Consider the following 57,671-nt stretch of genomic DNA (forward strand, 5'->3'; position numbering starts at 1 on the left):
AATATATTATTTTTTATATTTATCTTTTTATGATTTTTAAACAATCTTTTTTATAAATTTAGCTTCAAAATTATATTAAACACATAGGATGAGGTTTGAACTTTACACTGAAGAAAGCGACGACAGAACGGTATACATCACCGGAAATTTCAACAACTGGAACCCAAGAGACTACAATTATCAGCTTAAACAGCTGGATCCGCACAATTATTTTATAGAGATTGAGAGCGAAATACTTCCTGATACCGTAGAATACAAGTTTACAAAGGGAGGCTGGGAAAATGTGGAACTCGATAAATACGGCAATATCACTCCCAACCGGAAAGCTGAAAAAGCAAAAGAAAAAACCTCTGATGCCATAGAAAAATGGAGGCTCAACTGGGGACCTTTTAAAAAGGAATTTTTCCCGATTGCAGAGGTTATTTCCGAAGAATTCTATATTCCGCAGCTTGAACGTTACCGGAAGGTCTGGGCAGTATTGCCTTATGATTACTATGTATCCGATAAAAGCTATCCTGTACTTTATCTTCAGGATGCCCAAAATCTTTTCAACGAAGGAAGCGGGTACGGAAACTGGGAAATCGACAAAAAGCTGTCTATTTTAGCAGAATACGGCCGGGGCGATGTCATCATTATCGCCATAGAACATGGCAGTGAGGAGCGTATTAAGGAATATATCTTTGACAATGACAATATTGCGAATGGCTCGGAAGGAAAAAAATACATCCGTTTCATTACGGATACTTTAAAACCTTTTGTGGATGCACACTACCGCACAAAAAAAGACCGTGACAATACAGGAATCGGGGGCAGCTCATTGGGCGCTCTGATCAGTATTTACAGCGGATTCCTTTATCCTGAGGTTTATTCTAAACTGCTGATCTTTTCCCCTTCACTCTGGGTGGAACCCAACAATAATTTTCCGATGATGAACTTCAGAATTCCTTTTAAAACAAAAATATATCTGTATGGAGGAGGTCAGGAAGGTTCCAAAATGGTAAAAAGAATTCATGTTTTTGAAGAATATTTAAAGCGTTGGGAAAAGAAGAACCTTTTTGACTTTGAATTCAGGACCAGCATTAATCCGGAAGGAACCCACAGTGAATTTTACTGGTCTCAGGAGTTTCCCAGAGCCATCGAATGGTTGTTCTATGACAACACAGAAAATCCTGTAGAAGTAAAACCACAACAGCAAAGCATTAAAAATTAAGCTTATGAAACTGATTAATAAAAAAAATAAAAAATACACACAGATTTTTCACCTTTTCACAGAGGAAGAATGGACAAAATCCAACAAAAATTACAATAAAAATATCTCTTCTTTTTTCTCCGGAAAGAAATATGAGGTTTTCATTCATACTGATGAGGAAAACATCGTATATCTGATTGGTTTGGGAACATCCACAGTACAGAATTTTGAGGTTCAGCAGGTAGCCGTTAAATTCTCCCAAACACAAAAAGACAAGCTTCAGGCTGCTCCAACGTTAGTTTTAGCAGGTTTCCTGAATGAGAAACAGTTCGAAGAGTTCGTAAAAGGTTTACTTTTTGGAACATACAGCTATCCTTTTGATAAAAAGCATGCTTTCTGGAATACAAAATTTGAGATCCATTTTGAAAATCTAAGCCAGAAAAAGCTGGATACAATCAGCTCAAAAGCCGAAGCGTTAGCCAACGGACAAACAGCTTGTCAGGAATGGTTGAATAAGCCGGCCAATCTTAAGAAACCTGATATGTTAAGTCTGTTTTTGAAAAATATGGCCAGAAAATATGATTTAAAATATACCGCATTTAACAGAAAAAAATGCGAAGAATTAGGCCTGGGCGCTTATCTGTCGGTTAACCAGGGAAGTGCTTATGATGCCGCTTTTACCATTATAGAATATAAAACTACCGTTAAAAATGCCAAAACATTTGGTTTGGTCGGGAAATGTGTCCTTTTTGATACAGGAGGTATTTCCCTGAAAAATCCGGACAATATGCATTACATGAAATCTGATATGGGCGGTGCTACCGCAGTTATCGGAACCCTGATCTATGCCGCAGAAATGAAGCTTCCGGTGAATATTGTTGCCATACTTCCTATCACGGACAATGCCATTTCTGAAAACGCTTTCCTTCCAAGCGATGTTATTACGGCTTATAACGGAAAAACCATTGAAGTCCTTAATACGGATGCAGAAGGCAGAATGGTTCTTGCCGACGGACTTTCTTACCTTACTAAAAACTATAAAACGGATTTTCTGATTGACCTTGCTACCTTAACGGGAAGCTCTGTCAGAATGTTCGGTGACACCTGCGGAGCCATGTTCTCCAATAATGATGAACTGAAAAATATTCTGATAAAAACCGGAGACAGTACCAACCAAAGGGTGTGGAATCTTCCTTTGTGGGATGTATGGAAAGATGACATACAGTCTGATGTCGCAGACCTGAAAAACATTTCTATGAAACCTATCGGTGACTGTATCATAGCCGCTAAATTTCTTGAGCAGTTTATTGAAAACCATCCTAAATGGGCGCATCTGGATATCGCAGGAGTTGCTTTCGGAAGTACGGGATACTCAAAGGAAAAAGCAGCAACCGGCTTTGGAGTACAGCTGCTGGCCGATTTAATTGAAAATTATCACTAAAAATTAGTTTTTTTCAAAATTTCTCTGTATACTTGAGTGTATATTTTCAAAAATGCAGCTTATTATGATTTTTAACATTAATTAATCAATAAAAAATTGCTTTTATTTTTGATAATTTACTAAAAACTAAAAAACATTATATGGAGGAGAAAACAATAGTATGTATTTCGTGCTATTACAAGGGCTATGACTTCATGGACGAAATGAAGAAGCTCGGTAATAAAATTATCTTGATAACATCAGAAGGCCTTAAAGAAAAAAACTGGCCATGGAATGCTATTGATGAGGTATTTTATATGTCTGAATTAAAACCATCTGTCTGGAATATGGAGCATCTGGTCCAGGGATTTTCACATCTGATGAAAACCAGGAAAGTAGATGCCGTAGTGGCCCTCGACGATTATGATGTGGAGAAGGCTGCATTGATCAGAGAAACATTCCGTATTCCGGGAATGGGACAGACTACACATCGTTATTTCAGGGATAAGCTGGCTATGCGCCAGAAAGCGAAAGATTCGGGAATCAGTGTTCCGGAGTTTACAGCAGTTTTTAATAATGATGAAGTGAACAGCTTTGTAGAGAAGGTTCCGGCTCCCTGGGTATTAAAACCCCGCTCAGAAGCGTCAGCATCAGGAATTAAGAAATTTTTATCCAAAGATGAGCTCTGGAACGAACTGAATGCCCTTGGTGAAGAACGACATCTTTTTTTGCTGGAAAGTTTTAAACCCGGAGATGTCTATCATGTGGACAGTCTGACTTTTAATAAAGAAATTGTATTTACATCTGCTTCCAAGTATCTGGCTCCACCTATGCAGGTTTCTCATGAAGGTGGTGTATTCAGATCCAAAACCCTGGGAAGATATTCCGATGAATTTAAAGCCCTTGAAGAAGTCAATGCCAAAGTTCTTTCCAGTTTCGGATTAATGAACGGAGCTACCCATACTGAATTTATCCGTGGAAAAGCCGATGGAAAATGGTATTTCCTTGAAACATCCTCCAGAGTTGGGGGCGCACACATTCCTGATCTTGTTGAAGCCTCCAGTAATATTAATATCTGGCGGGAATGGGCCAAGATTGAAGATGCTCTTCTGCGTGGAAAAAGCTATCAGGCCTCAAAGCCTACAGGTTATTATTCTGGGCTAATCGTTGCCCTTATTAAAGATAAACAACCTGATTATACAGCTTTCGAAAGTGAAGAAGCCATAAAGTTTCTTCCAATCGATCATCATGTAGGAATTGTTTACAAATCCAGCGATCCGGATGTTATACAGCAAAGACTAGACAGTGCCGCCGAAAAGATCCAGGCGGAAATGCTGAATATTCTGCCGCCCAAAAGTAAACTGACAAGCTAAACACAATATAAAATAAAAGAAACTGATCAATGCCGCATATAGAACATACAGATTACTATTCAAACATATTAGGAACAAGTCTTAAAGTGGAGGTTACAGGACATTACGGATATCCCATCGTTATGTTTCCTACCTCCCAGGGACAATACACCCAAAATCACGACTTTCATCTCAACGGAAGTATTAACTGGTTTATAGAACAGGGAAAAGTAAAGCTTTATAATATCCAGACGATTGATAGCTGGAGCTTTTATGATGAAAAAATTTCCCCTCAGAAAAGGATCAAAAACTATGAACTGTATGTACAGTTTCTTATTCAGGAATTTATCCCGTATATCCAGAAGATCCATCAAACACACCGTGTTGCAGTGGCTGGTGCAAGTTTCGGAGGTTATCATGCCGCTAACTTTGCTTTCAGATTCCCGGACGTGGTTTCCCATCTGTTCTGCCTTTCCGGAGCGTTCAGCATCAGGAATTTCATGGACGGATATTCGGATGAACTCGTATATTTTAACTGCCCGAGGGAATTTGTAAAGAATGATGAAGCCTGGAAATACAAACATATGCACATTGTGCTGAGTACTTCTGACCAGGATATCTGCAGGGATAAAAACATCGAAATGGCCGAAATCTTAAGCTCGAAAGGGATTGATTTCTGGTACGATGAAAGAAAATGGATCAATCATGACTGGCCGCTATGGAGGATGGTGTTTCCTACTTTTATAGGGACTTTTTTCTCATGAAACCGTACATTTAATAAGATAAAATAATAAAACATATACCAATTTAAAAACAGAAATTATGGCAAAAAAAGTGGGAATTCTATTCGGTATGGAAGACACATTTCCTTGGGCGTTTATCGACAAAGTGAATGAGCTGGGCGGTGGAGAAATCATTGCTGAAGCAGTAAATATCGATAAACTTGAGCAGGGAGCTGATTACGGCTATGCAGTCATTATCGACAGAATTTCACAGGATGTTCCTTTTTACAGGGCTTATTTGAAAAATGCAGCGCTTAACGGAACTTATGTAATCAATAATCCATTCTGGTGGAGTGCCGACGAAAAGTTCTTCAATAATGCGCTGATGACAAAACTTGGAATTCCGCTTCCTAAAACAGTACTGCTTCCTTCGCACGAAAGACCTACAGACACTTCGGAAACATCATTCAGAAACCTGAAGTTTCCTCACGACTGGGAATATATTTTCAATTACGTAGGATTTCCTGCCTATATGAAACCTCATGACGGTGGTGGATGGAAAAGTGTATACAGAGTGGAAAATCCTGAAGATCTATGGGAAAAATTAAGCGAAACAGAACAGCTTGTGATGATGGTACAGGAAGAAATTGTTTTCGATGATTATTACAGGGTTTACTGTCTGGGCAAAAAGTATGTTCACATTATGCCTTACGAACCACGTAATCCACATCACTTAAGGTATGCCACGGCACACCAGACCAAAGGAGAGGAACTTGAAAAATTATTAAAAACAATTCATGATTACACTATTACCATGAATGAAGCTCTAGGCTACGACTTCAATACGGTAGAGTTTGCCATCAGAGACGGAATTCCATATGCAATAGACTTCTGCAATCCAGCCCCTGATGCGGATAAGAATTCTGTGGGCGAAGACAATTTTGCATGGATTGTAGAACATTCTGCTAAACTGGCTATTGAAAAAGCAAAAGAATATGTTCCTGGAAAACCTAATATCTCTTGGGGAACTTTTGTAAAAGACTCTGTAAAATAAACACTAAAAAAATAAAAAACACGAAAAAAAATGCATCAATTTACAATCGGAATCGAGGAAGAATATCAGATCATTGATGTTGAGAGCAGAGACTTAATATCTCATGTTTCGAAAATTATTGAAGGCGGAAAAGCCGTTTTAAGTGAAAACTTAAAACACGAAATGCATGAATCAATGATCGAGATGGAAACCGGCATCTGCCAGAATATCAAAGAGGCCAGGGCAGAACTGACTAACCTGAGAAGACATTTAATCAACACAGCCCATGAACAAGGCCTTCGGGTAGCCGGCGGCGGAACCCATCCTTTTTCAAACTGGGAACACAATACCATTACCAATGGTGAGCGTTACAACAAGATCGTAGATGATATGGGCGACGTTGCCCGGGGAAATTTAATTTTCGGACTTCATGTGCATATCGGAATCCCAAACCGTGAAGAAGGGGTCAGAATTCAGAATGTGATGCGTTATTTTCTTCCGCACGTCTATGCACTTTCTACCAACTCTCCTTTCTGGATCGGAAGAAATACAGGTTTTAAGTCTTACAGGCAGGAAATTTTTGTGAAATTCCCAAGAACCGGTATTCCCAGCTATTTCAATTCACTCGCTGAATTCGACAGCTATGTAGAACTTCTGGTAAAAACCGGAACTATAGATAATGCCAAGAAAATCTGGTGGGATCTGCGTGTTCACCCCTTCTACCCCACCATTGAGTTCAGAATTTGTGACATGCCTTTAAGGATAGAAGAAACAGTTTGTATGGCTGCCATTATGCAAAGTTTAGTAGCGAAAATCTACAAGCTTCACCAACAAAATTTAAGTTTCAGAAGCTACAGAAGATTATTGTTGAACGAAAACAAATGGAGAGCATCCAAGAGTGGTATTGAAGCCCATCTCATTGATTTTGGGAAAGAGGAGTCTGTTCCTTACCCTCATCTGCTGAAGGAACTTCTGGAATTTATTGATGATGTTGTAGATGACCTAGACTGCAGAAAAGAGGTTGAATATGCATGGACCATTCTGGAAAACGGGACTGGGGCCGACAGGCAGCTTAAAGTATTTAATGAAACCGGTGACCTTACCAAAGTGGTAGATTATATGATCTCTGAAACGGAGTATGGCATAACACACGGCGAAACAGCTTCATAATTTTTTTGGTAACTTTACAAAAAATATGAAGTAGTATGAAAGATATTCGAATCGCTCTGGTTGATATGAACAACAACCATGTCAATCAAGGCTTTAGAAATATTAAAGAAATTTCGGAAGCATTCCAACAAAGCTCTGAAGAAAATGTGACCATCCAAACTTTTGATGTAAGATTTAAGAATGAAATGCCGAACATAGAAGATTTTGATATCTTTATTTCTTCAGGCGGACCTGGAAACCCGCACAGAGAAGGTCTGGAATGGGAAGACAGGTATGCCACTTTTCTTGATGCCGTTTTAGAGCACAACAAATATAATGAAGATAAAAAGTATCTGTTCCTGATTTGCCATTCATTCCAACTGGCAAGCATCCATTGGAAGCTGGGTAATATCTGTAAAAGAAGATCTTATTCTTTTGGAGTGATGCCCATCCACAAAACTGAGGAAGGCGAGCAGGAATTTTTATTTAAAAATCTTCAGGATCCTTTCTACGCTGTAGATTCCAGAGCCTATCAGTTCATTGAGCCGGATATGAACCGTTTTGATGAGTTGGGCATGAAAATCATGGCTATTGAGAAATTCAGACCACATATCAATCTGGAGAGAGCCGTAATGGCTGTTCGTTTTTCAGATGAAATATTCGGGACACAATTCCATCCGGAAGCTGATCCAAAAGGTATGATCGAAAATCTGAAAGACGAAAAAAATAAAACAGCGATGATCGAGAACTTCGGCATGGAAAAATATCTTGAAACGGTAGACAGAATAGATGACGAGGACAAAATTATTCTTACCAGAAGCCAAATTCTCCCTAGATTCCTTCAGTCCGCAAAAAAAAACATTCTGAAGAGAAATGAAGTTTTAGTTTAATTAAAAACGCGGATTTAAAATTGATTTAATATAAAACCTCAAAGTCACAGAAGTTTTAGATACATAAGTAAAGAAAATAATTATTCCAGCCGTTGAGAAAAACTCTTAAAGTTTTTTGAAAATCTCTGATTTTTATCTTATGTAAACTTTTTATACATCATATTCAAGCTTTCTTAAGTGATCTAAAGTGTCTAAAACTTTTGTGACTTTTGTGGTCAAAATCTAACTAAGATTTTATATTAAGCTTTATTTTGGAATCACGTTAAAAATTTAAAGAGTATTAAAATCGGGCAGAAATGTTCGATTTTTTAAAATCAAAACCACAAAGAGAAAATATGATCCCAAAATACAGAAAACAGTTCAATCAGGAATTTTCGCAGGAAAAATATAATCAGCTTAAAGAAAGTCTTGCCAAAAAAGGAAATATTGCGCCAACATTCAGAATTTCAGAAAGCCCGCTCTTTCTTAGTAATGAATTTAGAAACAAGCTTATAGACGCCAGCGAAAGTATTATTGACCAGATAAAAATGATTCCTGCTGAAGTGCTTTACAAGGCTGTTCCGGATAACTGCCGAGTACCTAATGACACTCTTCAACCTCACTTTTTTACTATTGATTTCGGGATCTGCCGAAGTGAAAACGGGGAAATTGAGCCTCAACTGATCGAGCTACAGGCTTTTCCTTCATTGTATGCTTTTCAAAAGACTTTTGAAGACACATTCTGTGAGGTTTACCCTTTTCTTTCTGAGATTAGGAATACAATGCCCCATTCTGAGTTTAAAAACCATTTAAAAGAACTGATTATCGGAAATGAGAATCCCGAAAATGTCATTCTACTTGAAATATTCCCTGAACAACAGAAAACAGCTATTGATTTTGCTTTAACAGAACAATTATTAGGGATAAAAACAGTCTGTCTGACCAAGGTAAAAAAAGAAGGCAGAAATCTGTTTTATGAAAACAACGGAAAATATATTGAGATCAAAAGGATCTATAACCGTGTTATTTTTGATGAACTGGATAGAATCCCGGATCTGAAATCCGGGTTTGATTTCCGTGATGATATTGATGTAAAATGGATTACACATCCTAACTGGTTCTTTAAAATCTCAAAGTTTCTTCTTCCCATGCTGAAGCATCAATTCGTTCCGAAGAGCTATTTCTTAAACGAATTCCCTGAGCATGAGAATCTTGAAAATTTTGTACTGAAACCACTGTTTTCGTTCGCAGGAAGTGGAGTGAATTTAAATCCTACGAAAGAAATTACAGAAGCTATTGAGGATAAGGAAAACTACATCCTGCAGAGAAAAGTAACTTACGAGCCTATTTTTGAAGACATTAACGGAGAGTTTTCAAAAGCAGAAATCCGACTACTTTATATCTGGCACGAAAATGATGAACGCCCTATTCTACTGGAAAATCTGGGAAGAATGACAAAAGCTGCGATGGTAAATGTGGATTTTAATAAGAAAGATGCCATATGGATCGGGAGTTCTAATGCATTTTTTGGAGAGGAATAATTTGACAAAATCAAAAACAGGGTAAACAAAACCCTGATTAATACAACAAATCCTTCTAAATTCAGGAGGATTTGTTATTTTTGCGATACTCTGTTTGTATCAATATTTCTATACCTGACAAGAGTTTATTGGAATAATAAAAAACGCCACTCATGAATCTTAAAAATGTTGATGAACTGATCTTCAAGCCACTTGGACTGAAACTTTTAAATGTAGAAGAAGATATAGAATCTAAAGAGTATTCAGGATGCAGTTTTGTTTTAAAACATTTGAATATTAAATTCCGTACAGCAAAGATAACACCAACTAAAACCGGTCAGTTTGTAACCATCTGGAAACGCAATGAAGAAGGGCAAACTGCTCCGTTTGATTCCAATGATCTGTTTGATTTTTATTTAATTTCAGCTTCAACGGACAATGATAAAGGAATTTTCATATTTCCTAAAGAAGTTCTGATAGAAAAAGGAGTTTTGTCCCATGATAAAAGAATTGGTAAAAGAGGAATCAGAGTTTATCCAAGCTGGGACCTCACGGAAAGTAAGCAGGCTAAAGCTACTCAAAAATGGCAGGTGGATTACTTTCTTGATCTTTCACAGGAAACGGAAGCGTATCTTAAAAAAGCGAAACTACTATTTGATTTAAAAAATAGCTAATCTGTATATTTTTCTAATGCAAACTTTTGCAATAACTATTTACATTTTAGGATTGCAAAGAGACGGAATCAAATACATTGATTCAACTAAGCGATCGTTTTATCCATAAAACTTCATCAGCGGGTTCGCCTCCTTGTTTACATTTCTTAAAGTAAAACCTGCTTTTCATAAAACTTTGTGTTAAAGAAGTCTCTCGTAAATTAAACAGATTTGCAGATATCTAATTTGTCAAATATGATGAAAAAAGTAAAATCATATTTTGTTTAAAATAAAAACGGCTGAAAATTCAGCCGTTTTTTTGTATAAATCATTTATTTATGAATTTTTATCGTCCTCCATAGACTCACGTGCCTGATAATCCTGTACAAGATCGATTGCATTGGAAATAACATCACTTAAAGCAGTAATAAAGGTTCCTTCTTCAGCCATCCCCATAGCATGCTTTAATGCTTCAATTTCTTTTGGAATAATTTCATAACTGACATTTCTTCCGGAAGACTGCATCCCTTCAATGATTAATCCGTTAATTTCCTCTTCTGTTCTGCCGCGAAGATGCTTTTCATTTCTGATAATAATATGGTCAAACATTCTTCCTGCAATTTTCCCGCATTCTCTGATATCACCGTCACGGCGGTCTCCAACCCCGGAAATAATACCTATTTTTTTGGTAGATTCTACATTTTTCAGATAATCTTCAATTGCTTCATAACCTGAAGGATTATGAGCAAAATCAATAAGAACCTTAAAATTCTTGAATTTAAATATATTCAGTCTTCCCGGAGTAAGCTGTGCACTTGGAATAAAAGTTCTTAAGGAATTGGAAATATCTTCTATTCCGAAACCGTAAAGATAACTTGCCAAACTCGCAGCTAAAACGTTTTCGATCATAAATCTGGCCTTCCCTTCCATGGTGATCGGGAAATCTTTAGCCTTACCTATCCTGATCTTCCAGTCGCCTTTTTTAATCGTTACAAAACCTTCTTCATAAATGCAGGTGATTTTCCCTTCTTTGGCAAATTTTACAATATGAGGATTATTTTCATCCATACTGAATATCGCAACATTACTGTCAAGATCATTGATGATCTTCATAGAATATTCATTATCTGCATTCAGGACACTCCAGCCGTTTTTCTTTACGCTGTCCAAAACAACCCTTTTTACTTTCGTCAGGTCTTTCAAATTGTGAATATCATTCATTCCTAAATGATCCTCTTCAATATTCGTCAAAACACCGATATCACATTGGGCATATCCTAAGCCGGAACGCAGGATCCCACCTCTTGCCGTTTCCAGAACAGCAAATTCTACTGTAGGATCTTTCAGAACAAATTCAGCAGAAAGTGGTCCTGTAGTATCTCCTTTCGAAAGCATTGTATTCTGTATATAGATACCGTCAGAAGTGGTAAAGCCTACTCTGTAACCATTGCTTTTTACGATATGGGAAATCAATCTTGTTGTCGTTGTCTTTCCATTCGTTCCTGTCACAGCGATAATTGGAATTGTGAATGGTTTTCCCGGAGGATACAACATATCGACCACCGGAGCAGCTACGTTTCTCGGAAGGCCCTCGCTTGGTGCCAGGTGCATTCTGAATCCCGGTGCAGCGTTTACTTCAATAATGGCAGCACCGCTTTCCTTAAGTGGCTGTGTCAGATTTTCTGCCATGATATCAATACCACAGACATCCAGACCAATAATCTTGGAAACTCTTTCTGCCATAGTGATATTCTCAGGGTGTACCATATCGGTAACATCTATAGATGTACCTCCTGTAGAAAGATTAGCGGTAGATTTCAAATAAACAACCTCTCCTCTTTGAGGAACGGTTTCAAGGGTATATTGAAGCTTTTCAAGAAGTTCCAGTGTATCCTTATCTATTTCTATTTCAGTAAGGACATTTTCATGGCCATAGCCTCTTCTCGGATCTTTATTTTCCTTATCAATCAGCTCCTGAAGATTCAGTTCGCCATCTCCAACAACATGTGCGGGCACTCTCCTTGCTGCGGCAACCATTTTATTGTTAATCACTAAAACCCTGAAATCATATCCTGTAATGTATTTTTCTACAATGACTTTTCTGGAATATTTCTGAGCATGTTCCAAGCCTATTTTTGCAGCTTCCCAATCGTTTACATTAATGGAAGAACCTTTTCCGTGATTTCCATCCAATGGTTTTAGTACGATGGGATAGCCTATTTTTTTTATAACACTGCTCAGCTCTTCTTCATCAACCACCAAATCTCCGATAGGAACCGGAATAGCGGCGTCATGAAGCATTTTTTTTGTCAGTTCTTTATTGCATGCAATATCTACCGCAATGGAGCTTGTTTTTCCTGTAATAGTAGCCTGAAAACGTTGTTGGTTTACACCATAGCCAAGCTGTACCAAAGAATTTGTTCCCAATCTTATCCAGGGAATTTTTCTGGAAACAGCTTCTTCCACTATACTTCCCGTAGAAGGCCCAAGGCGAACACGTTCTCTGATTTCCTTCAGTTTCTGTATACAGGCATTAATGTCATATTCTGTATTATCGATTAAGGCCCTGGCTATATTCACTGCCTCTTCAGCAGCATAAGTGCCTGCATTTTCTTCAATATAATTAAAAACAACATTGTATACTCCCGGCGATTTTGTCTCACGAGTTCTTCCGAAACCTACGTCCATACCTGCCAATGTTTGTATTTCCAACGCTATATGTTCAATGACATGGCCCATCCAAGTTCCTGTTTCTATCCTGTGAAAGAAACCGCCTTCCACACCTTCTGAACATCTGTGAGTGAACAGAGAAGGGATCAGTTTTTCAATTCTTTCTCTGAAACCATCAATTTTATTTGTAGGATAATTCTCCATTTCTTCAAGATCCAATCTCATCTGTATCAGCTTTTTTCTTCTGATGCTCCAGATGTTCGGGCCTCGCAGGGCCTGTATCTTCTCAATTTTCATAATCTATTTGCATTTTTATCAGTTAACAATAACTCCTTCAAAAATCAAAGATAATGTAAAACCCTAAACCAAACTATACCACATTTAAAGATTTCTCAAAAAAAAATGAAAAGAAATTAACAATTCTAAAACATTAAAAATCATTAAAATGTGTCATGAATTTCGTCAAATGTTAATTATTTTTTAAATTTGTACACTATGATGAGACCCGTTGGAAAATTAATTATTATCGGAGGAGCTGTAAACAAAGGAAGCTTTGCAGAAACTGATTTCGACCAGAACATTGAAAAAAACCTTAACTTTTTTGAAAGAGGAATCTTAAGAAAGATCATTAATGAATCTAAGCTTAAGGAAAATTCTGTCATCGAAATTGTAACCACAGCCTCCCAAATCCCTCAAATTGTAGGCACAGAATATAAAAAAGCTTTTGAATTTCTTGGCGCCAAAAATGTAAATATCCTTGACATCTATAACCGTGAAGAGGCTAATTCCGATGCTATGGCTGCAAGGGCTAATGCAGCAGATGTAGTGATGTTCACAGGCGGAGATCAGCTCAGGTTGACTTCTATTCTTGGCGGAACAAGATTTCACGATACTATTTTACTGAAATACCAGGAACAGGATTTCATCTATTCAGGGACTTCTGCCGGAGCGGCGGCAGCTTCTGAAAATATGATATACCAGGGAAGCAGCTCTGAATCTCTTTTAAAGGGAGAAATTAAAACAACACAGGGACTGGGCCTGATTGATAACGTAATCATTGATACACACTTCGTACAGCGCGGAAGAATCGGACGTCTTTTCCAGGCTGTAGTCAACAATCCGAGAACATTGGGAATAGGGCTGGGTGAAGATACCGGACTTTTTATCCATAATGATATCATGACGGCTGTAGGTTCTGGTCTTGTAATCCTCGTGGACGGAAGATTCATTAAAGATACCAACCTTACGAATATTAACCTGGGTGAACCTATTTCCATTGATAATCTTACGGTACATGTAATGTCTATGAATGACCACTACGACCTTACTACAAAGAAACTTACAATCGAAAATTCACAGTTCAACCCTATCCCGCAGGATAAATAAGTTAAATAAGAATTTCACCAATTACAATTTTAGTAACTTTAAAATTGAGAATTGGCTTTTCACAATTGACAAAATATAATCTTATGAAAATTATTATCCACGGCGGTTTTTTCTCTGAAAGCGATCAAAGTCATGAAGTAAAGACAGCAAAACAAAATTCTTTAAAACAGATTGCCCAAAAGGCGTTTGAATATCTTCAGACGCATTCTGCTTTTGATACGGCAGCTTATGCTGTTTCTCTTCTGGAAGACGATCCGTTGTACAACGCAGGTACCGGTTCTCAGATACAAAGTGACGGTGTGATCCGTATGAGCGCAGCGATTATGGATGGAGAAACGCAGAAGTTAAGTGGTGTAATCAATCTTCAGGATGTAAAGAATCCTATTTTTGTAGCGAAAGAGCTGATCAATGAGGATGACAGGGTTTTGGGTGGAAAAGGTGCTAAAATTTATGCATCTGAACATGGTTTCGAGAATTTCTCAACGGAAATTCCTCAGAGAAGAAGTGAATATGAAGCCAAACTTAATAATGGCGGCAAGGGAACTGTAGGCTGTGTAGCTCTTGATAAGGATGGAAAGCTGGCCGTAGCAACTTCTACCGGAGGAAAAGGTTTTGAGATTCCGGGAAGAATTTCAGATTCGGCAACAGTAGCAGGAAATTATGCCAATTCAGTTTGTGCAGTGAGCTGTACAGGCGTAGGAGAAGATATTGTAAGCAATGCCACTGCTGCAAAGATCGTAACGAGAACCACTGACGGGATGAGTCTTGAACAGGCTTTTCATAAGACATTTGAGGAGCTTAAGACCATAGATGGCTTCGCAGGGGCTATTGCGATTGATAAAGACGGAAATATCTATCATCAGGATTCTTATCCTACTATGGTCTTCGCAAGTTTTGATGGAGAGGATTTTCAGGTCTTTCAATAATTTTAACATTTTTTTATTATTCCATTTAATTTTTTGGCACGTATTTTACATGTTTATTAGTAACAAGTTTTAATATAAATCATTAAAAATAAAAATCATGGGAAATAAAACAAAAGGGCTATTGGCCTTACTAGGGGTAGGTGCTTTAGCATATTGGAAATATAAGAATTCTACTCCTGAAGAGAAGCAGGCTGTAAAAGATAAAATCAATACTGCAAAGGACAACCTGAATAAATGGGGAAATGATGTTAAGAACAAAGCCAATGATGTTGCATCCCAGGTTCAGAACAAAGTAGACGAAGCTAAAACAAAAGCTGAAGATTCTTTAAGCTAAACAGATTAGTTTTTTTAACATTCATATATAGAAAGTCATCATAATCTCAGGATTATGATGACTTTTTTATTTTTAACTGATATTGTAAAAGCTAATTTTTCATGCCCTTTAAAGCATAAACCAAAGGCAGTTTATTATCAAACTTCGAAATTCTCCATTTTCCTTTTTCAAATTCCTCCACATGATTGAAACACGGATAAGGTGACCAGTCGAATTCCTGGAAATTTTCCAGTTGTATAGCGTGATTTATCAGATTCTGAAGTACCTCAGCTAAAGAATGGTTCCACATCACATACTCCTGAACAATATCTGCGGATTTATCAGCATAGGTTCCTTCGTGGGTTTCTATAATAGGCTTTTCATTAAAATAATTGTAGGCGATTTTTGTGAAATCATCATCAAACATCCAGACTGCAGGATGAAATTCTGCCATTATAAATTTTCCGCCAGGTTTTATAAAATGACTGATGACACCCGCCCATTTATCAAGGTCAGGAAGCCATCCTACTACGCCGTAGCTTGTATAGACGATATCAAATTTCTGATCAAGAATATCCGGAAGCCTGTAGACATCTGAACAGATAAATTTTGTATCTGTACCGCATTTCAGAGCAAGATCTTTTCCGGTTTCAATTGCTTTATCAGACAAATCTACACCCGTGACATGGGCTCCCATTCTTGACAGGGAAATAGAATCCTGGCCAAAATGACATTGCAAATGCAGAATACTTTTGCCTTTTATATCTCCCAAAAGTTCCAGCTCTATTGAGTTGAGTGAGTTTCTTCCTTTTAGGAACTCCTCTACAAAATAGAAATCCGATTTCAGGTGAGTATCTACTTTAGCGTTCCAGGAATTTTTATTGATTTCCAGGTAATTTTCCATGGTATTTGTTTAAGCTAATTTAGTAAACGTTTTGAGATTTACTTTATATTTCTTTAGAAACAATCAAATTCCGGGAATAACAATGGATGTATAAGAACTGTAAAGCTCCCATCCCATTGTTCCATAAAGTGATTTTCCCTGCTCTGTTGCCACTAAAAAGTTGTTGTGAATACCATTTGATAATGCAATTTTTCAAGTTCGTGCATCAGACAAGTAGCGATTCCCTTTCTTTGATGGTTTTCTGCTGTTACAATTCTGTCATAAACTGCCATATTATCTACAAGAACAATTCGGCCCATACAAGCTAACTCACTGTTTCAATTGATCTAAAACTCTAGGTTCTGATTTACTTCATAGTCAATTGAATATAAAAATTTGGATAAATGATAACTGGGATTAGAGTAAATATTAATGAACGCAAAAAGCATTATCGATTGATAATGCTTTTTAATTTTATATTTTCAGAATATTACCCTAAAAATTCTTCCAGGGAAACTGTTTTCTGTTCTCCAGCTCCCAGATCTTTAAATGTAACTGTTCCGTTTTTAATTTCTTCTTCTCCTAAGAAAACAAGATTTTTAATTCCCTTTTTTTCAGCGTATGTAAACTGTTTGTTCAGCTTTGCATTTTCCGGGTATAGTTCCGCGGAAATTCCTTTTTTTCTCAGCTTCATGATCAGTTTTAAAGCTTCTACAGTTTCTTCTCCTCCAAAATTAGCAAACAGATATTCTACTTTCATTGAAGCTTCTTCAGGAAAAAGATTAAGCTCCTCCATTACCAGATAAACCCTGTCTAAACCAAATGAGATTCCGATTCCTGGAATGTTCTTCACTCCAAAAACTTCTGTAAGGTTATCATATCTTCCACCGCCGCCGATGGATCCCATTGCCACCTCATCCGCTTTCACCTCAAAAATAGCTCCGGTATAGTAATCTAAACCTCTGGCCAGCGTAATATTGAATACAAGATTCTTCATATCTACCCCAAGATTCAGAGATTGAGTAAGTACAAATTCAAGCTCTTCCACTCCTTTCAGTCCTATTTCACTGTCAGCAAACTTTACTTTTAACTGAAGAAGATTTTCCAGCGCATCATCTGACTGATTAAATAAGAATTCCAATTTATCAATAGATTTCTGGGAAATTTCTCTTTCCAGTAATTCTTTAACAACTCCTTCTCTTCCTATTTTGTCAAGTTTATCCAAAGCTACAGTAAATTCAATCAGTTTATCAGTAATACCTGCATATTCTGCCAGACCGGAAAGGATCTTTCTATTATTCATATGAATAGTAACTGGAATTCTCAGATCAGAAAATGATTTCAGATATAGCTGAACCAAATCTATTTCCTGTAATAGGCTTTCACTTCCTACCACATCGGCATCACACTGATAAAACTCTCTGAACCTTCCCTTCTGTGGACGGTCCGCTCTCCATACCGGCTGAATCTGGTAACGTTTGTAAGGGAATGTCAGCTTACCATGATTCATCGCCACGAATCTTGCAAAAGGTACGGTAAGGTCATAACGGAGTGCTTTATCTGAAATTTGTGAAATAAGCTTCTGATGGTTTTTATTGTCCCAGTCTTCCTGATTCACTTTTGAAGCGTATTCTCCTGAATTTAAAATCTTAAAGATCAGTCGGTCACCCTCTTCTCCGTACTTTCCTGTCAAAGTAGAAAGATTTTCAAAGCTTGGGGTTTCTAATGGCTGAAAACCAAACAATTCAAAATTATTCTGTAAAATATTGATAATATATTTTCTTCTTGAAACTTCCTGTGCTGTAAAATCTCTCGTTCCTTTTGCTAAACTTGGCTTCATTTGCTGTATGTCATTTTGATGAATGCAAAAATAAGCAATTGAAAGGACTTTTCCGAAGATAAAAAAGTTGGGAAAGATTACTCTCCCAACTTTCGATGCATTATCATTACTACATTCAAAAATCAAACGCTTTCAAGAATCTCCAGAATCTCTTCACCATAGTTTTCAATCTTATGTTTTCCGAAACCTTTGATCTCGAGCAGCTCTTCTTTTTTGACAGGTTTATACTTAGCCACAGACATCAGTTCTTTATTGCTCGCGATAAAATAAGTGGGGAGATTCTGTTCTTTCGCCTTCTCTGATCTCCAGTATTTCAGGGCATCTAAAATTTTCTCTTCATCGGAGTTTAAAACATCATTATCTGCAGAGTATTTTACTATCTTTGGTTCCTTCACTGTGTTTTTTGCTGTTCTCAGCTCCTCAAAATAGAGGATTACGGACCAGTAACATTCATCATTTACAAAAGCGGTTTCCACTTTTATAATTTCATTCACTTCAAGAAAATCATCAAGCATTTTTTGATCTCTATGGAGAAATTCCTTGGAAAGTCTGATTTTAAAAACTTTTACATTCATCATTCGTGTTTTTAGAATTATTTGCCTCCTAAAAGCAGGATCTCATCGATTCTGATCTCGGTTATATAACGCTTAACGCCGTCTTTGTCATCATACGATCTGTATGTAAGTTTTCCTTCAATTGCAATTTCTTTTCCTTTGGGTACATATTTCTGAAGGATTTCCGCTGTTTTTCCAAAAGCAATCAAATTGTGCCATTGCGTTTCTTCTACTTTTTCACCTTTTGCATTTGTGTAATGATCGCTGGTAGCTAAAGACACACTTGCTTTTACGTTTCCACTTTCGAAGTTTACTGTTTCAACTTCTTTACCTGTGTAACCAATTAATGTTACTTTGTTTCTTAGTGACATAGCTTTAAATTTTTTTAAATTAATATTCAGATAAGAGACGTTCACTGTCTTTCTCAAATCTCTGTTGCAAAGATTGTTACACCAAAGCATCTTAGTCGGTTATAAACTATTTAAATTCATTTGTATTCGTTTGTTGTCGAATAAAAAAATAAAAAATTGCAGGAACATATTGGCCTGCTGAAAGTAGAAATCTACATACAGAAACAAGGCATGAAATAGATTCGTGCCTCTTAAAAATATAGAAGCGTTCCTATTTGGGCGCTTTTTCGTGGAATAGAATTATAAAAGCCGTGTAGATCTAGAACTTTAGCTTTTTGAAATTATAATAATTGCTACACTCCCAATTCCAGTTGATTCTTAACCAGATTGAAATACTCCGTTCTATGGTTTACCAGTTGCTGGTGATTCCCCTTTTCTATGATTTCTCCATTTTTTAAGACTAAAATCTGATCGGCATTTTTCACTGTAGACAAGCGGTGTGCAATAATGATCACGGTCTTTCCTTTAAAAAACTCCTGTAAATTGTTATGGATTATTTTTTCGTTTTCAGCATCCAAAGCGGATGTGGCTTCATCGAAAAAGATGTAATGAGGATCTTTGTATACAGCCCTGGCAATAAGAATCCGCTGTTTCTGGCCGCCGGATATCCCGTTGCCTGAGGCTCCGATCTTGGTATTGAATTTCAAAGGCAGAGACGCTACAAATTCATCTATATTAGCTGTTCTGGCAGCCTGCATCAGCCTGTCCTGATCGCCTTCTTTATTTCCTGTAATGATATTTCTTTCGATAGTATCTGAAAAAATATAGCCGTCCTGCATGACCACGCCACATCCGCTTCTCAAATTTTTGGGCGAAATGGCTCCGATGTCTATGCCATCATAAGAAATGGTTCCGACAGTAGGTTCGTAAAATTTTAGTAACAGCTTCATCAGCGTGGTTTTTCCGCTTCCACTGGTTCCTACGATAGCGGTTATTTTTCCTTCAGGGATCAGCAGATTGATATTTTTCAATACATAAGGGGATTTACTGCCTCCGTATTGGAAGCTTACATTCTCAAACCGGATTCCTTTCGTGTGCTTTTGATTTTCTATTTTTTCAGGAAACAAATCGATCTGATCCGGACTTTCTTCAGCGGGATAGCTCTGTACTTCATTTAATCTCTCCAGACTTAGTTTTGCGTCTTGCAGGGAGCGGAAAAAACTGATCAGCTGATTGACAGGAGAGTTCATTTGCCCGATGATATAAGAGACACTCAACAGTCCTCCCAATGTCATTTTATCATTAACAACAAGCGTAGCTGCTAAAAAGGTCACCAGAATGTTTTTCAGCTGGTTCATAAATTCAAAGCCGGAAAGCTGAATCTGATTCAACTTTAATATTTTGATATTGACTTTAAATAATTTTTGCTGTACTTCTTCCCATTGGCTGCGTTTGAAATCCTCAAACTGATTGAGCTTCATTTCGGTAACGCCTTTTATGATCTCAAATACAGATTCCTGATTTTCTGCCCGCTGCTGAAAACGGAGATAATCCAGAATTTTCCTTTTTCTAAGCCAGTAGAAAGACCAGCCGATGGAGAGAACGGTCAGGATAAGATAAACCATCAAAATCGTATAGTCATAATACAGCAGGACTCCGAAGAAAACAGAGAAATTGATAATTGAAAAAAAGGTAAGAAGACTGTGAGAGGTAAGGAACTCCTCTATTCTTTCGTTATCCTGAATTCTCTGGTTAAAATCTCCCATTTTTTTGGTATCAAAAAACCTGATAGGAAGCTGAAGCATTTTCTTTAAAAATTCTGAAATAATGGTGATACTCAGCTTTGTCCCTATAAAAAGCATAAGCCAGTTTCTGAAGACTTCTATGGTAATGGAACCCAGAAAGAGTCCCAACTGGGAAAGAAGAATCAGTGCAATGAGGTTTAAATTTTTAGCACTTACGCCTTTATCAATAAGGGCCTGCGTTAAAAAAGGAAAAACCAGTGTAATGGCACTTCCTGCCAGTAAAAGCAGAAACATGAGTACCAGCTGGCCTTTGTACGGGGTAAGGTATTTCAGAATATAGCTCAGGGTAATCTTTTTTTCCTGAGGAACTTCCATGGCAAAAAAATCCTCTGAAGGTTTTAAAATTAAGGCAATTCCCATATTCTCGCTGGAGATCCAGTATTTTTTGAATTCCTGTTCTTTTATGGAAATCAGGCCATGAGCAGGATCTGCAATCTGAAAAGTATATTCTGAGGACATGAATTTCTTTGTTATTTTTTTAAGAACAACAAAGTGATTCTTCCCCCAATGCAGTATACAGGGCAGTGAATTCGGAGAACTGATCAGCTTTTCCACCGTTAGTTTTACCGGAAGTGTTTCAAAGCCTATTTTTTTTGAAGCCTCTACAATACCAAACATAGATACACCTTCTTTGGTAATGAAAGAATGATCACGTAGGTACTGCAAACTATAATTTTTTCCGTAATTACTGGCTATCATTGCAAGACATGCCGGCCCGCAATCCATCTGATCATGCTGAATAATAATTTTCATATACGCTATACTTTGAAAACATTTTTAATAAGAAGTGTACGCACGGGCTGATTAAAATGCAGTTTATTTTCAATAAAATTAACTATTTCCCGGGTAAGGTTAGGATTATCGCCCGCGAATTTATAAAGATCGAGAAGCAACGAGATTTTCAGAATATCATAAAACTGATTGTAGGGCTGCTGGAAGTAATACAACAAGCCATCAAAATAATCTTTATAATTTGAATTACGAAGTTGCTTATTGATATAAATCCAGTTATAGATAATCTGTCTGTCAGGAGTATTAACCTCAAAATCAAGATCTGAATACCAGTCGTCCGGAAGAAATTCCCGGCTGTTGATATTGAATCTGATCATATCTTCGGTAATCATTGTGAAAAGCTCATAAGCATAGGTTTCCCGTATTACCGGAACTTTCTCCCAATACTGATTATGGTTGAAAATATTCCCGAAAAGGTTTTTATTCGTTCCATTCAACAGATAATTGATCAGATTGAATATAAGCTCATATCCCGGTTCTGCCTGCTGATCTCTGAAATAAATCCTTGAAATATTTTTATTCTGTTCAAAACACCTTAAATTTAAAGTATAAATGCCTTGCTGCACAAGATAATCATTCAGAACAAGACATTCCAGCGTAAATGTGATGGCTTTGGGAAAGTCTTTTATTTTGTAATAATACAGTGATTTTACAGACAAAGCTCCCTGCTTTGCATACATATACATATTTCCGGAAAACGTATCCTCAATTTCTTTTTCAAGCCTGAAATAATCTTTCAGAGACTGTTCAAGATCAGTTTCCCTGAGCAGATCGGTAACTACTTTTCCCAGCTCGCGGTCGATACGATCTACAGCTTCAAACTCGCTTTCACTGATTTTACATATTTCAAAAACTTCTTTCTTCTGCAGGATCTTGATGAGTTTCCCGGTATCATATTCAAATGTAGAATTTACCAGTGAATCCGGAAAATCAGGTATAGCAGTTATAAAATCTTTAAGCTCTTTATGATATGTTGTTATTTCTTTTTCCATCTTTTTAAGCAATAAAAGTTAAATCCGCCGGTGAAGGAAGATTATCCTCCTCAAAATACATTAAGGTAACGCCAATTCCTATGAGTCCCCAACCAAAAGAGATCTGCCACAGGACGTTATCTTCCAGAATGCGGCTTTTAAATCCGGCAAAATCATTGGTGTGTAAGGCATAGGTCAAAATCTGATCATTCCAGTAATCTGCTCTTTTGGCAAACCTGTTATCACCAGATATTTTAGCGAGTTTATCAAATGTAACGGCAAGCCCCGAAGCTCCGTAAAATACGCTTCCATCCAGGGTAAGATTGTCTTCTTTGGTCCTGAGGAGGCAGTCATCAAGGATCATATTGGCAAAATCTCCAATCGCCTGATCCTCCAAAACCTGCGAAGCTCTCAGCAAAGTATATCCTATACCCAGATCTCCGTAGCAAAGCGCAAACTGCATCGGCTCAATCTTATCTCCGATCATATTCGGGAATAATCCTTTATATTCTGATTCTCTGTATTGCTTGGTAAGAAATGTAATGGCTTTTCTCATGATTTCCTCACATAATACGGTTTCCAATCCTGCTTCGTATAGGGAAGCCAGAAATGAAATGATAAGGGCCGAACCGTGTGAAATTCCCAGGTACACCCTGTTGTGCAGAGAAGGACATTCCCAGTAGAAATCTCCTGCTTCATCTTTAAACGCTGCTTCATCAATACTATGAATCAGAAACAACAGATATTCCTGAACTTTTGCCCCGCTTTTCAAACGGGCCAAATAATAATATCCTGCTGCCAAAGCTCCTGTTCCCGAGTCAAAATCCTTGTTATTAATCTTGCTTTTCATCAGGCCAAAGAGGATTTGATCCAGATTCAACAGGTAGTCTTCACTGGAAACGGAAAGCAAACCGTTTTTTTCGCAGAATATCAGGTATCTTCCGATATGGGACAGGTGCGCATCCAGCGAGTCTGTGCCATGTATCCTGTGAAATGTTTTAGGATTAAATGCCGCCAGCCCTTTATTGAGATATTCCTCCGCAGTTGCTATGCAGGAACTGTCATTGGTATACTTTGATAAATATAAATAATAGAGAGAATACCCAAGCAGCCCCGTTTCATAGGAAGCATTATTTAATATCTGCTCACCGGAATATTTCTCAATGGACTGTGTAATGGTATCAATCAGTTGTCTATGTTTAATTTTATTCTGTATCATATGGGAATATTCTTTTTGGCTTTGGCTATTTCCGACTCATAAAATTTCTTTAAAAAATAATAAATGACCAGCTCATGTCTTCTCTGATTGACCATGAACAAACGGTTTAAAGTCATATGAATATAGCTCATCAGCAAATGGTCTTTCATCTCCTGAGACAGATCCGGGTAAGCGGACAGTTCGGCGGAAATGCTTTCACTTCTTTTATTAAAGCATTCGTAGGCTTCGGCATACTGGGAAGCTTCATTTTCATGAATAATATCCGATATTTCTTTTTTAAGGTTCCGGTGCCTGCTGCTCAGCGTCCTTGAAATCGCAACATAATTTTCAGCGTTATTGAAGCTGAATTCATTGGTGAAATTTTCAGATAAAGTGGCAATAACCCTCATTTTATCCTTTACGGAATATTTGAAATCATCCAGCAGCCTGTCTACATCAACAAGGGCAAATTTCCATCTCAGCCTTTCGCCTTCATTTCCATGGATGAGATTTAAGAATTCTGAAACCGCAACACTGTCATAGAAAAAAATACGCTCGCTTAATTCCATCGTTTGAGCTCCGTATCTTTCTATTTCTCTCACATAAGTATCCGCTACAATCCTTACAGCCTGCTCTTCTTCTATAAAATGATGAACAGCCTGCTGCAGATTATCCAGTATCCGGTACCATTCTTCTGTTTTATGATCGGGATCAAAACAGTGAAACCTTACCCTGATATGATGCTCAGGGTCATTATACTTGATGAAGAACCATTGATCAATGATCTTTTCTTTCACCAGTCCGGTGGCAAAATCTGCAATAACTTCTGTCAGAAGGTCTTCAATATTTTTACTTCCGGAATATATTTTCAGATACAGCCATTCACTGCCGGGAGGAAACACCCTTTTTACTGCTGCTGTTGTAATATTTCTTATCTGTGAAGAATACACCTGTTTTTTGTTGCCCATGGGAATGACGATTTCATTCGCATAGCTCTTTCCACCTTCTTTGATAAAACAGTTTTCACGGGTATGAATGTTTTCGTACAGAATGACATTCTTCATACTGATTTCTTTCAGGAAAATAGCCTGGCTGACTTTATTATCCAGATTCAAAAGAAGTTCATTATCTCCGGAAGATAAAACCAAATATTGAGGAAGGCTGTATTTTTTTCTGATATCTGCCACAGCTTTTTCGGTTGCAGATTTCTCCTTATAATTTACTTTTTCTTTTTTCAGGAACCACCGGGCGCGGCTTATAATCATTTTTTTATATTCAATTCTCGGCAGGAACTGTTCTTTTTGGTAGATTCCCCAATCCCAGAAAAAGCCAAGTCTCATGCTCTGGTTGCCCACATCTGCCAGAAATTTGTATAACGGCTGTGCAAGCGTTGTATTATAGGTGTTGGAAAGGCAAGGAATAACCTGTTTATTCAGCTTTTTTGATCTTAAAATCACTTTTCCGTTTCGGACAGACACCATAAGATCATTGGCATCAATCTGATGTTCTTTACTGAGTTTTGAATTGGACAGAAAAGGGATTTCGTAATCACGAATCGTTGGATACAACGTAATATTGGCGTAGTTGTCATCCGGTATGGTAAGCACTTCCGCCAGAATCACATCAGGATTCATCTTCTGTTCGTGTTCTGCAATTTTGCCGGCCTGACTTTTAAGATCGGCATTGCCATGGGTAAATCTGGTCAGTAATCTGGCTGCAAACGGAGCATGACACTGAATAGGGAAAAACTGATAATCCCCGTTATCCAGCGCTTCTGCAGATCCGGACAGGATTCTTCCGAAAATATAGGCACTTGGCGGCAGTTCTCCCTTTGAAGCCGATTTTTGTTTTTGTGACAGATAATTTTTAACATCTTCATCAGCATTGATGGTCATTTCCCCGGTTTTACAGTATTGCTTAAAGAGCTTTTCTCTGAGTACTTCAAAACCTCCGTAAATAATTCTCGGTTCACTGTCCGGGTCAGCCATTACAGGAATTCCATCCAAAAGGGGCATATATTCTGCATTTCCGGTGACTACTTTTTCGTATCCGATGCCGTAATTCGTATCTAAAACCTGGGTCAGAGGAAGCTCTTTTTCCTCATACCTGCCGGCGAATGCAATTGTAAAATGATGCAGTGCCAAAGATGTTTTCACGGAAAAAAGCTGCATCACCTCATACGAAGTTCTGCTTATTTCCTCTAAAACTTTTTTGTTGACATTATTTTGCTGCATATTATAAAAAAGATCCAGCTTATAGAAATCATTGGATATAATGCGGTTTTGAGGGTTATTCTCAATATAATTCCTGAAACCATCAATATCATCTACTGTCGATATATTTCTGATGATGCTGTAAATCTCTTTTAACTCATTGATTTCTTCAAGGTTGATCTTTTTCTGGTCTATGGTATATATTAAATCTTCAATAAAATCCTCTGTAGACACACTTGGAAGAAGTTCACTTACAAGCATCTGAGACCGGATAATATTTTTAATGAAGTTTTGTTTCTGTTCTGAGGTGATGTTCGGATTAGCGATGGCATGTGCCATTTCCTGTACGGTAGCCCCGCTTTCTGCGGATTCCAATATCACTTTTACATACTCACTTAACCTTATGGAAGTAAGATTGGAGGCGATATAGCGGCCGTTATCAAACTGTTCTACAAAAAAAGCTTTGTCTTTTAAGGTATACAGCGTATTGTTTTTATAGTATTTTATAGTATTGATCAGCTCGTGATGAAGAGGATCAATAGTGCGGATCAGTTTTGTAAGGCTGTGGATATTGAGCTGCCCAACCAGTTTATATTTACCGGCATCAAATTGTACAGCACTTGGCTGATCTTTTATGGAAACCGAAGAGGTCCCGGAAAAAAGGCCGTATGGCGTTGACCTGTTAGACATTCTTGAAAGATATTTATAGAACGTCATAAAAAAACGCTGGTTAGCGTCCCTGTTGGCAAAATTGTTTTCCTTCAGGCTTAAAAAAGTTTCATACAAATCTCTGGAAGCAATATAAATGGCTTCTCTGTAATAGGTATTGGAAAAAACGTCATGTAAAACTTTTACCAGTTCCTCATGATCTTCCATATTGAGATTTTTAATCGTCTCATTGAATTCCAGAAAGGATTCCACAGGAAGAGAAGGAATTCTTAAGCAGGCATAATCATGTAAAAAATATTCAGTGTGATCCATCAGTAGTATCCAATATTAAAGCGTTTAAAAAAGAGAGGCTGCATCCTAATACAGCCTCTCCTGGTATTATTGAGAAATTGTTGCCTGCGCAGAGCAAGTACTTCCTCCTGAACCGCATCCTGTAGATCCGCCTGAAGTAGTAGTTGTAGTCTGGGTAGCACCGCAAGTACTTCCTCCTGAGCCACATCCTGTAGATGTTCCCGGAGCAGCAGCCTGTCCACCAATAATTTCCTGCAATTGCTTCTCATCAAGTAAAGCAATTGTTTCCTTGTCTAATGACAATGGATCTAATTCGAATTTTTTCATAATAAAAAGATTTAATGTTTTTGCCTACTCTGTTTTAAAGGGTTTTCGGCTTACCCCTTTTTTAAACTTAACTCAAGATTTCAACTTCAGAAGCACAAGTACTTCCTCCTGATCCACATCCTGTAGATCCGCCTCCTGTTCCACATCCGCTACCTCCAGAACCACATCCTGTAGATGTTCCAGGAGCTGCAGCCTGTCCACCTACAATTTCCTGTAGCTGCTTCTCATCCAGTAAAGCAATTGTTTCTTTGTCCAAAGACAATGGGTCTAGTTCTAATTTTTTCATAATAAAAAGATTTAATGTTTTGCCTACTCTTTAAAGGTTTTTCGGCATCCTCCTATATGATTATTCTGGTTTAATAGATTGGTAATTTTTAAGTATTACCGGCATCAACTTGGAAGACGGTTTATGCTTTCATCAATACTTCTTTTAATGATGATTAAAAGCTTTACAATACTGATTTTCAATATTTTAAATCAATCAAAAAAGATCAAAACATAAATATTTGTAGTAGTCAGCAAAGGCATGGAGAAATAATTTTCACCATTCTTAATTTTCCGAAATTACTGATCACCCACAGTTTTTGTCCGCAGTGAGTAATGAATTAGTACTGATTTTTCTTCCGATAAAATACAGACCTGGATGTCAGGAGGAAGAAGTAAGGATTAGATTTGATTTTTTCATGATGTAATATTTGTTTTTTAGTTTTTGGTATTGTTTTTCCTTGTGTTAATTGGCTCTGTTCTTTTCGTCCAGCTGTATTTGTTTGGTGTTGCTTTTTACGTTCTTATTTCCAAAAGTATATGTCATATTCAGCGTGAAACGTCTGGCATCGTAATAATTATTATAGTATTGGGTAAACTCGTCATAGAAGATTTTCCCTTTACTTTGGGTTCCTTTAAAAATATCTTCTACCATCATATTGATTTTCAGCTTTTTTTCCATCAGTGAAAACCTTAACCCGGCAGAAAGGCTTGAAATATTCCCTATATATGTATTCCCTTGTTTATTAGGCAGATAGTGGTAGAAATTCAATAAAAACAATACCGCTTTTTCTTTATTAAGGGTAAAGGTATTGTTGATGGTGTAATACATAGACAGTCCTTTCTGAGGAACCACTTCAGGAATTGATGATTCGGATTCTGAGTAGAAAGACACCACATTTGTGTTATTTTCCCACCATTTCGTTATATTGGTATAAAGGTTGGCACTCAATCCTGCGTCATACTGTGTCAGGTAGTTTCTGTAATTAACTTCCTTGATTCCATCCGCCACTGAAGTGATCCGCCCGTATCCGTTGATCGTTTTCTGCCCGTATACCGTTACAGAATACTTGTTCTTGTACAGGTACGAAAACTCGATATTATGGTTATATGAGGGCGAAAGAAAAGGATTTCCGGTATAGAAAGAATAAGGATTGGAATACCATCTGAACGGATTCAGAGCAGTAAAACCGGGACGATTGATCCTTTTTGAATAGTTGGCAGAAATCGTATTATTGTCATTCGGCTTGTACTCTAAATACGCAGAGGGAAAAAACCGGCCATATTCATTTTTGTTTCTTTCATCTGCTGTTTTAGAATAGCCGTCAATAGTGGAATATTCATAACGTATTCCTGCTTTTGCAGACCATTTTTCACTCAGGTCTTTTGACATACTCACATACGCTGCAGCATTATTTTCCCGGTATTCAAAAACGTTGCTTCTGCTTTGATCCAAAATATAGTCATAGCCATTACCGGAGGAGAAATATTTCACATTTGAATCGTTCATGAAATGCGTAAACTTCAATCCGGTCTCAAGAGTACCCCATTTAAAAGGAAGATAAAGATCTCCCTGTCCCGATATAATCTGATAATCAAGGTTACTTACGTTTCTTATTCTCTGGATATTCGAATTGATATCGGTCAGTGTCTGAAAATGCACATCTGCATCAGGGCTGTTCGAGAAATAATTTCCGGCAATGCTTAATTTTTTTCCAAGAGAATCTATTTTATAATCGTAATAAGCATTCAGTGAATGCGTCAGTATAGGCTTCCGGTGATCTGAAGTGGTCGTCAGCAGGGAATCCTGAATACTGTTTGTTTTATAGATCGATCTGTTGAAAATATCCATATCCGAATGGGACTTTGAAATATCATAGATCACCCCGATATTGGACTTTGGACTCAGCTTATAATCAAGACTGAAATTCGCCCCAACACCTTTAAACTTATCTTTCCTTGTATCAGCACTCAGAATGGAATTTGGACCGATAATATCAATCAGCTCCACCGCCTTTGAAGGTCTGTCGTATTGTCTCAGCCTTAATGAACTGGTGATTTTGTTGGAATTGTAATTCAACGTCACATTATTCGCATTTCCTACGTATGTGGTCTGAATATAGGACGAACTCAAAATTCCGTTCCATCCCAATTTGGCATTTTTCTTAAGAACAATGTTCAGAATACCGCTATTTCCCTGGGCTTCATACTTTGAAGGAGGCGTGGTGATGATTTCAACCTTAGCCACATCATCAGAACGAAGAGAACGCAGATAATTGATCAGATCCGTACCGCTGATGTTCAGCATTTTATCATTTACCATAACCGCAACACCACTTTTTCCGACGATAGAAATAGAGTTGTCACTTACAGACAGCATCGGGGTTCCGGATAAAACCTGCGCCAGATCTGCTCCGCTTGAAAAGATGGAATTTTCTACATTGAAAACCGTACGGTCAATCTTTTTTTCAATTAACTTCTTTTTCTTTTCAAGGGTAATTTCCTTGATCTGCTGCAGTTCTTCTATTCGTATTTCATTCAAACGAAGATCGCCGTCAAGCTTTATATTTTTTGAATACAGTACGTCCTTGAATCTTTTAACCTGTAATATATAAGTATCTTTAGGAGTGTTAATTGTAAATGCACCTTTGGCATCCGTAATTTCACTTCTTACTTTAGTAGAATCCTGTTTAAGAAGCAATACCTCAGCAAACTCCACAGGAGAATTTCCTTTATTGAAAATTACTCCTGTAATTCTGACGTTTTGTGAGGATAATGAATGGCTGACTGTCACTAAACCAACCAACATAATATATTTCATGGTTAATTGATATAAACATTGTAAATATATAAATATTCTTAAAATATTTCTTATCTAAGTGAATAATATACTAATTTATAACAATTCTAAATTAGTTTCAACGTTCTCATATTCAATTACTTTTAATAATTTTTCAACGCTTAACAAAACAATGACTAAAATTCAATAATAAAACTATGCATTGCCTTCTAAATGTTTTTTAACTAGAAACGTTTTAATATAAACATAGAAATTAAGAATAAAATAAATAAACATAGCTGCTTTTACTCTATTATTCAACTATTATAAAACAATGAATTCCTTACCCGTTTGCAAATGGATAATTTCCGTACCTTTGAGGAAATATCATGTATGAAAAGGGATATCAATATTTTTGAGTTTCCTCTCAATCTGGGACTGAAGAAAAAGGAGCATGAAACTGAACCCGGCGTCAGAAAACTCCCGGACTGGCTCAGAAAATTTGATTTTCATAAGAAAATCAATCCTAAAAATATTTTCAGACTGGAAGCTCCAGACTATTCGATGAAACCTGATCAGGAATCAGGTGTTTTAAATGCGGAGGCCATTATTGATTATGCCCGGAAACAGGCAGATTTCATTTCAAAAAATCATCAGGAAAATACCTTCAGCATCATGCTTGGAGGTGACTGCAGTATTCTGATAGGGACAGCTCTGGCTTTAAGGAAGCTTGGAAATTTCGGATTATTTTATCTTGACGGGCATACTGATTTTATTCCGGCTCATCTTTCCGAAACAACTGCTGCTGCAGGAATGGATCTCGCTATTATTACCGGGATGGGACATGAAAAATTAACCGATATTCAGGGGCTTAAACCTTATTTTTTAGAAGAAAATATCTTCTGCGCAGGAAATGCAGAAACTGATGATAAAGAATATGTGGAACAGATCGTTAATTCTGATATCCATTATTTTGATCTGTACCGGCTTAGAAAAAACGGTTTCGGAAAAACGGCTGATGATTTTCTAAAAATGGTCAACAGCAAAGCATTGGACGGATTTTTCATTCATCTGGATGTGGATGTTCTGAACGATCAGCTTATGCCTGCCGTAGACAGCAGAATGGAAGAAGGAATCGATTATGAAAATCTCCAAGAGATCCTGAAACCTTTGGTCCATTCTCCCCTATGCTTTGGAATAGAGCTGACAATCCTTGATCCGGATTATGATGAAAACGGAACCTATACAAAGCCTTTTGTGAAAAATTTAATTCGAATAATAAAAAATAAAGAAGATTAATGAAGAAGACCATAAAAAGAACATTCAGGGTTTCAAAATATGTGATATACCGAGAAACGCTCGTTGACTATAAAGAGCACTTCTGGTCTTTTTTGGGCGCATTTGTCGGGATTGGAATTATTGCATTTATTCAGTCTCATACCTTAGCGGCCACTGAAAACATATTCCTTATCGGTTCTTTTGGTGCATCAAGTGTTTTGATCTATGGAGCTATCCAGAGCCCTCTTGCACAGCCCAGAAATTTGGTGGGCGGACATGTTATTTCAGCCCTTGTTGGAGTTACCATTTATAAGCTCGTTCCGGATATCATCTGGCTTTCCGCACCCTTGGCTGTGGCTTTTTCCATTGTACTGATGCAGTATACGAAAACCCTTCATCCTCCTGGAGGAGCAACCGCGCTGATTGCAGTGAGTTCTACAGGAAAAATTCCTGAACTGGGATATTGGTATGTGCTTTCTCCTGTTTTATCAGGCTGCATCATTCTTTTACTGGTAGCCCTTTTATTCAATAACATAACTTCCAACAGAAGCTATCCTTCTCATACGAGGTTTAAACGGTTATTAAGAAAAAAACATGAACATCCACACAAAATGAAAAAATAAAAGTATGAACTGTCTCGAATGTGGCGAAAAAATTATCGGGAGGTCTGATAAAAAATTCTGCAATGATGCCTGCCGGAATGCCTACAATAATAAGCAGAATAAAGATTCTACCAACCTGATGCGTAATGTGAATAACAGGCTCCGCAAAAATTACCGTATCCTTATGGAACTGAATACGGATGGCAAAGCGAAAATTGCAAAATCAAGGATGGATGGCTTGGGTTTTGATTTCGATTATTTTACCAATCTGAAAGTGTATAAGAACGGATCTGAATACAGGTTTATTTATGATTACGGCTATAAACTTCTGGAAGATGATTTTGTCCTGATCGTCAAGAGTCAGAAATAATTTTCCCACCTTAAATATTAAATTATGAAAGAAATTGTTCTTATCACCGGTGCCGGTGGAATGATCGCACAGAACCTCTCAAAGAAGTTAGAAAATGAATACACTATAAGATTTCTGACCCGAAAGAAAAGACGTGACAATGAATTTGAATGGAATATTAAAGACGGAACAATGGATGAATCTGCTCTTGAAAATGTTTCCCATATTATTCATCTGGCCGGAGCCAACATTTCAGAAAAACGATGGACCAAGGAAAGAAAACGTGAGCTGATATCCAGCCGTGTAGATTCTGCAGCACTTCTTTTAAAGACCTTAAAAAAGAAAAAAATAAAGCTTAAATCTTTTATCTCTGCTTCAGGGATCAATTATTACGGAACGGTAACAACAGACAAAGTTTATACTGAAAAAGATCCTCCCGGAAACGATTTTCTGAGCGAGGTTGTTGTTTTATGGGAAAGATCGGCAGATGATTTCAAAGAACAAAATCTGGCAGAAAGGGTTGTGAAAGTACGGACAGCCGTTGTTCTTTCTAAAGAAAACGGAGCACTGAAGAAAATGGTTCCTACCATAAAATACGGCATCGGCTCTGCTTTAGGAAGCGGAAAACAATATATGCCATGGATTCATATTGATGATATCTGTTCTGTTTATCTGGCAGCTCTGAAAAACTCTGATATGGGTGGAGCTTACAACGCAGTTTCTCCTCAGCATACTACCAATGAGAATTTAACTAAGAAAATAGCTGAAGTACTGAAAAAACCTCTATTTATGCCTAATGTTCCTGCATTTGTTTTAAAACTGATATTTGGAGAGCTGGCAGATGCTTTGCTGGAAGGTTCAAGAGCTTCTTCACAAAAGATACAGGATACAGGATTCCAGTTTAAATTTCCTGATCTGGAGGGAGCTCTGGAAAATCTTCTGAAAAAAGAGAAATAAAAAAGCTTATTTACCTTAGTTAAACTACATTCAGACCTTTATATTGTTCAGAATTTTATTAAGCAAAGCTGTTAATATCACTAATTCTGTTTTGTCTAAAATAGCACAAGCCTGATCTGCCACTGTTTTTCGGAAATCTTCAGAATTATTGATCAGAAACTTACCTTTTTCTGTCGCTGAAAGATTAAATATTCTTCTGTCTGAAATACTTTGCTTCTGCTCAACAAGATGATTATTGATCAGAAACTTGATCTGTTTTGAAATCGCTGGCTGACTGACCTTAAATGCTTCTGCAATCTGTTTTCCTGTAACCTGATGCTTCCGGTATATATATTCTATAATATTGTAATGTGTTGCAGTGACACCACTGATATTTCCCTTGTTCATATTAGCCAATATAAAACACTGAAGGTCAGTAAAAGTATTAAAAAATTGTTTTTTTTCTATTTCCATAAAAATACTTAACTTAGTTAACTATTAACAAAGTTAATGAAATTATTATGAAAGAAATCATCATCACCCACGCAAGGCAGAATAATCTGAAGAATATTTCATTACGCATTCCAAAAAATAAAATAACGGTCTTCACAGGAGTTTCAGGATCCGGAAAATCATCGTTGGTATTTGAAACGATAGGTGCCGAAGCTCAACGCCAGATTAATGAGACACAAAACAGTTTTATAAGAAACCGCTTACAGCATTATGGAGTTCCCAATGTAGAAAAAATAGAAAACCTTAATGTTCCTTTTATTATCAATCAAAAGAGGCTGGGAGGAAATGCACGTTCTACAGTAGGAACGGCAACAGATATCTATGCATCTCTCCGGCTTCTATTTTCCAGAGTAGGAAAACCTTTTGTGGGATATTCCAATGTATTTTCTTTCAACAATCCTCAGGGAATGTGTCCCCAATGTGAAGGCTTAGGCTATGTGCAGACCGTGAATACAGAAACTCTTTTTGACAAAAATAAATCACTGAATGAAGGTGCCATACAGTTTCCCACATTTCAGCCTGGAGGATGGAGGCTGACACGCTATATTTATTCAGGGTATTTTGACAATGACAAAAAGCTTAAAGACTTTACAGAAAAAGAATGGGAAATGTTGTTGAATGCCAAAGAACATATTCCCAAAAATCCGGCTAAAGAATGGGGAAAAACAGTCCGGTATAAAGGTGTAATTCCGAGAATTGAAAGTTCATTTCTGAAAAAGGATTCTAAGGAAAATATTACCCGAAAAGATACTTTAAAAAAGGTGATCATTACTAAACCTTGTCCGCTTTGCCAGGGTAAACGGCTTAATTCAAAGGTTTTGTCCTGCAAGATTGAAGGTAAAAGCATTGCAGACTGTGCATCATTATCCATTGATGAACTTTTCGTTTTTATTCAGAACTTATCATCTGAAATGTATTCTTCTGTAATCAATGAGTTGATAAAAAAGCTTCAGAATCTTATTGATATAGGTTTGCAGTATCTTACACTGGACAGGCAAACTGACACGCTCTCCGGAGGAGAATCCCAGCGGATAAAAATGGTAAAACAGCTGGGAAACAGCCTTGTGGATCTGCTGTATATTTTTGATGAACCCAGTATAGGCCTCCATCCTAAAGATATTGACCATATTGTAGAGATCATTAAAAAAATAAGAGATAAAGGCAATACCGTCTTAATTGTTGAACATGACCCGGACCTTATCAAAATAGCTGATCTTATTGTTGATATGGGACCTGATTCAGGAAAAAACGGCGGTGAAATTATGTATCAGGGAACTTTTAATCATTTAAAAAATGCGAATGGTAAAACGGCCGGCTATTTCAAAAAAGCCCGTACTTACAATAAAGTTCCAAGATCAGCAAAAGGTTATCTGGAAATTAAAAATGCCCATCTTCATAACCTAAAAAATGTCAGTGTAAAAATACCTACAGGCATAATGAATGTCGTAACCGGTGTGGCGGGATCTGGGAAAAGTACTTTGATCAATAAAGTTTTACCCTTATCTTATCCGGTAACCGTAGTAGATCAATCTGTTTTTACAGCCAGTATCCGTTCAAATCTGTTAACGTATCTCAATCTGTCAAATACTGTCAGAAAACTTTTCTCCAATGTCAATAATGTTTCTGAAAAACTTTTCAGCCGCAACGGTGAAGGCGCCTGTTCCAATTGCAGGGGGCTGGGCGTGGAAAAAATAGATCTTGCTTTTATGGATGATATTGAACAGCTTTGTGAAGTCTGTCACGGATCAGGATATAAGCCTGAAGTTTTACAATATTTATACCAAGGCAAAAATATCGCTGATATCATGAATATGACCGTTCTGGAAGCTCTGCAGTTTTTTCCCGGACCCGGATTTGAACATGAACTCAGCCTGCTGATTCAATTAGGACTGGATTATCTGACTCTGGGACAGCGGCTGGACAGCTTCTCCGGAGGTGAAAGACAGCGCTTAAAACTTACCAAAGAGCTGAACCGTACGGATAAAATTATTGTTCTGGATGAGCCCAGTACAGGCCTCCACCCTATTGATAATGAAAAGCTGCTTTCTTTCTTTGATGAACTGGTGAATGGTGGAAATACCCTCATCGTTATTGAACATAACCTGGACATTATAGCTCAGGCAGACTGGATCATTGATATTGGCCCCGGAGCGGGAAAACTGGGTGGGACTATTGTATTCGAAGGAATCGTAAAAGAACTCTTATTAGCACAGCATTCCCAAACTTCTGTTTATTTAAGAAAACATTTGGAAGCATAGGAGTTATAGCATAATTTATTTTTTATAAATCGTGTAGATTTTAAAGGTATTTTAAATGTCTGTTGGAAAAGAAATATTAATTTAGCATTTCATATCACAAGCCTAGTCAGGCATTATCACTTAATATAGAAGCAAGCCCAATGCAGAACCCAAACATTAGTATTCTTAAAACAGAAATTTTATCAGACAACTGGTATACACTCAATAAAGTCACTTACAGCATTACAAAAAAGGACGGAACCACAGAAACCCAAAGCAGAGAAGCTTACGACAGAGGAAACGGAGCGGTTATCCTGCTATATAATAAGGTTTCAGGCACTGTGATTTTAACCAGGCAGTTCAGGCTTCCTACTTTCATCAATGGAAATCCTACAGGGATGCTTATTGAAGCGTGCGCTGGCCTTTTGGACAATGACAACCCCGAAGACTGTATAAAAAGAGAGACAGAAGAGGAAACAGGCTATAAAATTTCAAAGGTGGAGAAAGTGTTCGAGGCCTATATGTCTCCCGGTTCCGTAACAGAAATCCTGCATTTTTTCATCGCTGAATATTCTTCTGAAATGAAGATCGCAAACGGTGGCGGACTTCAGGAGGAAGGTGAAAATATTGAAGTTTTGGAACTTTCTTTTAATGATGCTCTTGCTATGATAGAAAGCGGAGAAGTCATGGATGCCAAAACCATCATGCTGCTGCAGTATTTACGCATCAAAAGTATTGTATAGAAATAATGAAAAAATTACTACTTACACTTTCATTTGCTTCTTCTGCAATGGTTTTAGGACAGAAAACAGCTGGTAAGACATCCAATCTGGTACTTTATTCTTACCAAACCTTTAATTGCGATAATAAAGGATATTTCGATCCCCGAAAATATAAAAAGGAAGAAATAGATGGAGTCTTCAAGCTCCTATATACATTCAGTGGGGTTTCTTTTGACAATCATACTGTTTTTAAGCTTTCCGATCTTGAAGATATTCGAAAAAACAAAAATACTTATCTGCAGCAGCTTGACAAACAGTATCAGGAAAAGAAAAACCAGCTGTATAACCTTAAAGTAATTAATCTTCCGGAATGGAAAAAACTTCACCAGGAAACAATCCGGTCTTTTGAAGGTGAATATCAACTCAAAAAAGAAGAACTTAAGGCTTACTCTGATCCGGCATCTCTAAAAAACAGTAAGTTTTACACTACGTGCAAAGAATATATTGATGCAGTTTCTTCTTCCGACAAACAGAAAATGTACGCCGTTTGGAAAAACTTTGTCGAAGCCAAAAGCAAGGATAATGCCGATCCACAATCAGTAATTGATAAGTTCAATGCCCAATTCAACGATCCGAAGAAAGATGATTATGCACTGATCCAATTGATTGGTTTCGGATTCTACAACTGTGCCAACGGAAGTTTCAGACCTGATCCTAATGATGAGGGAGCGCTTTATGAAAAATTTGATAAGATCTTTACCAAGCTGAAACAGGACTGTGATGAGCCGTAATTTTATTTAATGATTTAAAAATTTAATGATTTAAAAATTTAATGATTTAAAAAATTAGGCAGCATTCGTTTTCGGGTGCTGTTTTACGTTTCCGTATAAGAAATTTCTGTTATTGAGCTCGAAAAAAATGATTGGCTTTTATTTCAGACAGCTGTACTGATGTGGAAGGAATTCCAAATTTTAACAGCCTGTCAATAATATGTTCAAGGTGGGCACTGTCTTTTAACACACATTCAGCAATGAGGCAGTATTCTCCTGTGATTCTTTTACAGCTGATGATCTCTGGGAAGTGTTTCAGGTGGTCAATAAATATTTTAAACTCATCATTTTTAAACTTCAGATGAATAATGACTTTCAGGCTGTATCCGAGAAGGCCATAATCAATATCTGCTGTAAAACTTTTAATGACACCGGTATCGGTAAGGTTCTGTACTCTTTCTTTTGTAGCCGATTGAGAAAGAGAAATTTTGCGCCCTATTTCAGCATAGCTTAGTCTGGAATTTTCAGTCAGTAACCGTAAAATTTTATGGTCAAATTCGTCTAAAACGATTTTCATTGTATTTTTAAATTAAATCAGTAGAAACAATCAAAATTATAAAATTTAACCATTAAATCCATTTTAAAACTACATGAATTAGACAGAAATTTGACATAAAAAAATATGACAACAATTGAATTTTCAGACAATGGAAATACACCATTTGAAAAACTTATTGGCCATAACCCTGAAGTACTATACCACTGGAACAGACTTGAAGAGACTTTCTTTAAAAATACAAGTTTAGATTCTGATTTATTGGAGCAGATCCGAAGAACACTTGCATTTGGCAATGGCTGTGAATACTGCATGGTAAAAGGCGGAAGACCCGATTTCAGTCAGTCAGATCTTAAAATTTCCGTAGCCGTAAGCTTCGCAGAGCTATTCTCTAAAGATCACCGTTCCATACTCAAGAGCCATTTCAGCATGTTGAGAGAATTCTTTTCCGAAAAAGAAATTTCGGAGCTCTGCACCTTTATCAGTTTTATCAGTGCTTCCCAAAAACTAGGGAAGATATTTAATCTGACTGAAGAATATCAACAAAATGCATTGGTGAGAATGGAGCAGTTAATCTTATTTAAAGATTGAAAAATTTAATGATTTGAAAAATTATAATGGCAGTATCCTAATGGGTGCTGCTTTTATTTTTAAATACTTACTCCGTGAATATTTTTAACCTCGGCCATCACAAAAGTGCTGTGTGCACTTCCGATGGAGTCTAATGACCCCAGCTTATTGAACACAAAATCCTGGTAATGTTTCATATCCCTTACCTGAACTTTAAGGAGAAAGTCGAAGTCTCCTGAAATATTATAGCATTCAGCAATTTCGTCAATCTGTAAGATATCTTCTACAAACTGGTTTCCTACGGAACGGTCATGGATCTTAAGCTTGATCTGGCAAAAAACGGTAAACCCGCGATTCAGTTTTTCTGCTTCCAGAACGGCTGCATAATGCTTGATATATCCTTCTTGCTCCAGTCTTTTCATCCGTTCGAAAACAGGTGAAGGTGAAAGATTGACTTCTTTTGCAATCTCTTTTACGGTCAATTTAGCATTCTTTTGCAGGATTCTAAGCAATTGAAGATCCCTATCGTCAAGTCTTTCCACAGAATAATATTCTTTTTGAGGTTATTTTTTTCAAATTTACAGAATATTTAACTGTAAAACAATAATAAAACAAAATCAAATTCTTAATTTTTACAGTTAAACCAATCAATTCACTTTAATCAATACCTTTGACGTAGATTTTGTTCTTTAACATACTTCATCAAACAGAAGAGGTTTTACATAACGTAGATTAATAGGGAATCGTGTGAGAATCACGAGCTGTCGCGCAACTGTAAGTAGTATACCAAAAGTTTTTATCCGGAAATATCCACTGCCAACAGCGGGAAGGATGATAAAAACCGCTGCAAGCCAGGAGACCTGCCTGTTCTGAATTGACAATGCTTTCGCGGTCTGAAGCTTTAGGTCATACAGATGATACTTTTTGAATGTATTTTATTATTCACAAAAAATACGTCCTCATTGTATTTATCACATCACTTAACTCTTTCTTCTGCGGCATTACGAAGCATTCTAAAAGAACTTTTAAAATCATTGTCTAATTTAAAAAGTTTAAAAGAAATGCAAACACACATCCTTGGCTATCCGCGTATTGGTAGCAGCAGAGAACTCAAAAAAGCCTGTGAAAATTATTGGTCGGGCAAGATCCTTTTAGAAGAATTGCTGGAAGTTGGAAAAACGATCACTCAACAGAATTGGAAATTACAGCAGGAAGCAGGAATCGATCTTATTCCTTGTAACGATTTTTCTTATTACGATCAGGTTTTAGATATGACCTTAACGGTTGGCGCCATTCCGGAACGTTATCAGGAAATTGCCTTCAAAAAATCTGAACTCGATCTTTATTTTGCGATGGCAAGAGGCTTTCAGAAAGATGGTTTAGATATCACCGCAATGGAAATGACCAAATGGTTTGACACCAATTATCATTACATTGTCCCTGAATTTCAGAAGAATCAGGAATTCAAATTATTCTCAAATAAGATCATTCAGGAATTCATCAGTGCAAAAAAAACAGGAATCAATGCAAAACCTGTAATTATAGGTCCACTGACTTATTTGCTATCAGGCAAAGAAAAAGAAGAAGGATTTGATAAATTAGATTTAGTACAGAATTTACTTCCGGTTTATATTCAAATTTTAAAAGAGCTGGAAAATAACGGTGCGGAATATATTCAGTTTGACGAGCCGTTTTTAGCATTGGATTTAAATGAAAAAGCAAAAGAAACTTATCAACTTGTTTATAATGAAATCAGGAAACAATTCCCGGATTTAAAATTCATTATTGCCACCTATTTTGATGGATTAAAAGACAACCTTTCATGGGCAACTTTACTTCCTGTCGATATTTTACATATTGATCTGGTTCGTTGTCCTGAACAATTAGATGAAGTTTTAGATGCAATTCCAAACACTTTAAGCCTTTCTTTGGGAATCGTTGACGGAAGAAATATCTGGAAAAATGATTTCAGCCAATCTCTGGCCTTTATTCATAAAGCTGTTGAAAAAATAGGTTCTGAAAGGGTTTTCATTGCACCCTCCTGTTCACTACTGCACTCTCCTTTTGATCTTGATTCAGAGAAAAATGAAGACATTTTATCTCCTGAAATTAAGCAATGGATGGCTTTCGCTAAACAAAAAGTCTATGAAATTGTTAATTTAAAAAAATTAGCTTCAGAAAAGCCGGATTATAATACTTTACAACAATTAGCCGACAATAAAAAAGCGGTTGAAAACCGTAAAACGTCGACCTTAATTCACAATCAGGATGTAAAAAACCGTGCTGAAGTGACGACTGAAGATGATGCGAAGAGAAATTCTCCATTCAATGTAAGAAAAGAAACCCAGCAACAAGTTCTGCAGCTTCCTTTGTTTCCAACGACAACCATCGGTTCGTTTCCACAGACGAAAGAAGTCAGAAGCTGGCGGGCAAAATTCAAAAAGGGGGAATTGAATGTCGAGCAATACGATACTTTTCTGAAACAGGAAACCGAAAGAACCATACGCTGGCAGGAAGAAATCGGGATCGATGTATTGGTTCACGGAGAATTTGAGCGAAATGATATGGTAGAATATTTCGGGGAACAGTTGGAAGGATTTGCCTTTACTCAAAACGGGTGGGTTCAAAGCTACGGAAGCCGTTGCGTGAAACCTCCTGTTATTTTCGGAGACGTTCACAGACCGAACCCGATGACGGTTTATTGGTCGGAATATGCTCAGTCTTTAACTCAAAAATGGGTAAAAGGAATGTTGACGGGACCTGTAACGATTTTGCAATGGTCTTTTGTACGCGACGACCAGCCTCGTTCTCTTACCTGTAAACAGATTGCATTGGCAATCCGTGATGAGGTGAATGATTTGGAAAAGGCAGGAATCAGAATCATCCAAATTGATGAACCTGCCATCAGAGAAGGACTTCCGTTGAGGAAATCTGACTGGCAAAATTATCTGAAATGGGCGGTTGAAGCCTTCCGAATTTCGGCAAGCGGTGTGGAAGATGCTACGCAAGTCCATACGCATATGTGTTATTCTGAATTCAATGACATCATCCAAAATATTGCCGATATGGATGCCGATGTGATCACGATAGAATGCTCCAGAAGCCAGATGGAGCTGTTGAATGCTTTCGCAGATTTCAAATATCCGAATGAAATTGGACCGGGAGTTTACGATATCCATTCACCAAGAGTTCCGTCAAAAGAGGAAATGGTAGAATTGCTGAAAAAAGCACAAGCCGTTATTCCTGCACAGCAGCTTTGGGTAAACCCTGACTGTGGTTTGAAAACCCGTCATTGGGATGAGACGGAAAAGGCGTTGATTGCGATGGTGGAAGCTGCAAAAGAAGCTGCAGAAACTTTTGACAAAGAAGGAAATTTAGTTAATTAATATTTAGGCAGGAGTTTTTAAGCTCCTGCTTTTTTGTTTTGGTCAAAAATATTATAGCATCTTTATGACTACTTTTCCTTTTGCGCGGCCACTTTCTACATATTTTACTGCTTCATTCGTATTTTCGAACGAAAAAACTTTGTCAATGACAGGTTTTATTTCTCCTGCTTCTATCAATTTTGTAATTTCTGCTAATTGCTTTCCATCAGCTTTCATGAAAAGAAAAGAATAATTAATATTTTGCTTATCCGCTTTCTTTCTGATTTTACAGCTCAACAATTTTGTCACCAATTTTACATACCAAGGCAGATTAAATTCATCTGCAAATGTAGGTGTTGGCGGACCGGAAATTGAAATAATTTTTCCTTTTGATTTCAGAATATTGAATGATTTTTCCAGGGTTTTGCTATCCTGACTGTTCAATACTACATCATAATCCATCAGAATATCTTCAAAATTTTGTGTTTTGTAATCGATCAGTACTTCTGCACCAAGGCTCTTTAGGAGTTCAAAACTTTTTTCACTGGCAGTAGTAGCAACCGTTGCCCCTAGATATTTTGCCAGCTGTATAGCAAAAGTCCCTACACCACCGGATCCGGCCTGAATAAAAACTTTCTGACCGGCCTGAACATTAGATTTCTCAATCAAAGCCTGCCAAGCCGTTAAACCCACCAAAGGAATTGAGGCCGCCTCTTCCATTGTCAGGTTTTTAGGTTTTAAAGCCACATCCTTTTCATTAATAGAAATAAATTCTGCAAAAGTCCCTATATGAAAATCTGCTACCCTTGCATAAATCTCATCCCCTACTTTAAAGCTTTTTACTTTTGAACCTACTTTTGTGATGACTCCTGCTACGTCATGACCTAAAATCAACGGCATTTTATAAGGTAAAATGAGTTTAAATTCACCGCTTTTTATTTTAGAATCCAGGAGATTGACACTTGCTGCATAAATCTGAACTAAAGCCTCATTTTCTTTGACAACGGGTTCAGGCAGATCGATAAGTTGAAGCGCACTGTCTTTTTTATAACGATTGATACCGTATGATTTCATAATTTGAGCTTATTTATGGTTTAAGGTATTGTTCTGATCTCTTGGGGTTTACTAAACCAAATGTGAATTTAGGAAAAAATCTGTGCAGAAAATAAACCAGTTTTGTGTCACCTATCCGAATTGTATATTGATCTTTCTGTAATCCTAAAATCAAACCTTTTACGAGTTCTTCCGGTGTCATTTTCTTATCTTTCCTTGCGGCAGTCATTTCCGTATCCACAACCGGAGGAAGTAATTCAAATATCCTGATTTTGCTATCGATAATCCGTAAATGTTCTCTGAGTGATTGGGTGTAAAATGCCAGCGCCGTTTTAGAAGCCGAATAGGTAGCTTCAAGAAGTGACGGTACATAACTCAGGATGGAAGTGGTATTGATAATAGCACTTTCTTTTCTTGATTTCAGCATCTCCAGAAAAAGATTATTTAAACGTATTACCCCTAAATAATTAACTTCCATTTCGTATACAGCATTTTCGATATGTTTTTCGGTGGGAATTCCCAAATTGATGGGCGCCGCACCAACGCCGGCATTGTTGTACAAAATATCAATCCCACCCATTTCTGAGACTTTATCAAAAAGTAGTTTAGCATCTTCAGCAACAGATACATCACTTTGGATGGTAGTGAGATTTGGAGACTGTTTTTTTGCAGCATCAAGTTTATCCTTACTTCTGCCTGTAATAATAACCTTCGCACCTATTTTTAAAAACTGCTTCGCTGCTTCCAGCCCTATTCCTGAAGCTCCTCCTGTTATCAGAATTGTTTTTCCTTTTAATTCCATGATACTCTATTTAAAATGAAACCCCTCTTTTTGTCAGACGATCTGCTCTTCTTATTATCAGAACCCTCAAAGTCCGATTGTTTCGATCTAAATGGATATTACTATAAGAGTTAAAAAGAGTATTTTTCATTGTATTGTAAAATTAATTTGTTAAATTCGCTTGCATTTCACAAGTGTAAATTTATAAAATAACTTTTGAAATGCAAGTGCTTTTTAAAGAAAATTATTACATTTATTTTATGCCAACTTCAAAAAAGAGATCAGATTGTCCTATCAGCTGCTCACTGGATATATGGGGAGACAAATGGTCATTACTTATTATCAGAGACCTTATGTATGCCAAAGAGTGCACTTATGGGGATTTTTTAAAATCTGAAGAAAAAATAGCCACCAACATTTTGGCTTCCCGACTTCTTATGCTGGAAGAAAACAAGCTCATCAGTAAACTTGACCATCCGGAAAGTAAAGCTAAAGTATTATACAAACTCACCCAAAAAGGTATTGATCTACTCCCTATCCTAATTGAAATTAATCTCTGGGCCGAAAAATATTCTGACATTCCGGAAGACCAGAAACTCATGCTAAAAGAAGTAAAAAAGGATAAAGAAGCTTTTATAAATAAGCATATTAAAGAGCTGAGTAAAGAAATACCGTGAAATGCAATAAACAAAGTAACACTCAATATTCTAAAATTACTTTGCAAAATTATTATTCTAAAATTGTAATATATTTGTTAATGACAGCCGAAGAATTCGTAAAAAACTTCTACACAGAAAAACAAAATATTCTCAACTTAAGTTTTGATACTCAATCAGAATATAGAACTCTTGTTTCAACAAAAATTGAAGAATTACATCTAGATCATATTGAAATTGAAAAATTAAAAGAAGTAATTTCCAGTCTTTTGACAGATACATTTTACACTATCTTACTTGGTTTGGATGGTTCTGCAAGTATAGGAAATTCGCAAGAGGCTTTTAAAATTTACGATGAAGGTAATAATCTCATTTCTGAGTGTGGAGAGCTGGCAGGTCATTCTTACGAATATTTTCACGAGAATAAATAATTTTGCAGAGTCTTAATTAAAATAAAATGAAGAAAACTATTGTATTTATTGTTTTAGCAATAAGCCAAAATATATACAGTCAAAATAAGCTTTTAAAATCTGATAAATTAAAGACTACAGATTCTGTTAAAATAATTGGAATGTCTTCTAAATGGGATAAGAATAAAACATATGAAAAGTATAACTTTCTAATTTCAGATAAAAAAGTAATTGATTCTCTAATAGAATCAGTTGAATATGGTGATAATACAAAAAATGAATGGGAACAAAATAATTTCTATATCATTTTAACAAAAGCAAATAAAGAATTTGATAGAGTTTCCGTTAGTCCAGCACTAAATAATGCACATATTAAAGGTAAAAGCTATAAATTTAATGTTTCCGTTTTAGAAAAACTTTCAAAAAAATATCCCTTAACTTATAACTGGTATGAAAAGGAATTTAAAAATGAACAAGAATTTAATAAGTTTAATACCGAAATATTAAAACAAGAGAAAACTTTATATGTAAGTAAACCTACTTTTATTTATGAAGGTTCTTTTGAATTACAATTTCCAAAAAATGAAATATTTCTTCACCCTAAAGCTATCGACGAATACTTAAGACCACAAATTGAAAAAATTGTTAATGGTAGAGAATTTAGCATTTCTTACAAAGCAAATGAATTTAATATGAGAAACCCTGATCAATATACAATGACGATAAATGGTCCATACAATCTCTTCAAAAAATTAAAAGATAAAAAGGGTAAAAAGGGAAAATGGATTCCTGCAAAATTCATTGCAGTTATTTATGAAAAAGAATAAAATGATCCCCGGGGCAGAGCTCCGAGGTATTCAATGGAAGAGATTCTATTTTTAGTTTTGTGAAAAGCCATCCGTTTTCAGACTTTTCCTCTTTTAACCCCAGGTATTCTCTTCGAATAAATTAATAATCAAAAACTTACACTTTATCAATTAAAAAGCTTAATTTTGCACCCCGAAATAAGGATTCTACAGTTATGAAAAAATTAGGCGAATACAGAAAGCTTCTTGAAGTTGATAAAACCGTTACTTTAAAGGAATTAAAGACCATTTACAGGAATACAATGAAAGATACGCATCCTGATAAATTTGCCAATGATGAAGCTGGAAAGCTGGAAGCAGAGGAAAGAAGCAAGTCTGTGATTGAAGCCTACCATTTTTTGGTAAGCATTAACGAAGAAACACAGGAGAAATATAAAGAGGAATATACTGAAACCATTACAAAATCTAATATCCAGGATTTTTATCTGGAGAAAGCGGTTTTAAAAATTCAGCATCTGAACGGAATGATGTACGAATATATTGGAGTTCCGAGAAATACATACATAAAAATGGTTAATTCCGATTCGCCAAGCCGTTTTGCAAGAAGACACATTTATGGAAACTTTATTTACAGAAAGTCTGGTGAGGTAATGGCAGATTAATTTTCTGCAAATAAAATAAGCAAAGGCTTTCAGTTCATTCTGGAAGCCTTTGTTTATTGAAATTCTAACATTTAATTTTAACAAAGAGCGCAAAAGCTTTTTTTAAATTAATTGAGTATATTTTTGTTCGCAAAGGTGTTTCACTCAGTAAAGTAACATTCACTTCCTCATCCCGTATGGATCTAGACACTGAATCTTTACAAATTAACCTCTAATAACTTTGCATAGATCCTTACGGGATGACAAGGATCCTGCTTATCTTTGAGATTGCTTCTTCGCTTTGCTCATCGCAATGACGAAAAAAAGCGCATCAGAAATCTGATGCGCTTTTAGGTTAATTAAGGCTAATATTTTAGTCTATGTGTTTAGGAGTAAATCCGTCTTCACTTAGTTCTTTGTGTACATAATCAGCTTTCATTTCAGCTTCGTAGTCTACTTTTTCATGTTGGCCCATTCTTCTTAGAATGGAATCAAATAATGAATACACTACCGGTACAATGATCAGCGTCAGGAATAATGATGATGTCAAACCACCGATAATTACCCAGGCTAATCCGTTGTTCATCTCTGCTCCTGCTCCTTTTGCAATCGCAATCGGGATCATACCGAAGATCATCGCAATTGTTGTCATCAGGATCGGACGAAGACGTGCGTGGTTAGCCTGAATCAAGGCGTCATGCGTACTTGCTCCTGCTGCTTTTCTCATATTCGCAAAGTCGACAATCATGATCGCATTCTTCGCTACCAGACCAATCAACATGATCATCCCCAGCATCGTAAAGATGTTTAATGAATTGGCGGTGATGGCAAGAATAATCATTACCCCGATCAATGCCAGAGGAATGGAGAATAATACCACGAACGGATATACAAATGAGTCATATAATGAAACCATTACCAGGTAAACCAATACGATAGCAGCCATCAATGCAATTCCTAAGGTACCGAAACCTTCGGTCTGGTTTTCCATATCACCACTCCAGATATAGCTTACTCCTGCCGGTTTGGTCTTTTCATTCTCCATAAACTGAGCCGCCCATTCGTTGGCAACATCTCCTACAGGACGACCTACCACCTTAGATTTCACCTTTACAGAAGGCGATTTATCTCTACGTTCCAATAAACTCGGTCCGGAACCCATTTTTACATCTGCAAACTGACTCAGCCTGATCTGCTCACCCTGAGGATTCGTAAACATCAGGTTTCTTACATCATCAATCGACTGTCTGTTGGCATCACCAAAACGGATGTTGATATCATATTCATATTCTCCGGCTCTGAATTTTCCGTCTGTATTTCCATTGAATGCAGTCTGCATCGTTTGTCCTACACTGGAAAGATTTAAGCCTAAAGATGCCATTTTATCTCTGTCGATATTCACCTGAACCTCCGGATTTCCAGAGTCAGTTGATAATTCTGCATCTACAGAGCCAGGAACCTTTTTAAGCAATTCAAGAATTCTGTTGGCTTCTTTATTGGCCGTTTCGTTATCCTGGGCTGTTACTACCATTTCAATAGGTGCATTATCCGCTCCCATTAATCCAATTGGTGCTGTTTTAAATTCAACTCCTGTGAATTTTTCTTCCAGCGCTCTCTTGATTTTTGCAGACTTAATGTCTGTGCTCTCATTACGCTCAGATTTATCTACCAGAATCACCTGGATCTCTGACTGATACAAGGTAGCCTGCGCTCCACCAAATCCTGATGACTGCTGACCAACTGTGGTGATCATATCTACAACATCTTTATCATTTCTAAGGTATCTTTCAACCTCTAATGTCAGCTGGTTGGTTTTTTCTACGGAAGCATCTTTTGGCAGCTCCATCTGAACAAGGAACTGGCCTCTGTCCATTTTAGGGAAGAATTCACCACCGATAAATCCGAAAGCCACCAGCATGAATGAAGAAATCAGGATAATGAAGGTCACAATCACTGTCATAATTCTTCTTAATGTTGTTTTTAATGCCCATTCCAGAATTCCTGTGATCCAGTGAGTGAATTTCTCCAATTGCTTTTCAAACCAAAGGATAAATTTTTCAAAAGGATTTTTACCTGTCAAATGTACCAGTTTACCATATCTTGAAGATAACCAAGGAATGATGGTAAATGAAGCCAATAATGAGAATAATGTTGCAATAACCACCGTTACGCAGAACTGCGTCAGGATATCAGAAACTAATCCTGAACTCATCGCAATCGGTAAGAATACCACCACGATTACCAGGGTAATAGCCGTTACCGTAAATCCAATCTCTGAAGCTCCATCGTACGCTGCACGAATTCTGCTTTTTCCCATCTCCATGTGACGGTAAACGTTCTCCAAAACCACAATTGCATCATCCACAAGGATACCAACCACCAGTGAAAGTCCTAATAAACTCATCAGGTTTAAGGTATACCCCATCAGATACATCCCGATTACCGTTGCAATCAATGACATCGGGATAGAAACCATTACAATGAATGCGTTTCTGATGTTATGAAGGAACAATAACATCACTACTGCTACCAGGATAATCGCCAGGAATAAATCGAAGATTACGTGGTCTGCAGCTTCAAGCGTAAAGTCTGTGGTATCATCTACAATATTTATTTTAATTGCCTGAGTTTTATAGTTGTTCTGAACATCAGCAATTGTTTTCTGAATAGCTTCTGAAACGGAAACCGCATTGGCATCAGACTGTTTTTTTACCTGAAGTAAAATCGTTGAATTCTGATTGTATCTTGCCACTTTCTCAACATCCTTTTGGGTATCGAAAACGGTTGCAATATCAGACAAACGAACCTGAGCTCCATTTTTATTGGAAACCACAAGGCTACTCATCTCATCTACACTTTTATACTTTCCGGAAAGCCTGATCGTAGATCTTGAAGTTCTGGTCTTCAAAGCTCCAGTCGGGAAATCCAGGTTGGAGGAAAGAATGGCCTGCTGCACATCTGCGATCGCAATACCATACCCCTGCATTTTCTTTTCATCTAAGTTAACCTGGATCTCTCTCTCCTGCCCACCTACAAGGTCAACCTGAGCCACGCCGTTTACACGGGAGAAAATAGGCTCTATTTTTTTATCTAAAAGGTCATAAAGATCTTTATTATTCAGCTTGTCGCTGGAAATACTCAAAGTCATGATCGGAAGATCATCCAGTGAGAATTTTTGCAAAGAAGGAGGGTCTGCATCCTCCGGAAGGTCTGCCAGAATAGCATTTACCTTTCTCTGTGCATCATTCAAAGCATAGTTTACATCGGCACCGGTATTCAGCTGAACCATAATAACCGATAAGCTTTCGTAAGATGAAGATTCTACTTTTTTTACGTTTTCCAGGGAACCCACGGCATCTTCAATTTTCCGGGTTACCGAAGTTTCCACCTCTGCAGGCGAAGCTCCCGGATATACCGTAGAAATGGTTACCATATTGGTTTCAAACTTTGGAATCAACTCGTACCCCATCATGGAGTAACTTAATAAACCACCCAGTGTAAGTATCGTAAACAATACGATAACAAGGGACGGCCTTTTAATGGATATTTCTGCTAACTTCATCTTCTGTTACTTTACGATATTGATTTTTGAACCGTTATCAAGGTTGATCTGTCCGCTGGTAATTACCTGTTCACCACCATTCAATCCGCTTAAGATCTGAACTTTGTCACCGTATACTTTTCCGGTTTGTACTTTAATCAGTTTAGCAGTTCCTTTGTCTACGATAAATAATTGTCCTGAACTTACTCCGTTTACGAAAGCTTCTGCAGGAACGGTCAGCATATTCTGGGTTTCTGCACCGTGATTGGTCCTGAACAAAGCTGTTGCGTACATACCCGCTTTCAGGTTTCCTCTGTTCTGAACTTCAATTTCAACAGGGAAATTTAAAGAAGCATCACTTTTAGGAGCAATGAAGGTAATTCTTCCGCTGAAAGATTCTCCAGGTAAAACATTTACATTAATTGGAACTTCCTGGCCTAACTGAATTCTTCCAACCTGGCTTTCATCTACCAATACAGAAAGTTTTAAGCTGTTGATATTAACGATTTCAAACATGGAAGTACCCACGGAAACCACTGTTCCGGGCTCTACCATCTTTTTATTGATCGTTCCGCTGATCCCTGCACGGATGCTGGTATCATTTACTCTTACTCCCTGTGCTCTTACGGCTGCCTGTGCATTTTTCAGCTGCAGTCTTGAGTTATCAACCTGCTGCTTGGTAACCCCTCCGGTTTTGAAGGCATTTTCGTAACGTTGGTTATCAATAATTGCATTTTGCAAATTATTCTGAGCCTGAGAAACATCCACTTCGATTGCGTCTTTTTTGATCACGGCCAAAGTCTGTCCTGCAGAAACTCTTGATCCTTCTTTTACCAGAACGCTTACGATACGTCCGGCGATTTCGGAAGACTGATTCATTTCCTGCTTTGGAATAAAAGTTCCGTTGGCAGTATAATCTGTGTCGATATTTTCTCTTGCTACAGTGACAACATTTACGTTGATTTTATCCACCTGTTTAGCAACTTCTCTTACTTCTGTTTCCTGTTTCTTCTTATTATCAGCGATTTTATATGCGGCTAAACCTATAAGTACTGCTGCGACGATGATATATATTAAGGTTTTTTTCATAGTTTATTACTGGTTTTGTAGTGTGTTTAATTCTCCTTTAGCCTTGATTAATTTTATTTCCGCCTGTTTGTAATCTAATAAAGCATTTGCATAGTTCTGTTTCGCCTGGGTAAGAGCATTCTCAGCATCTAAAACCTCTGTAAGCGTTGCCAAGCCATACTGATAGTTGGCCTGAGTATTTTTCTGAACTCTTTCTGCCAATCCTACATTGTCTTTCATACTCTCAATATTGATTAGTGCATTTTCCATATTGGCAATTGCATTTTTATAATCTAAACTTAAGCTCAGCTGAGTATTTTGGATATCTAAATCTAAATCCTGGATATCAATTTCTGCCTGATTGATTTTAGCTTTGGTAGCTCCCCCGGTGAAAATAGGAATATTCACATTCAAACCTATCGCTGAATAATCGCTCCAAAGAACTCCGTTATTAATCCCATTGGTAAGAGGGAATTTTCTACCTTGGCCTCCCCAGCCGTAATTGGCAACCAGATTCACTGTCGGGTATAAATAAGCTTCCGTAGCTTTCTTGTTAAACTGCAGAAGTTCTCTGTTTTTGTTTAAAACTTTGATTTCTGTGCGGTCATCCAGGTTTACATTGCTTGCTACCAATTCAGGTCTTGGCTCGATTGTTTTCTCTTCAAGCTCGATATCTGTACCGATAGGAATTCCCATGTAAAATTTCAAAGCATTTTTTGAAAGTTCTACCGAGTTGATTAATGTCTGTCTGTTTGAACCAATATTTGTCAACTGAACGTTGGTACGATCTAAATCGATGGCTTTTGCCAAACCGTTATCAACCAGACTTTTGATTACATTTCTTGTTTTTTCCGTATTGGCGTAGCTGGCTTCAACCGTTTTAAGATTCTCTTCCTGAACAAAAACCTGATAATAGGCTGTTGCTACATTTTCAATGATTTGTTCGTTCGTTAACTGAGCATTTAAAACATAGAATTCTCTTGTCGATTTTGCCGCTTTAAGACCAGTAAAAACTCGCTGATCAAAGATTGCCTGCTGAAGCTGTACAGAAGCTGTTGAGCTCCATGGCTGTCCCAGTTGCGCCCTGATTCTCTCCCCGCCAAATTCAAGCAAAGATTCCTGAATAATCGGATTGTAAGTTAACCCTGCAGTAGCACTTATCTGAGGTAAAGCTCCGGCTCTGGCCTCATCAATTTTATATTCAGCTTTTTTGATCTGTAATGCTGCTTTTTTGGCTTCTGCCTTATTTTGCAATGCCTGCTTGATAGCTTCCTGTAGAGAAACCTGCTGCTGGGCAGATACTGATGAAAAGCCGAAAATCATAAATGCTGCAGCTATCCCAATTTTTAGCTTATTAGCAGTTATACGTTTTCTTTTCATAATTTTATACTTCGTTTATTTTTTTAATGTAATTTTTCTCGTAACGTTTTTACTCCTAAAGGACGAATCATTTCTTAAAATACTTTAACATTTTTTTAATTTTTGAAAAGCATGTTGATAATAATCTCTTTTCTTTCAGAAATAATTTGATCATATTCTTCGTCATTAATCATCAGATTCTCCATAAATAAGGGTCTTATGGCACTTGGAAATACAAGTAAAGAGACCATATTCAGAATAAACTGCACGGGAGCCATTTTTTCAATATTTCCCAGTTCCATTTCTTTTTCGATGTCTTTATAAAGGGTTTCCAGCACATCTTCTTCGATGTCTCTCTGGTTGCAGTTCCCTTTATTAATTTGTGAAACAATATAGGTTTCCAGATAGGGGTACTGGAGGCTCGTGGAAAGACTGCTTTCTATAAACTTACTGATCTTGACTTTAAAAGGCAGATCTGCATTCTGGATGATCTTAGATTTTTCCTGTTCCACCCGTTGAGCTTCATCAAAAATGATCTGAATCAGATTATCCCTTGAGCGGAAATAATAATTAATCAGTGTTCTGTTCACTCCGGCTTCATCTGCAATTTCCTGGGTAGTAGCGTCAAACTTCCCTTTCACAAAGAATAAATTCTTCGCTGTCTCTTTTATTAATTCCTGTGTTTGGTCTTTTTTTGCTTGATTTGACATTATTGTTAAACAATTTTGTGCAAATGTAAATCAAATTCTGCTTTTGACAAAATTGTTAAACAAAATAATTAAACAAATTTGTCATGATTTGCATCATGCTTTTGAAAAATACAGGTAAATTAATTAAAATTGAATTCGAATAGAATCCCCTAAACAATTATTGTTTATGATAAAACAAATTAAATTTTTGAAGAAGTAATTTTATTCGGCACAGTAATACAATATACTTTGTCTGTGGGGAACAATTAAAGTCCAGACGGAAGAACGTATATTTGGTGATTTCCGGTAAAGGCTTAGAGATTAAAACAGAAACGGGCAGAAAATTCTGCCCGTTATGTATTTTATAATAATTTTATTTTATCTTCTGAAATATCGACGATCTTATCTTTATACAGTCCGCCGAGCGCTTTTTTAAAGTTCTTTTTGCTCATCTGAAGCTCATCTTTGATCTCTTCAGGAGAAGATTTATCTGACAAATAGAGAAGTCCGTAGTTTTCTTCCAGCCTGTCAAGAATCTTTTGTTTGAACTCATCTATATTTTCAAAACCTTCCGGCTGAAGGGAAACATCAATTTTACCGTCTTCACGGATTGCTTTGATATAGCCACTTTCTTCCGATAAAGGATACAGCTTTTTGAATACGTCTGATGTGTAAACAAGACCGATATACTTTTTATTGATCACCACATTCCAGCCAAGCTCACTTTCATTCATCATAAGAAGGTCTACCTTTTCACCTTTTTCGAAGGGAAGGTCCTGGTACTGTGGATTTCTTTTGAATTTTGTGGTTCCGGTAATCAGATCAAGGTCTTCATCCACATATAAATAAACCAGGTATCTTTTTCCTTCAATAATTTTAGATTTCTGCTGTTTGTAAGGAATAAAAAGATCTTTTATGATTCCCCAGTCCATAAACGCTCCACTCGGAAGACTATGCACACAACTCATTACGGCATACTCTCCTACTTCAGCCAGTGGAATTTCAGTGGTTGCCTTTAATTTTCCGTCATCCTGATAAACAAAAACTTCAACATCATCACCAATTTCTTTTTCATCGCTGGTGAAAACCTTAGGCAAGAAAGCTTTCTCACCTGATTCGTCCGCCAGGATCCATCCTGAATAATTTTTTTCTGAAATTTTTAAAGTCTGGGTTTTTCCGAGTTGCATTGAATATATAATTAGCCACAAAGGTACGGAAAATTGAAGATTTTAAACTATTATATGCCGTTTTACTCCAAATCACACAGTTTATCTCTTTTCAAACTGATGATAAAACCTGTACATTTGACCCAAGCAAAATCTCTGACATGAAATTCTATTCTTTCCTGGTCCTCTGTCTGTTTGCCATCACAACCCATGCCCAAATACCGGATAAAACAGGCCTTAACATTGCCTACCAATATACAGGAAGAAATATCATACAGGATGGTTCAGAATTCAAAACGAATACAGCCAGGGAACAGTCTCTGATTGCAGGAACATCAATGCTTTACACTTCTATCAACCATAAGGATAAATTTCTTCCGGAGGCTAATATCTTGACTGATCCTAAATAATCGTTACAGATTAATAAGATAAAAATACTAATATCTATGATGAGGCTGTCTCAAAAGTGAGATGGTCTTTTTAATTGATAAAAAAGAAAGCATAAACTTTCTTAATATCTACAGATTGATTAAACTGCTGTGCGTCGATTAATTCAAAAGTAGTCTTAAAGATTATAATTCCAAGCAAAATTTCCTAGTCACATATCGAAATATATCTATTCAGCTCTAGAAGAATATCTAGAAAAAAGCATTCTATTTCTTTGTAAATTTGTGTCATTAAAAAAACGTCATGTTTAGTAATAATGCAAGTTTCCCTCGTTAAATGCAATTTCTGTCAATTATATAGCATAAATCTGATTCTAAAATACACTGGAAGCTGTAGACAATACTAAGCTATATGGCTAATATCACAACGTATAATAAGAGCAGAACTACAATAATACAGCTGTATATAATTCGGATCAAAAAATGCAATAATTTATATTACAGATATGTCCGGTGGATATGCAATTGTATCGAAAGGACTAGTATTAATGAGATAAGACATTATTATTTTGATGCAACGCTTTGGTAAAAATTATTGTTCCTTCTAGAACAGTAATGGTCTTTCAATGGCTAATAAACTGAGGAATATTCTTAAGGAAGATACAACTTCTCTGGGATAACTACAAATACCTGCCGTAATGCTTCAGGGTTTTACTATGCAGTACATTTAGAACTAAAAAATTAGATTACTAACAACAATAAAATACACAATGATTAAATTTTTTTTCTTGCCAATTGTTTTAATAAGTTCATTCTCTTTTGCCCAAATAGGTATAAACACTTCTACCCCTGATAGAAGCGCCATTCTGGATGTTTACAGTCAGGATAAAGGAATGTTAATACCAAGACTTACCACAGCGAGCAGAGATGCTATTTCCAATCCAGCCACCTCACTTGCTATCTATGATACCGACAAAAAATGTTTAAGCCTGAATATTGGAACACCTACCAGCCCCGACTGGTTATGTATCAGTAATAATGCTGTAAAAATGTTTTATATGCCAAGTGTTTCTTTTAATACTTCCGCCAACGCAACCGGTCAGACTAAAGATTTATATACATTATATAAAACCCAATTCGGGTCTCCGGTAGCAAAAAGCGTCAGCGCTCCTGTATCAATTCCGTTTTTTCCTTCAAGTACAGATCTTTACTATTATGTAACTGATGCTGACCCTAATGTATTCAGTAATATTTCTATTTCTGATACTGGTGTAATGACATATGATGTGAAAGCTGCAGCAACAGATTGCTCTTTTATTAATATTGTTTTTGTTGTCAAATAATTGAGTTATGATAAAAAATATCGCAATTACACAACATAAAAGATTTTTGTTTATTTCCTCGTTGCTTATTTTCTCTCAAAATGTTAAGGCACAGAATGAGCAGGGAACCGGTTATCCTTATTTTGTCAACTTTACACAGGGACTTCAGCCTCAGGAAGCGCATAAGGTAACAACGAGTGGTGTTCAAAATGACGCTACTTTTACCACAGATGGTCTGCGGCTAACCCGGAGTGTGAATAATATTTCAGGAGGGGTTATACTGGCTGATAAAATATTCAAAAGTGATCAGGGAATTAAATTTGAATTTGAATATGCTATTTATGGTGGAGGCACTAACGGAGGAGACGGCATTTCTATATTTTTAGTAGACGGATCTATTCCTAAGGAACAACTCAATTTAGGATACTTTGGTGGGGGACTAGGCTATAGTTTTGTACGGGGAGGTCAGAGTATGGAAGGATTGAGAGGAGCATACCTGGGAATAGGGCTGGATGAATTCGGAAATTTTAAATCAACATTTAACCAAACAGAAAGGGTTAGAAATGGGATTTTTGGTGTAACACTAGCCAATAACCGAAGCAATATTACTTTAAGAGGTAAACGTGGAAATCAATATCTGTCATCATCTGAACCGGCAGGATACAATGGCTATCCATTACTTTATACTACAGCTACCAATGCAGCCCCTTCCGCGAATAACCGATCAGTTTATCTGAATCCCCAAACAGGAAAATATATTGGGATTACACAGCCAAACCTTCAGCAATTCACTGTTGATGGCGGAGGAACTACAATTCCTCAAAACAGCAGTGATACCAGATTCCGTAAGGCATATGTCACACTGATACCCAATCCCTCTGGAGGTTACAATATAACATTAGAAATACAGCATGGAAATACTACAGAAAAAGTAATTGATAATTATTATTATCCTACTTCTCTGAAATATACAGAAAATACAATATCAACCAATTCGATAAGAACTCTGGATACTTCCCCTCCTTCTACTTTCAGAATAGGTTTTGCTGCTTCAACAGGGGAAGCCAGAAATATACATCTATTAAAAAATTTAGGAGTCACCAAACCTTATGCTGCAGAGGTAACAGATGATCTGTTTGCAGGATGTCCGGGGATAAAATCTACGTATTCCCCTTTACTCAATGATGCTGCTTACTCTTCACTAGGTGGTCAAAATCCGCCGACACCTTCTTATGACAACATTGACTTTAATTCATTCCGGTTTTTAGATATCAATGGTGCTGTAATTCCGAATATAGTAGGCGGTGTCTATACCAACAGTCAGGGTACATGGACATATTACTCTTCTACAGGAAGGCTTTCTTTCAGGCCTGCAAATGGATTTTCCGGAGTAGCCCAAATAAGATATGATATCAAAGGAGGAGGCAGAAATGGTACTGAAAGCCCTTACAATATGGAAGATTACAGATCAATGCCCGGACTGATACAGATTAATGTTTCAAGTTCCAACAACTGTAGCAAAGCCTGTGTTATTTCCAATAAAAACGTAACTCAGAAAATAGAAAAATAATTTTATAAAAAACAAGTCCTAAAGTAGTCGTGGTCGGAATAAATTCCGGCCATTTTTTATGTTTTAAAAACTTTAGTGGGATCTCCTCTTGCAAATACTATGAGAATAGCAGCTATCATGTCCCGAAGTTCCATAGCACATTTTTATTGAGAGATGCCAAATGACTTAGATTAAGTTCTTGCTTAAA

General features: G+C 37.0%; 51 protein-coding genes and 1 riboswitch. Of the genes, 28 read left to right on the forward strand and 23 right to left on the reverse strand.

Going from position 1 to position 57,671, the window contains the following annotated elements:
• The first annotated feature begins 88 nt into the window (after positions 1-88).
• The 9 genes from DRF60_RS17480 to DRF60_RS17520 all read left to right on the forward strand — a co-directional run bounded on the left by DRF60_RS17480 (position 89) and on the right by DRF60_RS17520 (position 9,928).
• A complete protein-coding gene (locus DRF60_RS17480) occupies positions 89-1,210 on the forward strand; it encodes an alpha/beta hydrolase-fold protein (RefSeq protein ID WP_116013725.1) in 1,122 nt (373 codons plus the stop codon).
• A gap of 4 nt (positions 1,211-1,214) precedes the next feature.
• A complete protein-coding gene (locus DRF60_RS17485) occupies positions 1,215-2,630 on the forward strand; it encodes a leucyl aminopeptidase family protein (protein WP_116013728.1) in 1,416 nt (471 codons plus the stop codon).
• 140 nt (positions 2,631-2,770) lie between these two features.
• Positions 2,771-3,982 (forward strand): ATP-grasp domain-containing protein, encoded by a 1,212-nt coding sequence (locus DRF60_RS17490; RefSeq protein WP_116013730.1) that lies wholly within the window; start codon positions 2,771-2,773, stop codon positions 3,980-3,982.
• Positions 3,983-4,011: 29 nt separating this feature from the next.
• Positions 4,012-4,725: an alpha/beta hydrolase-fold protein gene (locus tag DRF60_RS17495; protein ID WP_116013732.1), complete on the forward strand. Its 714-nt coding sequence runs from the start codon at positions 4,012-4,014 to the stop codon at positions 4,723-4,725.
• Positions 4,726-4,783: 58 nt separating this feature from the next.
• A complete protein-coding gene (locus tag DRF60_RS17500) occupies positions 4,784-5,737 on the forward strand; it encodes an ATP-grasp domain-containing protein (RefSeq protein ID WP_116013734.1) in 954 nt (317 codons plus the stop codon).
• 30 nt (positions 5,738-5,767) lie between these two features.
• A complete protein-coding gene (locus DRF60_RS17505) occupies positions 5,768-6,886 on the forward strand; it encodes a carboxylate-amine ligase (RefSeq protein WP_034725324.1) in 1,119 nt (372 codons plus the stop codon).
• A 35-nt stretch (positions 6,887-6,921) separates the two neighbouring features.
• On the forward strand, positions 6,922-7,755 hold the full coding sequence (locus DRF60_RS17510; RefSeq protein ID WP_116013737.1) for a type 1 glutamine amidotransferase: 834 nt from the start codon (positions 6,922-6,924) through the stop codon (positions 7,753-7,755).
• A gap of 296 nt (positions 7,756-8,051) precedes the next feature.
• Entirely contained in the window at positions 8,052-9,275 is a 1,224-nt protein-coding gene (locus DRF60_RS17515) for a hypothetical protein (protein ID WP_238640233.1), read from the forward strand.
• A gap of 152 nt (positions 9,276-9,427) precedes the next feature.
• Positions 9,428-9,928, forward strand: coding sequence for a MepB family protein (locus tag DRF60_RS17520; RefSeq protein WP_116013740.1), 501 nt, complete (start codon positions 9,428-9,430; stop codon positions 9,926-9,928).
• 315 nt (positions 9,929-10,243) lie between these two features.
• On the opposite strand, the gene cphA is transcribed toward DRF60_RS17520, so the two are convergent.
• Positions 10,244-12,874 carry a cyanophycin synthetase gene (gene cphA, locus DRF60_RS17525; protein ID WP_116013742.1) on the reverse strand — a complete coding sequence of 877 codons (2,631 nt, stop codon included), beginning with the start codon at positions 12,872-12,874 and terminating at the stop codon, positions 10,244-10,246.
• A gap of 198 nt (positions 12,875-13,072) precedes the next feature.
• On the opposite strand from cphA, the gene DRF60_RS17530 reads away from it, so the two are divergent.
• The 3 genes from DRF60_RS17530 (at position 13,073) to DRF60_RS17540 (ending at position 15,223) form a co-directional block, all read left to right on the forward strand.
• Positions 13,073-13,963 (forward strand): cyanophycinase, encoded by an 891-nt coding sequence (locus DRF60_RS17530; RefSeq protein WP_394337473.1) that lies wholly within the window; start codon positions 13,073-13,075, stop codon positions 13,961-13,963.
• 83 nt (positions 13,964-14,046) lie between these two features.
• The gene (locus DRF60_RS17535) at positions 14,047-14,889 is read left to right on the forward strand and encodes an isoaspartyl peptidase/L-asparaginase (RefSeq protein ID WP_116013745.1); all 843 of its coding nucleotides are present in this window, start codon (positions 14,047-14,049) and stop codon (positions 14,887-14,889) included.
• 97 nt (positions 14,890-14,986) lie between these two features.
• Entirely contained in the window at positions 14,987-15,223 is a 237-nt protein-coding gene (locus DRF60_RS17540; RefSeq protein WP_111958171.1) for a YtxH domain-containing protein, read from the forward strand.
• A 91-nt stretch (positions 15,224-15,314) separates the two neighbouring features.
• Here the strand turns inward: DRF60_RS17540 and DRF60_RS17545 are convergent, their stop codons facing one another.
• From DRF60_RS17545 to DRF60_RS17595, 12 genes are all read right to left on the reverse strand, one after another.
• Positions 15,315-16,106: a class I SAM-dependent methyltransferase gene (locus DRF60_RS17545; protein WP_116013748.1), complete on the reverse strand. Its 792-nt coding sequence runs from the start codon at positions 16,104-16,106 to the stop codon at positions 15,315-15,317.
• A 152-nt stretch (positions 16,107-16,258) separates the two neighbouring features.
• Positions 16,259-16,405, reverse strand: a complete 147-nt coding sequence (locus DRF60_RS21415; protein ID WP_167443745.1) for a GNAT family N-acetyltransferase — start codon at positions 16,403-16,405, stop codon at positions 16,259-16,261.
• A gap of 170 nt (positions 16,406-16,575) precedes the next feature.
• Positions 16,576-17,925 carry a histidine--tRNA ligase gene (hisS, locus tag DRF60_RS17550; protein WP_116013751.1) on the reverse strand — a complete coding sequence of 450 codons (1,350 nt, stop codon included), beginning with the start codon at positions 17,923-17,925 and terminating at the stop codon, positions 16,576-16,578.
• Positions 17,926-18,047: 122 nt separating this feature from the next.
• Positions 18,048-18,503 (reverse strand): HRDC domain-containing protein, encoded by a 456-nt coding sequence (locus DRF60_RS17555; protein WP_238640234.1) that lies wholly within the window; start codon positions 18,501-18,503, stop codon positions 18,048-18,050.
• 14 nt (positions 18,504-18,517) lie between these two features.
• On the reverse strand, positions 18,518-18,850 hold the full coding sequence (locus DRF60_RS17560) for a single-stranded DNA-binding protein (RefSeq protein WP_048504355.1): 333 nt from the start codon (positions 18,848-18,850) through the stop codon (positions 18,518-18,520).
• A gap of 332 nt (positions 18,851-19,182) precedes the next feature.
• Complete coding sequence (locus DRF60_RS17565) at positions 19,183-21,387, reverse strand: peptidase domain-containing ABC transporter (protein WP_116013754.1); 2,205 nt, start codon at positions 21,385-21,387, stop codon at positions 19,183-19,185.
• 5 nt (positions 21,388-21,392) lie between these two features.
• Positions 21,393-22,418 (reverse strand): hypothetical protein, encoded by a 1,026-nt coding sequence (locus tag DRF60_RS17570; protein ID WP_116013756.1) that lies wholly within the window; start codon positions 22,416-22,418, stop codon positions 21,393-21,395.
• Between the two features lie 4 nt (positions 22,419-22,422).
• The gene (locus DRF60_RS17575; protein WP_116013759.1) at positions 22,423-23,616 is read right to left on the reverse strand and encodes a lanthionine synthetase LanC family protein; all 1,194 of its coding nucleotides are present in this window, start codon (positions 23,614-23,616) and stop codon (positions 22,423-22,425) included.
• The gene (locus DRF60_RS17580; protein WP_116013762.1) at positions 23,613-26,789 is read right to left on the reverse strand and encodes a lantibiotic dehydratase; all 3,177 of its coding nucleotides are present in this window, start codon (positions 26,787-26,789) and stop codon (positions 23,613-23,615) included. Before DRF60_RS17580 ends, DRF60_RS17575 begins: the two co-directional genes overlap by 4 nt.
• Before the next feature lie 66 nt (positions 26,790-26,855).
• Entirely contained in the window at positions 26,856-27,095 is a 240-nt protein-coding gene (locus tag DRF60_RS17585) for a class I lanthipeptide (RefSeq protein ID WP_116013765.1), read from the reverse strand.
• Between the two features lie 67 nt (positions 27,096-27,162).
• Entirely contained in the window at positions 27,163-27,381 is a 219-nt protein-coding gene (locus DRF60_RS17590; RefSeq protein ID WP_116013768.1) for a class I lanthipeptide, read from the reverse strand.
• A 444-nt stretch (positions 27,382-27,825) separates the two neighbouring features.
• On the reverse strand, positions 27,826-30,180 hold the full coding sequence (locus DRF60_RS17595; protein WP_116013771.1) for an outer membrane beta-barrel family protein: 2,355 nt from the start codon (positions 30,178-30,180) through the stop codon (positions 27,826-27,828).
• A 351-nt stretch (positions 30,181-30,531) separates the two neighbouring features.
• Between DRF60_RS17595 and DRF60_RS17600 the strand changes: the two genes are divergently transcribed.
• Genes DRF60_RS17600 through DRF60_RS17615 form a run of 4 tightly spaced genes read left to right on the forward strand, consistent with a single transcriptional unit; the run spans position 30,532 to position 33,324 of the window.
• Entirely contained in the window at positions 30,532-31,437 is a 906-nt protein-coding gene (locus DRF60_RS17600; RefSeq protein WP_116013890.1) for an arginase family protein, read from the forward strand.
• Positions 31,437-32,039, forward strand: coding sequence for an HPP family protein (locus DRF60_RS17605; protein WP_116013774.1), 603 nt, complete (start codon positions 31,437-31,439; stop codon positions 32,037-32,039). The genes DRF60_RS17600 and DRF60_RS17605 overlap by 1 nt, the downstream gene beginning before the upstream one ends.
• 4 nt (positions 32,040-32,043) lie before the next feature.
• Positions 32,044-32,388, forward strand: a complete 345-nt coding sequence (locus tag DRF60_RS17610) for a hypothetical protein (RefSeq protein ID WP_116013777.1) — start codon at positions 32,044-32,046, stop codon at positions 32,386-32,388.
• A 24-nt stretch (positions 32,389-32,412) separates the two neighbouring features.
• Positions 32,413-33,324, forward strand: a complete 912-nt coding sequence (locus tag DRF60_RS17615) for a TIGR01777 family oxidoreductase (RefSeq protein WP_116013780.1) — start codon at positions 32,413-32,415, stop codon at positions 33,322-33,324.
• Positions 33,325-33,354: 30 nt separating this feature from the next.
• Here DRF60_RS17615 and DRF60_RS17620 read toward each other — a convergent pair whose 3' ends face one another.
• A complete protein-coding gene (locus DRF60_RS17620; protein ID WP_238640235.1) occupies positions 33,355-33,711 on the reverse strand; it encodes a MarR family winged helix-turn-helix transcriptional regulator in 357 nt (118 codons plus the stop codon).
• A 113-nt stretch (positions 33,712-33,824) separates the two neighbouring features.
• On the opposite strand from DRF60_RS17620, the gene DRF60_RS17625 reads away from it, so the two are divergent.
• The 3 genes from DRF60_RS17625 (at position 33,825) to DRF60_RS17635 (ending at position 37,566) form a co-directional block, all read left to right on the forward strand.
• Positions 33,825-36,074, forward strand: coding sequence for an ATP-binding cassette domain-containing protein (locus DRF60_RS17625; protein WP_116013786.1), 2,250 nt, complete (start codon positions 33,825-33,827; stop codon positions 36,072-36,074).
• A gap of 140 nt (positions 36,075-36,214) precedes the next feature.
• Positions 36,215-36,796 (forward strand): GDP-mannose pyrophosphatase NudK, encoded by a 582-nt coding sequence (gene nudK, locus DRF60_RS17630; RefSeq protein ID WP_116013789.1) that lies wholly within the window; start codon positions 36,215-36,217, stop codon positions 36,794-36,796.
• Positions 36,797-36,801: 5 nt separating this feature from the next.
• Positions 36,802-37,566 (forward strand): hypothetical protein, encoded by a 765-nt coding sequence (locus DRF60_RS17635; protein WP_116013792.1) that lies wholly within the window; start codon positions 36,802-36,804, stop codon positions 37,564-37,566.
• A 109-nt stretch (positions 37,567-37,675) separates the two neighbouring features.
• Here the strand turns inward: DRF60_RS17635 and DRF60_RS17640 are convergent, their stop codons facing one another.
• The gene (locus tag DRF60_RS17640) at positions 37,676-38,122 is read right to left on the reverse strand and encodes an Lrp/AsnC family transcriptional regulator (RefSeq protein ID WP_116013795.1); all 447 of its coding nucleotides are present in this window, start codon (positions 38,120-38,122) and stop codon (positions 37,676-37,678) included.
• A gap of 105 nt (positions 38,123-38,227) precedes the next feature.
• Here DRF60_RS17640 and DRF60_RS17645 point away from each other — a divergent pair, with 105 nt between their 5' ends.
• Complete coding sequence (locus DRF60_RS17645; protein WP_116013798.1) at positions 38,228-38,692, forward strand: carboxymuconolactone decarboxylase family protein; 465 nt, start codon at positions 38,228-38,230, stop codon at positions 38,690-38,692.
• 59 nt (positions 38,693-38,751) lie between these two features.
• Here the strand turns inward: DRF60_RS17645 and DRF60_RS17650 are convergent, their stop codons facing one another.
• The gene (locus DRF60_RS17650) at positions 38,752-39,213 is read right to left on the reverse strand and encodes an Lrp/AsnC family transcriptional regulator (protein WP_116013801.1); all 462 of its coding nucleotides are present in this window, start codon (positions 39,211-39,213) and stop codon (positions 38,752-38,754) included.
• Positions 39,214-39,367: 154 nt separating this feature from the next.
• Positions 39,368-39,553: riboswitch (cobalamin riboswitch) on the forward strand.
• 179 nt (positions 39,554-39,732) lie between these two features.
• Between DRF60_RS17650 and metE the strand changes: the two genes are divergently transcribed.
• Positions 39,733-42,057, forward strand: coding sequence for a 5-methyltetrahydropteroyltriglutamate--homocysteine S-methyltransferase (metE, locus tag DRF60_RS17655; RefSeq protein WP_116013804.1), 2,325 nt, complete (start codon positions 39,733-39,735; stop codon positions 42,055-42,057).
• A gap of 51 nt (positions 42,058-42,108) precedes the next feature.
• Here the strand turns inward: metE and DRF60_RS17660 are convergent, their stop codons facing one another.
• Both DRF60_RS17660 and DRF60_RS17665 read right to left on the reverse strand, forming a co-directional pair.
• A complete protein-coding gene (locus tag DRF60_RS17660; RefSeq protein ID WP_116013807.1) occupies positions 42,109-43,110 on the reverse strand; it encodes an NADP-dependent oxidoreductase in 1,002 nt (333 codons plus the stop codon).
• Positions 43,111-43,123: 13 nt separating this feature from the next.
• A complete protein-coding gene (locus DRF60_RS17665; protein ID WP_116013810.1) occupies positions 43,124-43,891 on the reverse strand; it encodes an SDR family oxidoreductase in 768 nt (255 codons plus the stop codon).
• 239 nt (positions 43,892-44,130) lie between these two features.
• Here DRF60_RS17665 and DRF60_RS17670 point away from each other — a divergent pair, with 239 nt between their 5' ends.
• From DRF60_RS17670 to DRF60_RS17685, 4 genes are all read left to right on the forward strand, one after another.
• Positions 44,131-44,547 (forward strand): winged helix-turn-helix transcriptional regulator, encoded by a 417-nt coding sequence (locus DRF60_RS17670; RefSeq protein WP_116013893.1) that lies wholly within the window; start codon positions 44,131-44,133, stop codon positions 44,545-44,547.
• 80 nt (positions 44,548-44,627) lie between these two features.
• Entirely contained in the window at positions 44,628-44,957 is a 330-nt protein-coding gene (locus DRF60_RS17675; RefSeq protein ID WP_116013813.1) for a hypothetical protein, read from the forward strand.
• Positions 44,958-44,983: 26 nt separating this feature from the next.
• Positions 44,984-45,763, forward strand: a complete 780-nt coding sequence (locus DRF60_RS17680; RefSeq protein WP_116013815.1) for a hypothetical protein — start codon at positions 44,984-44,986, stop codon at positions 45,761-45,763.
• 194 nt (positions 45,764-45,957) lie between these two features.
• On the forward strand, positions 45,958-46,404 hold the full coding sequence (locus DRF60_RS17685) for a KTSC domain-containing protein (RefSeq protein WP_116013818.1): 447 nt from the start codon (positions 45,958-45,960) through the stop codon (positions 46,402-46,404).
• 352 nt (positions 46,405-46,756) lie between these two features.
• Here the strand turns inward: DRF60_RS17685 and DRF60_RS17690 are convergent, their stop codons facing one another.
• The 5 genes from DRF60_RS17690 to DRF60_RS17710 form a co-directional block, all read right to left on the reverse strand.
• On the reverse strand, positions 46,757-49,945 hold the full coding sequence (locus DRF60_RS17690; RefSeq protein WP_116013821.1) for an efflux RND transporter permease subunit: 3,189 nt from the start codon (positions 49,943-49,945) through the stop codon (positions 46,757-46,759).
• Positions 49,946-49,951: 6 nt separating this feature from the next.
• Positions 49,952-51,013, reverse strand: a complete 1,062-nt coding sequence (locus DRF60_RS17695; protein ID WP_116013824.1) for an efflux RND transporter periplasmic adaptor subunit — start codon at positions 51,011-51,013, stop codon at positions 49,952-49,954.
• Positions 51,014-51,019: 6 nt separating this feature from the next.
• Positions 51,020-52,372: a TolC family protein gene (locus DRF60_RS17700; RefSeq protein WP_116013827.1), complete on the reverse strand. Its 1,353-nt coding sequence runs from the start codon at positions 52,370-52,372 to the stop codon at positions 51,020-51,022.
• A gap of 95 nt (positions 52,373-52,467) precedes the next feature.
• Positions 52,468-53,061, reverse strand: coding sequence for a TetR/AcrR family transcriptional regulator (locus DRF60_RS17705; RefSeq protein ID WP_116013830.1), 594 nt, complete (start codon positions 53,059-53,061; stop codon positions 52,468-52,470).
• A 341-nt stretch (positions 53,062-53,402) separates the two neighbouring features.
• A complete protein-coding gene (locus DRF60_RS17710; RefSeq protein WP_116013833.1) occupies positions 53,403-54,227 on the reverse strand; it encodes a CvfB family protein in 825 nt (274 codons plus the stop codon).
• 140 nt (positions 54,228-54,367) lie between these two features.
• Between DRF60_RS17710 and DRF60_RS17715 the strand changes: the two genes are divergently transcribed.
• The 3 genes from DRF60_RS17715 to DRF60_RS17725 all read left to right on the forward strand — a co-directional run bounded on the left by DRF60_RS17715 (position 54,368) and on the right by DRF60_RS17725 (position 57,484).
• A complete protein-coding gene (locus DRF60_RS17715; protein WP_116013836.1) occupies positions 54,368-54,616 on the forward strand; it encodes a hypothetical protein in 249 nt (82 codons plus the stop codon).
• Between the two features lie 764 nt (positions 54,617-55,380).
• On the forward strand, positions 55,381-55,935 hold the full coding sequence (locus DRF60_RS17720; RefSeq protein ID WP_238640236.1) for a hypothetical protein: 555 nt from the start codon (positions 55,381-55,383) through the stop codon (positions 55,933-55,935).
• 7 nt (positions 55,936-55,942) lie between these two features.
• Entirely contained in the window at positions 55,943-57,484 is a 1,542-nt protein-coding gene (locus DRF60_RS17725) for an L-type lectin family protein (protein ID WP_238640237.1), read from the forward strand.
• Positions 57,485-57,671 lie beyond the last annotated feature (187 nt).

This window comes from Chryseobacterium elymi (assembly GCF_003385495.1).
Taxonomy (GTDB): Bacteria; Bacteroidota; Bacteroidia; order Flavobacteriales; family Weeksellaceae; genus Chryseobacterium; species Chryseobacterium elymi.

Excerpts from the sequence above, each read along its gene's own strand:
- DRF60_RS17480 (WP_116013725.1), top strand. The coding sequence starts at position 89 with ATGAGGTTTGAACTTTACACTGAAGAAAGCGACGACAGAACGGTATAC.
- DRF60_RS17485 (WP_116013728.1), top strand. The coding sequence starts at position 1,215 with ATGAAACTGATTAATAAAAAAAATAAAAAATACACACAGATTTTTCAC.
- DRF60_RS17490 (WP_116013730.1), top strand. The coding sequence starts at position 2,771 with ATGGAGGAGAAAACAATAGTATGTATTTCGTGCTATTACAAGGGCTAT.
- DRF60_RS17495 (WP_116013732.1), top strand. The coding sequence starts at position 4,012 with ATGCCGCATATAGAACATACAGATTACTATTCAAACATATTAGGAACA.
- DRF60_RS17500 (WP_116013734.1), top strand. The coding sequence starts at position 4,784 with ATGGCAAAAAAAGTGGGAATTCTATTCGGTATGGAAGACACATTTCCT.
- DRF60_RS17505 (WP_034725324.1), top strand. The coding sequence starts at position 5,768 with ATGCATCAATTTACAATCGGAATCGAGGAAGAATATCAGATCATTGAT.
- DRF60_RS17510 (WP_116013737.1), top strand. The coding sequence starts at position 6,922 with ATGAAAGATATTCGAATCGCTCTGGTTGATATGAACAACAACCATGTC.
- DRF60_RS17515 (WP_238640233.1), top strand. The coding sequence starts at position 8,052 with ATGTTCGATTTTTTAAAATCAAAACCACAAAGAGAAAATATGATCCCA.
- DRF60_RS17520 (WP_116013740.1), top strand. The coding sequence starts at position 9,428 with ATGAATCTTAAAAATGTTGATGAACTGATCTTCAAGCCACTTGGACTG.
- cphA (WP_116013742.1), bottom strand. The coding sequence starts at position 12,874 with ATGAAAATTGAGAAGATACAGGCCCTGCGAGGCCCGAACATCTGGAGC.
- DRF60_RS17530 (WP_394337473.1), top strand. The coding sequence starts at position 13,073 with ATGATGAGACCCGTTGGAAAATTAATTATTATCGGAGGAGCTGTAAAC.
- DRF60_RS17535 (WP_116013745.1), top strand. The coding sequence starts at position 14,047 with ATGAAAATTATTATCCACGGCGGTTTTTTCTCTGAAAGCGATCAAAGT.
- DRF60_RS17540 (WP_111958171.1), top strand. The coding sequence starts at position 14,987 with ATGGGAAATAAAACAAAAGGGCTATTGGCCTTACTAGGGGTAGGTGCT.
- DRF60_RS17545 (WP_116013748.1), bottom strand. The coding sequence starts at position 16,106 with ATGGAAAATTACCTGGAAATCAATAAAAATTCCTGGAACGCTAAAGTA.
- DRF60_RS21415 (WP_167443745.1), bottom strand. The coding sequence starts at position 16,405 with ATGGGCCGAATTGTTCTTGTAGATAATATGGCAGTTTATGACAGAATT.
- hisS (WP_116013751.1), bottom strand. The coding sequence starts at position 17,925 with ATGAAGCCAAGTTTAGCAAAAGGAACGAGAGATTTTACAGCACAGGAA.
- DRF60_RS17555 (WP_238640234.1), bottom strand. The coding sequence starts at position 18,503 with ATGATGAATGTAAAAGTTTTTAAAATCAGACTTTCCAAGGAATTTCTC.
- DRF60_RS17560 (WP_048504355.1), bottom strand. The coding sequence starts at position 18,850 with ATGTCACTAAGAAACAAAGTAACATTAATTGGTTACACAGGTAAAGAA.
- DRF60_RS17565 (WP_116013754.1), bottom strand. The coding sequence starts at position 21,387 with ATGAAAATTATTATTCAGCATGATCAGATGGATTGCGGGCCGGCATGT.
- DRF60_RS17570 (WP_116013756.1), bottom strand. The coding sequence starts at position 22,418 with ATGGAAAAAGAAATAACAACATATCATAAAGAGCTTAAAGATTTTATA.
- DRF60_RS17575 (WP_116013759.1), bottom strand. The coding sequence starts at position 23,616 with ATGATACAGAATAAAATTAAACATAGACAACTGATTGATACCATTACA.
- DRF60_RS17580 (WP_116013762.1), bottom strand. The coding sequence starts at position 26,789 with ATGGATCACACTGAATATTTTTTACATGATTATGCCTGCTTAAGAATT.
- DRF60_RS17585 (WP_116013765.1), bottom strand. The coding sequence starts at position 27,095 with ATGAAAAAATTCGAATTAGATCCATTGTCATTAGACAAGGAAACAATT.
- DRF60_RS17590 (WP_116013768.1), bottom strand. The coding sequence starts at position 27,381 with ATGAAAAAATTAGAACTAGACCCATTGTCTTTGGACAAAGAAACAATT.
- DRF60_RS17595 (WP_116013771.1), bottom strand. The coding sequence starts at position 30,180 with ATGAAATATATTATGTTGGTTGGTTTAGTGACAGTCAGCCATTCATTA.
- DRF60_RS17600 (WP_116013890.1), top strand. The coding sequence starts at position 30,532 with ATGAAAAGGGATATCAATATTTTTGAGTTTCCTCTCAATCTGGGACTG.
- DRF60_RS17605 (WP_116013774.1), top strand. The coding sequence starts at position 31,437 with ATGAAGAAGACCATAAAAAGAACATTCAGGGTTTCAAAATATGTGATA.
- DRF60_RS17610 (WP_116013777.1), top strand. The coding sequence starts at position 32,044 with ATGAACTGTCTCGAATGTGGCGAAAAAATTATCGGGAGGTCTGATAAA.
- DRF60_RS17615 (WP_116013780.1), top strand. The coding sequence starts at position 32,413 with ATGAAAGAAATTGTTCTTATCACCGGTGCCGGTGGAATGATCGCACAG.
- DRF60_RS17620 (WP_238640235.1), bottom strand. The coding sequence starts at position 33,711 with ATGAACAAGGGAAATATCAGTGGTGTCACTGCAACACATTACAATATT.
- DRF60_RS17625 (WP_116013786.1), top strand. The coding sequence starts at position 33,825 with ATGAAAGAAATCATCATCACCCACGCAAGGCAGAATAATCTGAAGAAT.
- nudK (WP_116013789.1), top strand. The coding sequence starts at position 36,215 with ATGCAGAACCCAAACATTAGTATTCTTAAAACAGAAATTTTATCAGAC.
- DRF60_RS17635 (WP_116013792.1), top strand. The coding sequence starts at position 36,802 with ATGAAAAAATTACTACTTACACTTTCATTTGCTTCTTCTGCAATGGTT.
- DRF60_RS17640 (WP_116013795.1), bottom strand. The coding sequence starts at position 38,122 with ATGAAAATCGTTTTAGACGAATTTGACCATAAAATTTTACGGTTACTG.
- DRF60_RS17645 (WP_116013798.1), top strand. The coding sequence starts at position 38,228 with ATGACAACAATTGAATTTTCAGACAATGGAAATACACCATTTGAAAAA.
- metE (WP_116013804.1), top strand. The coding sequence starts at position 39,733 with ATGCAAACACACATCCTTGGCTATCCGCGTATTGGTAGCAGCAGAGAA.
- DRF60_RS17660 (WP_116013807.1), bottom strand. The coding sequence starts at position 43,110 with ATGAAATCATACGGTATCAATCGTTATAAAAAAGACAGTGCGCTTCAA.
- DRF60_RS17665 (WP_116013810.1), bottom strand. The coding sequence starts at position 43,891 with ATGGAATTAAAAGGAAAAACAATTCTGATAACAGGAGGAGCTTCAGGA.
- DRF60_RS17670 (WP_116013893.1), top strand. The coding sequence starts at position 44,131 with ATGCCAACTTCAAAAAAGAGATCAGATTGTCCTATCAGCTGCTCACTG.
- DRF60_RS17675 (WP_116013813.1), top strand. The coding sequence starts at position 44,628 with ATGACAGCCGAAGAATTCGTAAAAAACTTCTACACAGAAAAACAAAAT.
- DRF60_RS17680 (WP_116013815.1), top strand. The coding sequence starts at position 44,984 with ATGAAGAAAACTATTGTATTTATTGTTTTAGCAATAAGCCAAAATATA.
- DRF60_RS17685 (WP_116013818.1), top strand. The coding sequence starts at position 45,958 with ATGAAAAAATTAGGCGAATACAGAAAGCTTCTTGAAGTTGATAAAACC.
- DRF60_RS17690 (WP_116013821.1), bottom strand. The coding sequence starts at position 49,945 with ATGAAGTTAGCAGAAATATCCATTAAAAGGCCGTCCCTTGTTATCGTA.
- DRF60_RS17695 (WP_116013824.1), bottom strand. The coding sequence starts at position 51,013 with ATGAAAAAAACCTTAATATATATCATCGTCGCAGCAGTACTTATAGGT.
- DRF60_RS17700 (WP_116013827.1), bottom strand. The coding sequence starts at position 52,372 with ATGAAAAGAAAACGTATAACTGCTAATAAGCTAAAAATTGGGATAGCT.
- DRF60_RS17705 (WP_116013830.1), bottom strand. The coding sequence starts at position 53,061 with ATGTCAAATCAAGCAAAAAAAGACCAAACACAGGAATTAATAAAAGAG.
- DRF60_RS17710 (WP_116013833.1), bottom strand. The coding sequence starts at position 54,227 with ATGCAACTCGGAAAAACCCAGACTTTAAAAATTTCAGAAAAAAATTAT.
- DRF60_RS17715 (WP_116013836.1), top strand. The coding sequence starts at position 54,368 with ATGAAATTCTATTCTTTCCTGGTCCTCTGTCTGTTTGCCATCACAACC.
- DRF60_RS17725 (WP_238640237.1), top strand. The coding sequence starts at position 55,943 with ATGATAAAAAATATCGCAATTACACAACATAAAAGATTTTTGTTTATT.